Origin of the sequence: Nostoc sp. S13, from assembly GCF_029379315.1 — a bacterium.
Lineage (GTDB): Bacteria > Cyanobacteriota > Cyanobacteriia > Cyanobacteriales > Nostocaceae > Nostoc.
Genome location: NZ_JAQYWQ010000035.1, coordinates 1 through 56,879, shown reverse-complemented (window position 1 = coordinate 56,879; position 56,879 = coordinate 1). Strand labels below are relative to the sequence as shown.

General features: G+C 41.7%; 53 protein-coding genes and 1 pseudogene. 26 read left to right on the top strand and 28 right to left on the bottom strand.

Translation table 11 applies throughout. The features are described 5' to 3' along the window. Positions 1 to 324: 324 nt before the first annotated feature. Positions 325 to 495 (bottom strand): hypothetical protein, encoded by a 171-nt coding sequence (locus tag PUQ00_RS13540; RefSeq protein WP_300417094.1) that lies wholly within the window; start codon positions 493 to 495, stop codon positions 325 to 327. A gap of 155 nt (positions 496 to 650) precedes the next feature. On the opposite strand from PUQ00_RS13540, the gene PUQ00_RS13535 reads away from it, so the two are divergent. From PUQ00_RS13535 to PUQ00_RS13515, 5 genes and pseudogenes are all read left to right on the top strand, one after another. Then, positions 651 to 1,556, top strand: coding sequence for an RnfABCDGE type electron transport complex subunit D (locus PUQ00_RS13535; protein ID WP_300417091.1), 906 nt, complete (start codon positions 651 to 653; stop codon positions 1,554 to 1,556). Positions 1,557 to 1,626: 70 nt separating this feature from the next. Then, on the top strand, positions 1,627 to 2,997 hold the full coding sequence (locus PUQ00_RS13530; RefSeq protein WP_300417088.1) for a DUF2330 domain-containing protein: 1,371 nt from the start codon (positions 1,627 to 1,629) through the stop codon (positions 2,995 to 2,997). A gap of 388 nt (positions 2,998 to 3,385) precedes the next feature. Then, positions 3,386 to 3,505 (top strand): annotated as a pseudogene (locus PUQ00_RS13525) (Na+-transporting NADH:ubiquinone oxidoreductase, subunit NqrB); the annotation flags it as partial. 129 nt (positions 3,506 to 3,634) lie between these two features. Further along, positions 3,635 to 5,011, top strand: a complete 1,377-nt coding sequence (locus PUQ00_RS13520; protein WP_300417086.1) for a DUF2330 domain-containing protein — start codon at positions 3,635 to 3,637, stop codon at positions 5,009 to 5,011. Positions 5,012 to 5,167: 156 nt separating this feature from the next. Then, positions 5,168 to 5,818: a sigma-70 family RNA polymerase sigma factor gene (locus tag PUQ00_RS13515; RefSeq protein WP_300417084.1), complete on the top strand. Its 651-nt coding sequence runs from the start codon at positions 5,168 to 5,170 to the stop codon at positions 5,816 to 5,818. Between the two features lie 329 nt (positions 5,819 to 6,147). Here PUQ00_RS13515 and PUQ00_RS13510 read toward each other — a convergent pair whose 3' ends face one another. Then, positions 6,148 to 7,086 (bottom strand): alpha/beta fold hydrolase, encoded by a 939-nt coding sequence (locus tag PUQ00_RS13510; protein ID WP_300417082.1) that lies wholly within the window; start codon positions 7,084 to 7,086, stop codon positions 6,148 to 6,150. A gap of 169 nt (positions 7,087 to 7,255) precedes the next feature. Between PUQ00_RS13510 and PUQ00_RS13505 the strand changes: the two genes are divergently transcribed. Then, entirely contained in the window at positions 7,256 to 8,140 is an 885-nt protein-coding gene (locus PUQ00_RS13505) for a shikimate dehydrogenase (RefSeq protein WP_300417080.1), read from the top strand. Positions 8,141 to 8,488: 348 nt separating this feature from the next. Continuing rightward, on the top strand, positions 8,489 to 9,691 hold the full coding sequence (locus PUQ00_RS13500) for an alpha/beta hydrolase (RefSeq protein ID WP_300417078.1): 1,203 nt from the start codon (positions 8,489 to 8,491) through the stop codon (positions 9,689 to 9,691). 88 nt (positions 9,692 to 9,779) lie between these two features. Here the strand turns inward: PUQ00_RS13500 and PUQ00_RS13495 are convergent, their stop codons facing one another. After that, positions 9,780 to 10,412 carry a hypothetical protein gene (locus PUQ00_RS13495; protein ID WP_300417077.1) on the bottom strand — a complete coding sequence of 211 codons (633 nt, stop codon included), beginning with the start codon at positions 10,410 to 10,412 and terminating at the stop codon, positions 9,780 to 9,782. Between the two features lie 136 nt (positions 10,413 to 10,548). On the opposite strand from PUQ00_RS13495, the gene PUQ00_RS13490 reads away from it, so the two are divergent. After that, positions 10,549 to 10,980, top strand: a complete 432-nt coding sequence (locus tag PUQ00_RS13490; protein ID WP_300417076.1) for a biotin carboxylase — start codon at positions 10,549 to 10,551, stop codon at positions 10,978 to 10,980. Positions 10,981 to 11,208: 228 nt separating this feature from the next. Here PUQ00_RS13490 and PUQ00_RS13485 read toward each other — a convergent pair whose 3' ends face one another. The 4 genes from PUQ00_RS13485 to PUQ00_RS13470 all read right to left on the bottom strand — a co-directional run bounded on the left by PUQ00_RS13485 (position 11,209) and on the right by PUQ00_RS13470 (position 13,040). Next, on the bottom strand, positions 11,209 to 11,460 hold the full coding sequence (locus tag PUQ00_RS13485) for a YggT family protein (RefSeq protein WP_300417074.1): 252 nt from the start codon (positions 11,458 to 11,460) through the stop codon (positions 11,209 to 11,211). A 128-nt stretch (positions 11,461 to 11,588) separates the two neighbouring features. After that, a complete protein-coding gene (locus PUQ00_RS13480) occupies positions 11,589 to 11,942 on the bottom strand; it encodes a hypothetical protein (protein WP_300417101.1) in 354 nt (117 codons plus the stop codon). A gap of 75 nt (positions 11,943 to 12,017) precedes the next feature. Continuing rightward, a complete protein-coding gene (gene upp, locus PUQ00_RS13475; RefSeq protein ID WP_300417072.1) occupies positions 12,018 to 12,668 on the bottom strand; it encodes a uracil phosphoribosyltransferase in 651 nt (216 codons plus the stop codon). Between the two features lie 195 nt (positions 12,669 to 12,863). Further along, entirely contained in the window at positions 12,864 to 13,040 is a 177-nt protein-coding gene (locus PUQ00_RS13470) for a hypothetical protein (RefSeq protein WP_300417070.1), read from the bottom strand. 44 nt (positions 13,041 to 13,084) lie between these two features. On the opposite strand from PUQ00_RS13470, the gene crtH reads away from it, so the two are divergent. Continuing rightward, on the top strand, positions 13,085 to 14,578 hold the full coding sequence (crtH, locus tag PUQ00_RS13465; RefSeq protein WP_300417068.1) for a carotenoid isomerase: 1,494 nt from the start codon (positions 13,085 to 13,087) through the stop codon (positions 14,576 to 14,578). Here crtH and PUQ00_RS13460 read toward each other — a convergent pair whose 3' ends face one another. After that, entirely contained in the window at positions 14,579 to 14,968 is a 390-nt protein-coding gene (locus tag PUQ00_RS13460; protein WP_300417066.1) for a hypothetical protein, read from the bottom strand. It abuts the gene before it with no gap. A 56-nt stretch (positions 14,969 to 15,024) separates the two neighbouring features. Beyond that, positions 15,025 to 15,972, bottom strand: coding sequence for a hypothetical protein (locus PUQ00_RS13455; protein WP_300417064.1), 948 nt, complete (start codon positions 15,970 to 15,972; stop codon positions 15,025 to 15,027). Positions 15,973 to 16,372: 400 nt separating this feature from the next. Here PUQ00_RS13455 and PUQ00_RS13450 point away from each other — a divergent pair, with 400 nt between their 5' ends. Beyond that, on the top strand, positions 16,373 to 17,719 hold the full coding sequence (locus PUQ00_RS13450) for a serine hydrolase (RefSeq protein WP_300417062.1): 1,347 nt from the start codon (positions 16,373 to 16,375) through the stop codon (positions 17,717 to 17,719). A 106-nt stretch (positions 17,720 to 17,825) separates the two neighbouring features. Here PUQ00_RS13450 and purT read toward each other — a convergent pair whose 3' ends face one another. The 4 genes from purT to PUQ00_RS13430 form a co-directional block, all read right to left on the bottom strand. Further along, a complete protein-coding gene (gene purT, locus PUQ00_RS13445) occupies positions 17,826 to 18,989 on the bottom strand; it encodes a formate-dependent phosphoribosylglycinamide formyltransferase (protein ID WP_300417060.1) in 1,164 nt (387 codons plus the stop codon). 133 nt (positions 18,990 to 19,122) lie between these two features. Beyond that, positions 19,123 to 19,605: a pentapeptide repeat-containing protein gene (locus PUQ00_RS13440; RefSeq protein ID WP_300417058.1), complete on the bottom strand. Its 483-nt coding sequence runs from the start codon at positions 19,603 to 19,605 to the stop codon at positions 19,123 to 19,125. A gap of 310 nt (positions 19,606 to 19,915) precedes the next feature. Continuing rightward, positions 19,916 to 21,679 (bottom strand): ABC transporter permease subunit, encoded by a 1,764-nt coding sequence (locus PUQ00_RS13435; RefSeq protein ID WP_300417056.1) that lies wholly within the window; start codon positions 21,677 to 21,679, stop codon positions 19,916 to 19,918. Positions 21,680 to 21,723: 44 nt separating this feature from the next. Beyond that, positions 21,724 to 22,674 (bottom strand): ABC transporter ATP-binding protein, encoded by a 951-nt coding sequence (locus PUQ00_RS13430; RefSeq protein ID WP_300417098.1) that lies wholly within the window; start codon positions 22,672 to 22,674, stop codon positions 21,724 to 21,726. A 490-nt stretch (positions 22,675 to 23,164) separates the two neighbouring features. Between PUQ00_RS13430 and PUQ00_RS13425 the strand changes: the two genes are divergently transcribed. Both PUQ00_RS13425 and PUQ00_RS13420 read left to right on the top strand, forming a co-directional pair. Next, positions 23,165 to 23,965, top strand: a complete 801-nt coding sequence (locus PUQ00_RS13425; protein ID WP_300417054.1) for a PhzF family phenazine biosynthesis protein — start codon at positions 23,165 to 23,167, stop codon at positions 23,963 to 23,965. A gap of 593 nt (positions 23,966 to 24,558) precedes the next feature. Further along, the gene (locus PUQ00_RS13420; RefSeq protein ID WP_300417052.1) at positions 24,559 to 24,999 is read left to right on the top strand and encodes a DUF4332 domain-containing protein; all 441 of its coding nucleotides are present in this window, start codon (positions 24,559 to 24,561) and stop codon (positions 24,997 to 24,999) included. A gap of 83 nt (positions 25,000 to 25,082) precedes the next feature. Here PUQ00_RS13420 and PUQ00_RS13415 read toward each other — a convergent pair whose 3' ends face one another. Next, the gene (locus tag PUQ00_RS13415) at positions 25,083 to 25,697 is read right to left on the bottom strand and encodes a TetR/AcrR family transcriptional regulator (RefSeq protein WP_300417050.1); all 615 of its coding nucleotides are present in this window, start codon (positions 25,695 to 25,697) and stop codon (positions 25,083 to 25,085) included. 150 nt (positions 25,698 to 25,847) lie between these two features. Between PUQ00_RS13415 and PUQ00_RS13410 the strand changes: the two genes are divergently transcribed. Then, positions 25,848 to 27,491 carry a pitrilysin family protein gene (locus tag PUQ00_RS13410; RefSeq protein ID WP_300417048.1) on the top strand — a complete coding sequence of 548 codons (1,644 nt, stop codon included), beginning with the start codon at positions 25,848 to 25,850 and terminating at the stop codon, positions 27,489 to 27,491. A 55-nt stretch (positions 27,492 to 27,546) separates the two neighbouring features. Next, on the top strand, positions 27,547 to 29,085 hold the full coding sequence (locus tag PUQ00_RS13405) for a pitrilysin family protein (protein ID WP_300417046.1): 1,539 nt from the start codon (positions 27,547 to 27,549) through the stop codon (positions 29,083 to 29,085). A 300-nt stretch (positions 29,086 to 29,385) separates the two neighbouring features. Here the strand turns inward: PUQ00_RS13405 and bioB are convergent, their stop codons facing one another. Next, on the bottom strand, positions 29,386 to 30,393 hold the full coding sequence (gene bioB, locus PUQ00_RS13400) for a biotin synthase BioB (RefSeq protein WP_300417044.1): 1,008 nt from the start codon (positions 30,391 to 30,393) through the stop codon (positions 29,386 to 29,388). A gap of 97 nt (positions 30,394 to 30,490) precedes the next feature. Between bioB and PUQ00_RS13395 the strand changes: the two genes are divergently transcribed. From PUQ00_RS13395 to PUQ00_RS13385, 3 genes are all read left to right on the top strand, one after another. Continuing rightward, positions 30,491 to 30,631: a hypothetical protein gene (locus PUQ00_RS13395; RefSeq protein WP_300417041.1), complete on the top strand. Its 141-nt coding sequence runs from the start codon at positions 30,491 to 30,493 to the stop codon at positions 30,629 to 30,631. A gap of 59 nt (positions 30,632 to 30,690) precedes the next feature. Further along, a complete protein-coding gene (locus PUQ00_RS13390) occupies positions 30,691 to 31,266 on the top strand; it encodes a GNAT family N-acetyltransferase (protein ID WP_300417038.1) in 576 nt (191 codons plus the stop codon). A gap of 450 nt (positions 31,267 to 31,716) precedes the next feature. Next, positions 31,717 to 32,172, top strand: coding sequence for a hypothetical protein (locus PUQ00_RS13385; protein WP_300417035.1), 456 nt, complete (start codon positions 31,717 to 31,719; stop codon positions 32,170 to 32,172). 25 nt (positions 32,173 to 32,197) lie between these two features. Here PUQ00_RS13385 and PUQ00_RS13380 read toward each other — a convergent pair whose 3' ends face one another. After that, positions 32,198 to 32,875 carry an SMI1/KNR4 family protein gene (locus PUQ00_RS13380; RefSeq protein WP_300417033.1) on the bottom strand — a complete coding sequence of 226 codons (678 nt, stop codon included), beginning with the start codon at positions 32,873 to 32,875 and terminating at the stop codon, positions 32,198 to 32,200. 122 nt (positions 32,876 to 32,997) lie between these two features. Between PUQ00_RS13380 and PUQ00_RS13375 the strand changes: the two genes are divergently transcribed. Next, on the top strand, positions 32,998 to 34,455 hold the full coding sequence (locus PUQ00_RS13375; protein ID WP_300417030.1) for a protein adenylyltransferase SelO family protein: 1,458 nt from the start codon (positions 32,998 to 33,000) through the stop codon (positions 34,453 to 34,455). Positions 34,456 to 34,836: 381 nt separating this feature from the next. Here PUQ00_RS13375 and PUQ00_RS13370 read toward each other — a convergent pair whose 3' ends face one another. After that, positions 34,837 to 36,561 carry an ABC transporter ATP-binding protein gene (locus PUQ00_RS13370; RefSeq protein WP_300417027.1) on the bottom strand — a complete coding sequence of 575 codons (1,725 nt, stop codon included), beginning with the start codon at positions 36,559 to 36,561 and terminating at the stop codon, positions 34,837 to 34,839. 165 nt (positions 36,562 to 36,726) lie between these two features. Here PUQ00_RS13370 and PUQ00_RS13365 point away from each other — a divergent pair, with 165 nt between their 5' ends. Continuing rightward, positions 36,727 to 36,888 carry a hypothetical protein gene (locus PUQ00_RS13365; protein ID WP_300417104.1) on the top strand — a complete coding sequence of 54 codons (162 nt, stop codon included), beginning with the start codon at positions 36,727 to 36,729 and terminating at the stop codon, positions 36,886 to 36,888. Positions 36,889 to 37,056: 168 nt separating this feature from the next. Here the strand turns inward: PUQ00_RS13365 and PUQ00_RS13360 are convergent, their stop codons facing one another. The 3 genes from PUQ00_RS13360 to PUQ00_RS13350 are packed head-to-tail and all read right to left on the bottom strand — an operon-like array spanning position 37,057 to position 42,080. After that, positions 37,057 to 38,055, bottom strand: coding sequence for a PRC-barrel domain-containing protein (locus PUQ00_RS13360; RefSeq protein WP_300417024.1), 999 nt, complete (start codon positions 38,053 to 38,055; stop codon positions 37,057 to 37,059). 58 nt (positions 38,056 to 38,113) lie between these two features. Then, positions 38,114 to 41,773 carry a chromosome segregation protein SMC gene (smc, locus tag PUQ00_RS13355; RefSeq protein WP_300417021.1) on the bottom strand — a complete coding sequence of 1,220 codons (3,660 nt, stop codon included), beginning with the start codon at positions 41,771 to 41,773 and terminating at the stop codon, positions 38,114 to 38,116. A 37-nt stretch (positions 41,774 to 41,810) separates the two neighbouring features. Beyond that, positions 41,811 to 42,080, bottom strand: coding sequence for a hypothetical protein (locus PUQ00_RS13350; protein WP_300417017.1), 270 nt, complete (start codon positions 42,078 to 42,080; stop codon positions 41,811 to 41,813). Between the two features lie 366 nt (positions 42,081 to 42,446). Between PUQ00_RS13350 and PUQ00_RS13345 the strand changes: the two genes are divergently transcribed. Further along, positions 42,447 to 43,268 carry a carbonic anhydrase gene (locus PUQ00_RS13345; RefSeq protein WP_300417015.1) on the top strand — a complete coding sequence of 274 codons (822 nt, stop codon included), beginning with the start codon at positions 42,447 to 42,449 and terminating at the stop codon, positions 43,266 to 43,268. 86 nt (positions 43,269 to 43,354) lie between these two features. Continuing rightward, positions 43,355 to 43,495, top strand: a complete 141-nt coding sequence (locus PUQ00_RS32810; RefSeq protein WP_366145958.1) for a nuclease A inhibitor family protein — start codon at positions 43,355 to 43,357, stop codon at positions 43,493 to 43,495. Between the two features lie 354 nt (positions 43,496 to 43,849). Here PUQ00_RS32810 and PUQ00_RS13340 read toward each other — a convergent pair whose 3' ends face one another. Beyond that, entirely contained in the window at positions 43,850 to 44,323 is a 474-nt protein-coding gene (locus PUQ00_RS13340; protein WP_300417013.1) for a BON domain-containing protein, read from the bottom strand. Positions 44,324 to 44,783: 460 nt separating this feature from the next. Between PUQ00_RS13340 and PUQ00_RS13335 the strand changes: the two genes are divergently transcribed. The 4 genes from PUQ00_RS13335 (at position 44,784) to PUQ00_RS13320 (ending at position 48,989) form a co-directional block, all read left to right on the top strand. Further along, the gene (locus PUQ00_RS13335) at positions 44,784 to 45,704 is read left to right on the top strand and encodes a ribonuclease D (protein WP_300417010.1); all 921 of its coding nucleotides are present in this window, start codon (positions 44,784 to 44,786) and stop codon (positions 45,702 to 45,704) included. 335 nt (positions 45,705 to 46,039) lie between these two features. After that, the gene (locus PUQ00_RS13330; protein WP_300417008.1) at positions 46,040 to 46,882 is read left to right on the top strand and encodes a tetratricopeptide repeat protein; all 843 of its coding nucleotides are present in this window, start codon (positions 46,040 to 46,042) and stop codon (positions 46,880 to 46,882) included. Positions 46,883 to 47,604: 722 nt separating this feature from the next. Continuing rightward, positions 47,605 to 47,838 carry a hypothetical protein gene (locus PUQ00_RS13325; protein ID WP_300417005.1) on the top strand — a complete coding sequence of 78 codons (234 nt, stop codon included), beginning with the start codon at positions 47,605 to 47,607 and terminating at the stop codon, positions 47,836 to 47,838. Positions 47,839 to 48,203: 365 nt separating this feature from the next. Further along, positions 48,204 to 48,989: a hypothetical protein gene (locus PUQ00_RS13320; protein ID WP_300417002.1), complete on the top strand. Its 786-nt coding sequence runs from the start codon at positions 48,204 to 48,206 to the stop codon at positions 48,987 to 48,989. A 91-nt stretch (positions 48,990 to 49,080) separates the two neighbouring features. Here PUQ00_RS13320 and PUQ00_RS13315 read toward each other — a convergent pair whose 3' ends face one another. After that, positions 49,081 to 50,649, bottom strand: coding sequence for a sodium/solute symporter (locus PUQ00_RS13315; RefSeq protein WP_300416999.1), 1,569 nt, complete (start codon positions 50,647 to 50,649; stop codon positions 49,081 to 49,083). Positions 50,650 to 50,842: 193 nt separating this feature from the next. After that, positions 50,843 to 51,118: a DUF485 domain-containing protein gene (locus tag PUQ00_RS13310; RefSeq protein WP_300416997.1), complete on the bottom strand. Its 276-nt coding sequence runs from the start codon at positions 51,116 to 51,118 to the stop codon at positions 50,843 to 50,845. A gap of 653 nt (positions 51,119 to 51,771) precedes the next feature. On the opposite strand from PUQ00_RS13310, the gene PUQ00_RS13305 reads away from it, so the two are divergent. Next, positions 51,772 to 52,245, top strand: a complete 474-nt coding sequence (locus PUQ00_RS13305; protein WP_300416994.1) for a hypothetical protein — start codon at positions 51,772 to 51,774, stop codon at positions 52,243 to 52,245. A 283-nt stretch (positions 52,246 to 52,528) separates the two neighbouring features. Here PUQ00_RS13305 and PUQ00_RS13300 read toward each other — a convergent pair whose 3' ends face one another. The 5 genes from PUQ00_RS13300 to PUQ00_RS13280 all read right to left on the bottom strand — a co-directional run bounded on the left by PUQ00_RS13300 (position 52,529) and on the right by PUQ00_RS13280 (position 56,621). Next, a complete protein-coding gene (locus PUQ00_RS13300) occupies positions 52,529 to 53,920 on the bottom strand; it encodes a hypothetical protein (protein ID WP_300416992.1) in 1,392 nt (463 codons plus the stop codon). 349 nt (positions 53,921 to 54,269) lie between these two features. Then, positions 54,270 to 54,506: a hypothetical protein gene (locus tag PUQ00_RS13295; RefSeq protein ID WP_300416989.1), complete on the bottom strand. Its 237-nt coding sequence runs from the start codon at positions 54,504 to 54,506 to the stop codon at positions 54,270 to 54,272. Then, positions 54,507 to 54,761: a class I SAM-dependent methyltransferase gene (locus PUQ00_RS13290; protein WP_300417096.1), complete on the bottom strand. Its 255-nt coding sequence runs from the start codon at positions 54,759 to 54,761 to the stop codon at positions 54,507 to 54,509. Between the two features lie 15 nt (positions 54,762 to 54,776). Continuing rightward, a complete protein-coding gene (locus PUQ00_RS13285; protein WP_300416986.1) occupies positions 54,777 to 54,950 on the bottom strand; it encodes a hypothetical protein in 174 nt (57 codons plus the stop codon). Then, positions 54,951 to 56,621, bottom strand: a complete 1,671-nt coding sequence (locus PUQ00_RS13280) for a phosphatidylglycerol lysyltransferase domain-containing protein (protein WP_300416983.1) — start codon at positions 56,619 to 56,621, stop codon at positions 54,951 to 54,953. Positions 56,622 to 56,879 lie beyond the last annotated feature (258 nt).

Here is a 56,879-nt window from a genome sequence, read left to right as displayed (position 1 = left end):
ACTTTAGATTCTTCTGATTCCTTGTGTCAAGCCTGATTGAGATGCTCTTACCCTGGTAGGGTTAGTGAGAAAGTCCACTTTTGGTTATAGTCCGGTGAGACACTTTGAAGTTTTGTGCGCCCTTGATCTTGGCATAGCCATCTAAGTCAGCCTGAACCTCTAAACTTCTCTTCACCCCACAAGAAGTAGTTAGATATTTTTTGATTTGGAAGTCCCTAAATGCTGAAGATTTTTGCACAAGAAAAAAATCTTCAGCATTTAGCTTGTTGAGCAATTACAGCGTTTTAGCAACTACATGAGGTACGCCCGTCCCCAACCTTGCCCTTAACAAGCTACGGTGTACACACAAGTCTGAAATAGCTGATTAACCAAGGTTTTACCCCACCCTAACCCTCGCCGATATATTGGGGAGCCACTGCTGCGATCGCACTCCGATTTTTTGGCTATTTTGACTTGGGGCATTCGATAAAAATTCGGTATCAAAGGTTCAAACATCAGGGCGATCGCTTTGGGATGTCAATCACCACCCCAAAGTCAATTGGAAAATGTCAATACTCTATTTTGTCAAAATTTGTCACAGTAATACTATTTCACTTAACACTCATCTAAATTGATGATTAATCTACGAAGAAACACTCCATGAAAAGTTAATGTTGTTCAAAGATATACGAGATTATCAAATTTCATTTCTGGGCTTGTTCCTAGTCCTGGGAATCGGTACACGAGACTGGACGTTACGACCAGAGTTGATTGGAGTATTGATCGCCACAAGTCTTGCAACCCAATGGATATTGTCATTAGTCATTAGTCATTGGTCATTGGCAAACAACATAGACGCCCCAGCGGCTTCCCGCAGAGTAGGACAAATAACTAATGACAAAGGACAAATTACGAGTCTTCGTAGTGCTTTAATTACCTCACTGGGACTCAGTTTACTGTTGCGGGCTGATCACTGGACGACAATGGCAATAGCCGCAGCAAGTGCGATCGCTAGCAAATTTCTCTTCCAAGTCGGTGATAAACATTTCTTTAATCCTGGTAATTTTGGCATTATATCTGCCTTGGTTCTGACGTCCGATGCCTGGGTTTCGCCGGGACAATGGGGTGAAGAGTGGTGGTATGCGCTCTTATTCCTCGGAACTGGCGGCATGACTTTGCAGCGCATTGGTCGCTGGGACACCACAGCAGCTTTTTTGGGTGCTTACTCCTTGCTGGAAGCAATTCGCAATCTCTGGCTGGGTTGGACTTGGGATGTTTATTGGCATCGGTTGATGAGCGGATCGTTGTTGTTGTTCGCCCTATTTATGATTACAGATCCGCGATCAATCCCCAATTCTCGAATTGGGCGGGTAGTTTGGGCAGTTTGCATCGCCGGATTAACTTTCATCCTGCGGAATTATTTCTTTGTTTCTACCGCAGTCTTCTGGGCACTGTTCATGGTTGCCCCATTGACCATTCTGATAGATGTGCTCTGGTTAGCCCCAAGGTTTGCTTGGCAAGAGGGAGATGAGGGAGCAGGGGGAGCAGGGGAAGAACTTCTTACTCAGCGCTCTTGACTCCTGTACAGACGCGATTAATCGCGTCTCTAACTCAGCACTGAGCACTCAAAATATTGAGGTATAAAAAATGAAGATTTTTCGACTTTTAACGCCATTATTGTTGGCAATTGTAGCTGTTTTGTGCTTTGCACCAGCAGCTTGGGCATTTTGTGGATTCTATGTAGCCAAAGCTGATACGAAGCTCTACAACAAAGCTTCTCAGGTGGTGATAGCGCGAGATGGCAATCGCACTGTCCTAACAATAGCAAACGACTTTCAAGGCGAAGTCAAAGATTTTGCAATAGTAGTACCTGTGCCAACACTGCTGACAAAAGAGCAAGTTCGCGTTGCCAAACCCCAGATTATCGAGCGCCTAGATGCTTTTAGTGCACCGCGATTGGTAGAATATTTTGACCCAGATCCTTGTGCCCCACTAATTTTCAACGACTTCATGACATTAGGAAATGGAGGAGCAGGAGGAGCAGGAGTAGCGCTATCTGGGAGTAGCGATCACAGTTTAGGTGTGACAGTCGAAGCCAGTTTCAACGTCGGCGAATACGACATCGTGATCCTGAGTGCGAAAGAATCTGGCGGACTGGAAACTTGGCTCAAAAACAATGGCTACAAAATCCCTCAAGGGGCGAAACAGTTACTTCAGCCCTATATCCGTTCCTCAATGAAATTCTTTGTTGCCAAAGTCAACTTAGATAAATTCAAGCAATCTGGCTACGAGTTCCTGCGTCCGCTACAAATTTCCTATCAATCACCCAAGTTCATGCTGCCAATTCGTTTAGGCATGATCAATGCCACGACAGAGCAGGATTTAATTGTCTATATCCTCTCGCCCGAAGGAGGGGCAGAAATCACTAACTATCGGACGGTGAAAATCCCCTCCAATGTCAATATTCCGGTGTATGTCAAAAAGGAATTTAATGAATTCTACAAATCCTTGTTCCAAACCGCTTACACCAAAGAAGGCAAAAAAGTCGGTTTTTTGGAATACGCTTGGGATATGGGTAGTTGCGATCCTTGTTCTGCCGATCCCCTGACCCCAGAGGAACTCAAGGAAGCAGGTGTATTTTGGCTAATTGATAATTCTTCAGGTAATGTACCAGTATTCCCCAATTTTGGTACTCCCTTTGTTAGCAGTAACGTCTTCATCTCGCGTCTGCATGTCCGCTACACCCGCGATACATTCCCAGAAGACTTGATTTTCCTGCAAACTGCCAACCGTGAATCTTTCCAAGGGCGTTATATTTTGCAATATCCATTTCAAGGGGAACTTAAGTGTGAAGCAGGTAAAAAATATAAACTGTCTTTGCCCAAGCGTTTTGAACAAGAGGCGCAGACTTTAGCTAAGTTAACCAACGGGAATATCCAAGATATTCGCAAGAAAATGAAGCTGAGTGTCGGAAATCTCACATATTCCTTGTGGGAAAGTTTCTTATCCTGGTTTTGATTATATTGACTTTTTCGCGTAATTCCCCTCTAGCTAAAGTCAGGAAGTCGCCTTTCTGCTTCGGCTACAAAACGAATCGCACATTTTCACCTCACACGGCTTCTCAATGATTCGGCTATTGTCATTAGTACCTCTGACAGCTTTATGATCATTAGCTGTTTTTGTATCGTGGCAATGTCAATGAAGTAATTGGAGATTTTCTTGAGTGTTTTTCCCCACCTTTCGAGGGGGGTTTTTTTATGGTCTATTTCCAATAAATCTCTATCTTTCAGAACTTACACTTAGATATACTGCTCTATTTTGTAACAAAAATTGTAACAGAAATACTATTTGAGCTAGCCCTCGTCTAGATTGATGACAAATCTACGGGGAATCCCGGAATCAAGGGATGAAGTTGCTCAAAGATATACGAGATTATCAAATTCTATTTATCGGCTTGTTCCTAGTTTTGGGAATCGGTACACGAGATTGGACGCTGCAACCAGAGTTGATTGGGGTAGCGATCGCCAAAGGGGAGATGAGGGAGCAGGGGAAGAACTCCTAACTCCTGTACAGACGCGATTAATCGCGTCTCTCCAAACAGACGCGATTAATCGCGTCTCTCCAAACTCCAAACTTAAAAAAGTAGAGGTATAAAATGAGATTTTTTCGACTTTTAACGCCATTATTGTTAGCAATTGTAGCTGTTTTGTGCTTTGCACCGGCAGCTTGGGCATTTTGTGGATTTTATGTAGCGAAGGCTGATACAAAACTGTATAACAAAGCTTCTCAGGTGGTGATAGCGCGAGATGACGATCGCACTGTGATGACAATGGCAAACGACTTTCAAGGCGAGGTGAAAGATTTTGCAATAGTAATACCTGTGCCAACGGTACTGCAAAAAGAGCAAGTTCGTGTGACCCAACCCAAGATTATCCAGCGCTTAGATGCTTTTAGTGCGCCGCGATTGGTAGAATATTTTGACTCAGATCCTTGTGCTGTAAGTGATTCGGTAAATCAACCTGCTCCAGCATCTAGAGCAAGCGCAGTCAATGAGGAAGCTAAAAAGACAAGCGATCGCAGTTTGGGTGTGACGGTCGAAGCACGTTTCAACGTCGGTGAATATGACATTTTAATCCTCAGCGCTAAAGAATCTGGCGGACTGGAAACTTGGCTTAAACGCAATGGCTACAAAATCCCTAGAGGAGCAAAACAGTTACTTCAGCCCTACATCCGTTCCTCAATGAAATTCTTTGTTGCCAAAGTCAACTTGGATAAATTTGAGAAATCTGGCTATCAGTTCCTGCGTCCGCTACAAATTTCCTACCAGTCACCCAAATTCATGCTGCCAATTCGTTTGGGCATGATCAATGCTACGACAGAGCAGGATTTGATTGTCTACATCCTCTCGCCCCAAGGACAGGTAGAAATCACTAACTACCGGACGGTGAAAATTCCCTCCGACGCAAACATTCCCTTATTTGTCAAAAATGAATTTGGTGAATTCTACAAATCTATGTTTCAAACTGCCTACACCAAAGAAGATCGGAAAGTTGGTTTTTTGGAATACGCTTGGGACATGGGTAGGTGCGATCCTTGTTCCGCCGATCCTCTAACCCCAGAAGAACTGAAGCAAGCAGGCGTATTTTGGTTAGATGATAATTCTGCAAGCGATGTGCCAGCACCCCCCAGCTTTCGTCGTTCCTCTTTTAGTAGTAATGTCTTCATCTCCCGGCTGCATGTCCGCTACACCCGCGACAAATTCCCTGAAGACCTGATCTTCCAACAAACTGCTAACACTGAATCTTTCCAAGGGCGTTATGTTTTGCAACATCCGTTCCAAGGGGAACTCAAATGTCAGGCGGGTAGAGAATATAAGCGGTCTTTACCCAAGCGTTTTGAACAAGAAGCACAAACTCTGGCTAAACTAACCAACTGGAATATTCAAGACATTCGCAACAAAATGAACCTGAGTGTAGGTAATCTGGGATATTCCTGGTGGGAAAATTTTCTGTCCTGGTTTGGATTATATTGAGGGGAGTAGGGAGTAGGGAGTAAAGAAAATTAGAGACTTATTCATCGAGTTCAAAGACTCAAAATCCCCACTCCTCAACATCTTGACCAAAGGTATTTTTTAGGGCGTTGTTATACGCAATACTAAAATATTCTTGCTTTCTTCGCCAAGATTGTCATGGTTCAATTCGATGAACAGCTACGCCGCTTAGTTACCGAAGCCTGTGGATACCCGTCTGGAAGTCCTCAACGTCAGAAGCTGCTCACGCAAATTATTCGCTTGACAGCAAGTAGACTCTGGAGGGAAAATACCCCCTACTATCAAGATGCATTGCAACAAACTTGGTTGTATTTCTGCCGCAATGTTTGTGAAGGTTTGACAGGTCAAACCTATGACCCCACCTATGGCAGTGTCATCACCTGGCTGAATGCTTACCTAAAACGGAGACTACAAGACTTTTACATTAACCAGAACCGGGAACAAGCCACAATAGTCCGTCTTCGGGTTCGTCAGTCTACATCGGGTGGAATAAGTGAAACTATTGATCCTGTAGATAACCTCCCAGCTATGCCCCAAGCACCTCCCATTCTGGAAGACTTGGAGATATGGGTTAAAACAGATTCTGAAGGAGAACTGCGCGGTACTTACATTAAAGGGCATCCAGATGTGAATTGTCAGGTGTTAATTCTCAAACGCCTACCCCCGGAAGTTAGCTGGAGAGAATTATCTGAGGAATTTGGGCTGTCAATTCCGACATTAAGTAGTTTTTATCAGCGCCAGTGTCTACCACGTTTGCGTAAATTCGCCGAATTGGAGGGATTGTTATAACAATTCAAAATTAAAAAGAGTGAATGTAGAGACGTAGCAGTACTAAGCTAATCGGCATTCAAGTTGCATAATCAAGGCGGGCAAGATACCCACCTCACAATATATTGAGAAAATTCTCATCTGCAAATTAGATGGATTTTAGCTTACAGACCTCTTGCAAAAATCCCTAATACTCCACCCCCAATCTCTCCCCGAAGCTTTGGGGAGGGGATACAAAGTGTAGCTTTGGCTCTTTGGGGTTCTTATTTTTGATTTATGCAAGAGGTTTTACATCTCTACAAGGGTTCTGGATAAAGCATATTTAAATTTTGGAGATGTCTAAAGCTTATTCACTTAGTAATAGACAAAACCCAATCGCCTAAAAGTTGGTTTACTCTATCGGGTAGTTCATCATGGGGACAATGACCTGCTGTTAAGAAATGTTCTGTGAGTTCAGGATAATATTGACGAAATTTTTGGGAGCGTTCTCTAGTATTCATCCAAGGGTCAGCTTCTCCCCACAACATCAACAGAGGACAAGTTAATTGCTTTAGTAGCACATTAACTTTTTCCCCTTGAGGAGTGCTAAAGACTGACACAAATACATCCATTGCACCAGGATCGTAAGCAGGACGAGAAATTTCTTCTACCAATTGGTCTGTAATTGCACTCTTATCAAGATAAACTTTTTCTAGAGTTTGGCGAATCACCCAAGGTTGTCGCACGTATTGAAATAACAGAAACTGGGCTAAAGGTTGTTGAAGAATCCACTTAGTACCGTCACCGAGAAGTTTCTGGAAAGTAGCGGGTTGTATGTCCACCTCAATTTCTGATTGTAAAGCTTCAGGCTCAGATGTAGGCTGACTTTCGCTAAAAGGGCCGGCACTATTGAGCAGAACTAAACCAGCCGCACTGTCAGGACGTTGTGCTGCAACACACAAGGCAGCATAGCCACCAAGGGAATTACCCGCCAATACTGCTTTTTGACCAATTACTTCACTGATAAAATCATGAAGTTGGTCACGCCACAAGTCGCCACTATACTGCAATTTCGGTTTTGCCGATCGCCCAAATCCCAAAAGGTCGATCGCAAATACTTCAAAATCTTCACACAATCCTGTGATATTCTTGCGCCAGTGGTCTGTAGAAGCACCAAATCCATGTACCAAAAGCAAGGGCGGACGTTGCGATTGTTTTTCTCCCGCACACACGTAATAAACGTTGTGCCCTCGCCATTGCCAATATTTACCAGGAGTTGCGGTTGTAGAGGGGGCTGTAGTTGCCTGCATAATCAAAAGAAATGTTAAGTAGCTTTTAATAATTGTAGGCTAGTGGGGAGTGGGGAGTGGGGAGTGGGGAGTGGGGAGTGGGGAGTGGGGGAGATGAGGGGGATAAGGGGAATAAGGGGAATAACTCATGACAAATGACAAATGACAAATGACAAATAACAAATAACAAATGACAAATGAAAGATTGATTACAGGCAAAACTAAACTACTAGGAGTCATTGGACATCCGGTGGAACATTCACGATCGCCAGTGATGCATAATGCAGCAATCGCTCATTTAGGGTTAGATTACGTTTATCTTCCCTTTCCTATCGAACCACAGAATCTAGAAATAGCGATCGCAGGTTTTGCGGCTATTGGTGTTGTCGGTTTTAATGTGACAATACCTCATAAACAGGCTATCATACCTCTGCTCTCAGAAATTACACCTCTGGCTCAAGCTATCGGAGCAGTGAATACTGTTAGTCGCCAAAATAATAAATGGGTGGGGACAAACACAGATATAGAAGGATTTCTCGCCCCTTTGCAGACAACCTATAAGCAGGATTGGAGTCAGAAAGTAGCGGTAATTTTGGGTAATGGTGGTGCGGCTAGAGCAGTTGTCGCCGGTTGTCATCAACTAGGTTTTGCCAAAATTTATGTGTTGGGGCGCAATGTGGAGAAATTACAAGCATTTTGCGATAGTTGGAATAATTCACCCATAGAAGAGAATTTGCAAGTCGGGACATGGGATGAACTCGCAAAATTGATTCCTCAAGCAGATTTGCTAGTAAACACAACCCCTATCGGGATGTATCCCAAGGTTGATGAGTCGCCTTTGAGTGTAGAGGAAATAGCGAATTTACCAACGGGTGCGATCGCTTACGATTTAATATATATTCCTAAACGGACGCAATTTCTAGAGCAAGCAGAAAAACAAGGTGCAATTGCGATCGATGGATTAGAAATGCTAGTTCAACAAGGAGTAGCAGCCTTAAAAATTTGGTTGCAGCCGGAAACTATACCTGTAGAAGTGATGCGCCAAGCGTTGAGAGAGGATTTGGGCTTAGATTGATGGAGAAATAATTTCCTTGAGTCAATACCTAGCAATCCCAAAACCAACTCACATCTAACCATTTGTTGAAAACTTTTTTACATCCTACTAAATAAGGAGCGATTGCCGAGCCGTTATTTGGAACGGATACGAGTTAGAAAGAAAGGCAATCTCTAAAGGTCATCAAGCTCTTATAACCCACGCAGGTGGGAAAAGCATCATGTAGACGCGGTTTATAACCACCGATTTAACGTTCAATTGACACTACAGCACCGTTTATTTATCTGAAAATAGCTGTAACTATTGCCAACCTTAGCATTGGCGGATAGATTGTACTTCTTTGGAATCGTTATTACCGCACTTTAATTTATGTTTGCTAAACCCAAAATACTTTTATCATGGCTTGCATTATTACTCAGTTTTGCAAGTCTATTTCTTAGTTCTTGGATTATTCTTCCGGCTCCAAATATGTTTTTACTTACCTTAGCAGTGGGAGCGCCAGAAATCAGTCCTTGGTTATTATTATTAAACTTACTCTGTTTATTACTTTCTTTTTTCTATATCCCCCGCCGTAAATTACAGCGTTTAGCTTGCATTTTCAGTTTAATCGGATTGCTAATTTGTGGATGGGTGCTAGTGAATATCCCACTAACTCAAATAGAAATGGCTAAAGCGATGAACCAAGAATTGGGAGCAAATTATCTAGAGCAAATTCCAGTCCAAGTAAAGGCTAAGATGCAAACCCATCCCTTTAACTTAGTTAATTTCTTTCGCGGTATTCCATTAGGTAAAACGCGTCATCAAAAAGATATTCTCTTTGCTTCTCCTGCGGGAGTGCCTTTAAAAATGGAAGTTTACCAACCCTCAGAGGTAGGGAAATATCCAACAGTGGTAGTAATTTATGGTGGAGCTTGGCAATATGGCAATTCTCATGCCAATTCCGAGTTTAATCAATATATTGCTAATCAAGGATATACAGTATTTGCGATCGACTATCGACACGCACCAAAATATCGGTTTCCAGCTCAGTTAGATGACGTGCGTACAGCCCTAAATTTTATTCGCAAACATGCAGCCGAATATGAAGCTGATCCTGAACGTATGGTACTTTTAGGACGTTCTGCGGGAGCGCATTTAGCAATGTTAGCGGCTTATCAACCGGATGCACCACGGATTCGTGGTGTGGTGAACTATTATGGGCCTGTTAACTTAACTGAAGGATACAAAACACCGCCAAATCCCGATCCTATCAACACCCGCGCTATTTTAAAAGCATTTATTGGTGGTTCTTTAGAAGAATTGCCTAATCAGTATCAAATTGCTTCACCGATAAATTACCTAACGCACCCTTTACCGCCAACTTTATTAATTTACGGCAGTCGTGACCATTTGGTAGAAGCGCGATTTGGCAGACAGATGTACGAACATTTACATGACTCTGGTAATACTGCTGTTTTCCTCGAAATTCCTTGGGCAGAACACGCTTTTGATGCCGTTTTCAACGGTGTGAGCAATCAATTAGCGGTGTATCATACGGAAAGGTTTTTGGCTTGGGCATTGTTCCGGCAATAATTTTATTAAGATACACTTAAATTTCAAAACGTAGACAAAGTTCCTGAATCGCTTTATTATGCCGTATCTGTTAAAAATATTTCAATATCTACTTTTGAGGCCAGCGCCAATTGTAGCGATTCCATTCGTATATGCCTTGAATTTCATACTCAGCGCCATTGAAGAAGCGGACGACGCAATTAGTAGAGGAATCATCGCGTAGGCGTAGCCCGTCGTAGATATCGCTAATTTCCTCAACCTGAATCACCATACAGGGAAACCATTCGCGCTTACAAGGCCCATCTTCTTGCACCCATTCCCATAGTGCATTGGAAACTTCAATGCGATCGCCTACTCTTAGCTTTAGTGCATCCTCAAAATAAGAATACTTATCAAAATGATATGACTCAACACGATTCAACCACTGTAAACCATAGCGTTGGCGAATGAATTGTACTGTTCCAGAGTCATTTTCCAGCAGCCAGTCGTTGAGTAATTGCACTTTCCAAGTGCGGTTGCGTTGTTCTTCATCCTTAACAAATTGTAAAAATGCTTCTAACTCCTCTGCGGTAAGTTCGTCTAAGGGATTAGCAATATTTGATGCCCCAGAGGGAGAATTTCCCTGAATTTGCTCGACGACTTGCAGCAATATCTGTTTCTGCGTGTCAGTGAGAGGACAGCTTGCTACATCACAATCATTAAAGGCTGCAAGCATAGCTGCTTCAATCTCATCTGGAGTCATAAGTTAATAGCAATTGAGGGTTTATTTCCCTAATTATTACAAAAGTTAAATTAAAGTCTCCAATCTCCCTGTAGCTAAATTCAGGTAAGCTGAGGTTATAAGTTACATATTATTGAATTAAGTAACGGGGTCTTTTATGCGGTTGCGCTCACTCACGGTCTTTTTTATTTCCTGTCTCATCACCTTTTTCTCGTGGGTGAGTATTCCTCCTGCTGTAGCGTTGACACAGATTAAACTATTTGATGTATCTTATAAAGATTGTCCACCAGAACTCGCACAAGGGGCTGTTACCAGTAGTGGTAGCGCAGCTGCCAATTGTTTTATTGTCATTGGCAAAGCCGAAAATGGCACTAATAAAACAGTTTACGACGCAGATATTTTTGGACGCATCTATGATGCCAACAATGACTCGGTGATGCAAAACCGCACTCGCTTAGGTTCTATTGCCCAGGTGCCACCAGGGATTAGCGATTTTGAATTAAGAATTTCTGTACCTGCGAATCAGCCTACTCCGTTGAAGCTAAAGCAGTTCAAGGCTGCCGGATTTAGCGGTCAAGTCCGGCGTTAATAGATACTGTTAAAAAGTCTGGACTTAATTAGCCCAGACCTAAAATTCTTTAATTAGACTTATCCACAAATAAACCTCAAAATAGCTGAAACCCTTACATAGCTGGCTTTTTAGCTTATATAAAACAGGAACCTCTAAAACCCTCTCCAGAGCTAGGTTTCAGCCAAATAAAGTTCTCATTTCCGGATAAGTCTATTGAACATCGAGGGATATGCAAATTCTGTGTTGTTAGACGGCTTGCAGACCACCACCTACTAATTGAAGCAGTATAATAGCTAACATTGGAGAAAAATCCATACCGCCTAATGGGGGAATGATTGAGCGGAACAAATTCAAATAAGGGTCGGTTATCTGGCTCAAAGCGGCAAATGGTTGGTTGTACCAGTTGATATTGGGGAACCAGGTCAATAAAACCCGAATAATTAGCAAAACAGTATAAATCTGGATGAAAGTAGCCAGAGTGTTAATCAGAAGGTACATGGATTTGTTGGTTTCCTACTTAAGTGTCAAACACGGTCTTATCTTTTAATTTTAATTTAGTCCATGTCATAGTGTCTGCGGATTCCACATTTACCACCTTTGACACTTTCACCACGCCTAAACAAACCTTAGAAGTCTTTATTGAGGGAGCGATCATTGCTTTTTTCGGGTGAACCGCCATTGACATTTCCCAGTTGCTTCCGCACTTCATCAATTGTGGTATTTAGCTGGGCAATTTTATCTTCTAGCGATCGCCTAGCCGTTTCTATGCCGATACTCTCACTTTCTGAGGCTTTCATCTGACGTCGCTTTGCTGCTATTTTCTTAGCTTCGGCTTGGCTATCGGTCAGTTCTGTCTCCTCCTCTGCTAGCAATTGGGGATCGCGTCGAGAAGCAATCAGTGCCCCGATAACACCGCCAAATACGCCACCAACAAACGCTCCGGCTAAAAAACCACTGCCAAAACCATCTCGCTGACTCATATCTTTACCGCCTTCAACAAACTTTGCAACTTTTATAGTAGTTATGCTATCTTGCTGCCCTAGCTGCATACTAGCTTAAGTCCCAAAGATGCGATCGCCTGCATCTCCCAATCCCGGTACAATATACCCCTTGCTGTTCAGTTTTTCGTCAATAGTTGCCGTGTAAATTATTAAACCTGGATAAGCTGCACTTAGTTTTTGCAAAGCTGGTGGAGCCGCCACTACACAAACAATCCGCATTAGGGCTGGATCACTACCCCGTTGTGTCAATTCTGCCATTGCCGCCATGATCGACCCTCCTGTTGCCAACATTGGATCGGTAATTAACACTCGTGTTTGGGGGTCAAATTTTTCTGGTAACTTGTTCAAATAACAATGAGGTTGCAGTGTCTCTTCGTCTCGTGCCAAGCCCAAATGATAAATCGATGCTAAAGGTAATAAAGTCTGCGCTCCCTCAAGTAATCCTAGTCCAGCCCGCAGAATCGGTACTACTGCTATAGGCACTTGCGGATCAATCACCGTTGCTGGACAGATATCCAAGGGACTCTGCACCGCTATTTCTTGGGTCGGCAACCAGTCTCGCACAGCTTCATAAGTCAGCCATCTTCCCAACTCAGTCATCGCACTACGAAATAATACTGAAGGTGTGCCTGCATCACGGGCAACTGCCAGCCAGTGTTTGATCAGAGGATGGGGTGGAACATAAACGCGCAATTGTAGCGTCATAGGCAGAAATAGGCGCTTTTTTATTGTATAAGAACTGAAACACCATAATACTCTTTCCTGCATCCGGCTGACAGCTAAAAATTAACCCTCTTAATTTTATTGATAAACTTTTTCATTAGTAGTTGACATTTATTATCAATCAAGGCTATATTCTTATACAGTGTTCTCCTCTCTTTTAAGGATCGGCAGACGGGATTAGCCAGCAGCAGCAGGCTCGTCCCTCTTTTTTGTGATTAGGGCATTGGGCATTGGGCATGGGGCATGGGGCATGGGGCATTGGGGATGGTGCATGGGGCATGGGGCATGGGGCATGGGGCATTGGGGATTAGTAAATAAAATATTGGTTGACTCTAGACAAGGAACAAATGACAAATGACTAATGACTAATGACTAATGACTAATGACAAAAGACAAAAATGCAAGATATTGATGCGATCATGATTGGGTCTGGGATTGGCGGATTAGTTACAGCGACCCAGTTAGCGGCGAAGGGAGCGAAAGTGCTGGTACTGGAACGTTATTTGATTCCAGGTGGTAGCGCTGGTTATTTTGAACGCCAAGGCTATCGATTTGATGTTGGCGCATCAATGATTTTTGGGCTGGGACAAAACGGTACTACCAACTTACTTACTCGTGCATTATCAGCTGTAAATGTCAGCCAAGAAGCGATCGCAGATCCAGTGCAGATTCACTATCATCTACCCCAAGGTTTAGACCTGAAGGTTGATCGGGTTTATAAAAAATTTTTGCAAAATCTTACTGCTTATTTTCCCCATGAAGAACAGGGGATTCGTCGCTTTTATGACGAATGCCAAAAAGTATTCAAGTGTCTCAACAGCATGGATTTGCTGTCGCTAGAAGAACCTCGGTATCTACTGCGAGTGTTTTTTCAGCATCCTTTGGCGTGTCTCGGTTTAGTTAAGTATCTGCCTCAAAATGCCGGGGACGTGGCGCGACGCTACATCAAAGACCCGCAATTATTGAAATTTATCGATATGGAATGTTATTGCTGGTCGGTGGTTCCATCAGAGATGACACCAATGATTAATGCTGGGATGGTCTTTTCTGACAGGCATTATGGCGGAGTTAACTATCCTAAAGGCGGGGTAGGACAAATTGCCCAAAAACTGGTGGAAGGTCTAGAGAAGGCTGGAGGTAAGATTCAGTACCAAGCTAGAGTCACGAAAATTCTCACAGAACAGGGAAAAGCGGTAGGTGTGCAACTGGCTAATGGTAAAGTATATCGGGGGAAACGCATAGTTTCTAATGCTACACGCTGGGATACATTTGAACAATTACTACCAGCAGAAGGTATGCCAGATAATGAGAAAAAATGGCAACAAAATTATCAAAAATCTCCCAGCTTCTTGAGTTTGCATATCGGGGTAAAGGAGTCAGTTTTACCTGCGGGGACAGAGTGCCATCATATTTTGCTGGAAGATTGGGAAAAGATGACAGCAGCAGAAGGCACAATTTTTGTTTCGATTCCCACATTGCTTGACCCAGATTTAGCACCAAGTGGATATCAGATCATTCATGCCTTCACGGCTGACTGGATTGATGATTGGCAAGAACTTTCTGTGAGTGAGTACGAAGCAAAGAAAGAAGAGGCGGCTTGGCGAATTATTGACCGCCTAGAAAAGATTTTTCCCGGCTTAGATGCTGGATTGGATTATTTAGAAGTAGGGACACCACGCACCCATCGCCGCTTTTTGGGTCGTGAGGATGGCACATACGGGCCAATTCCCCGGCGCAAGTTGTGGGGATTATTGAAGATGCCCTTTAATCGCACAGCTATTCCAGGACTTTATTGTGTAGGGGATAGTACCTTTCCGGGTCAAGGGTTGAATGCAGTCGCTTTTTCTGGGTTTGCTTGCGCCCACCGTATTGCCGTAGATTTAGGATTGTGATTACGGGAATAGCCTACCCAAAAAGCCTAGTAAGCGGATAGCCAAATCTATGTTTACCTGAGTTTTACGTGCAGTGTCAATTTCCTCTAATATTTTCTGCATCTGTGCCAGATTTTGTTGATTGATTCCGATAATACTAACATTTATAATCGCTGCTCTTACCTTATTGAGAGTAACTTGGCATTCACTAACTGCTAACTTAAACTTGTTTACTTCCTCCCAGTTTTTTTGGTGTTGTACGTTGATAAGTTCAAACTGAAGCTGAAACAAAATATCTCGTAATGTTTCTTCTATATTATTGAGTTGTTTTAAGTCTATTTGATTACCAGGAACTTCTTGAAGCTGAAAAATTATTTCTGCAAAAGTATCTAAAATCTTATCGTTGGTCATGATTTATATATTGAGTTAAGTTGTGAACATTATTCATGACTAGTTGCGTCCTAAAATTATTGACATAATTGAGAGTTTGGTGGTTGTTGCACCTGTCTGTTTCTGAGATATATTTCTTTCATAAATTCTTTCAAAACTTTATCTTTATTAACTTCTTTTTCAAGAGTGTTAATCTTTGTGAGCGCTGAACTGTAGTCGTTACCAGTGAAGCTGGTAGCTACCCCGACAATCTGAGTAACTCTAGCAGCAATAACTTCAAAATTAAGATTAGGGTAGTCATCAATAAGTGCTGAGAGTTTTCGACCGGTGTCAGCTGCTGCCAAAAGTTTAGAGATAGATTCATTCAAACTTTGTTGTTCAGAAAAATTAACTTTTCGCCAATCATTTATTTGTTCAATAACTTGACGCCTAATTTCTTCTCCTTCTGGTTGTGAGGATATATTTAAATTTCTATACTGTTCAGCGAGATGCTTTAGTTTGAAACTGATGATTACCCGTTCCCAATCCCTTGGTCTTGGTGGTCTTTCCTGAATTATTTTGGCTAAAAGTAGCATTTTTACTGTTAAACATCTTGCTGGCTGGGCAGTTTGAGCAACTATCCTTTTACTTTCATAATCAATTGTTTCAAGATTGTTAAATACATCGACTGCTGTATCATATTCTGCTTTCAAAGCATCAAGTGTTTGATCAACATCCGATGACTGGGTATTTTGCTGATTTTCTCCAGTGATAATTCTATTTACTTCTCCAGGAACTCCAAATTGAATACTGGTATCAGTTAGTAATTGATCAACAAGTAAATTATCATCTATAGGTAGATTATTCAGTTGATAAATTTGCTTCACCGATGTAATAGCATCAGCCGCTTGATCACGAAAATTCTCGGCAGTTACTCGCAGCATTGCTCTTTTTTGAGGAGTACAACCACTGATGCTGAAACTGATAGTACAGGCTACTATACAAAATTTCCATAGGCTGAATTTCTGGATATGGGAAACTTTCATAAACATACTTAGCTGTGTCCAGATATAGTTAATATTTATTTGCCAACATTAAACATCTCCGAAAAAGAATGTAGAGACGCGAAATTTCGCGTCTCTACAAGGGTTCTAGATAACGCATATTTAATTTCACCAGATGTCTATTAGATAATCCAGTATAGAAATGATTAAAAAGTTAGCTGCGTCTGAATTAAATCTTTTTTGCCAATAAGCTGGAATTTTTAGAGATACTACTCACTAACCGTAGAGTATTACGGAATACTCATATACTGATTAAGCTAAACACTTATAACAGATGCTTTTTTGTATAAACGAATAATTTACAAAACTTTTCATAATTGTGCTTTAATGATGAGCGGCTTTTATTTTTCAAGAATCTTCCTCACACACAAAACGATCATCGATGCTGCTCACACACAAAGAAAATATTCTAAAATTTAGCTGGCTTCTACCCAGTTTCTTAAGTTTGTTCCTGTTTGGCTCCACTGTCAAAGCTACTGCGATCGCTAATTGGCATTTTGATAGCAATCGCAATCATCTGGACTTCACCACAGATGAGAATGTTCAACCGAAAGTGGAACTAGTTACCAACCCGACTCGTCTAGTAATTGATTTGCCTGGAGTTACATTAGGATATCCACAAACTAGTCAACGGGTGGGGTTAGTAATTCAAGAGATTCGCATCGAGCAGTTTAACGCAGAGACTACCCGCATGGTAGTTACTTTAGCACCTGGTTACACCTTCGACTTAGCACAGGTAAAGCTGCAAGAGGAATCCCATAATCATTGGTCTGTGCAGTTACCCAAGCCAGTACCACTGACTGTAACCCAGCCGAAATATCTGGAAATAATTCCGACTCAATCGAGTATTTCTCCAACAGTGAGTGATAATAGCACTCTGTTTGCTGGCGTGGTTCCCATGCATTTACCGATGAAAGTGCTGGAACCTCAAATTAAAGCCTTGATGAGTCGCTATAGTTTTTTGAAAACAGGAATGTTTTTCCTGGATTTGGATACTGGGGATTATTTGGATATTGGAGGCGATCGCGTTTTCCCAGCTGCAAGTACAATCAAACTGCCAATTCTCATCGCTTTTTTCCAGGATTTAGATGCTGGTAAAGTCACCCTTCAGGAAATATTGACCATGCGGCGTGACTTAGTTACCAATGGTTCTGGAACCATGCAGTATGAGCGAGTTGGTAAAAAGTACACCGCTTTGGAAACCGTCACCAAGATGGTTACTATCAGTGACAATACCGCCACTAACATGATTATTGATCGCTTGGGTGGAGCGGCGAAACTAAATCAGCGTTTCCGTACTTGGGGACTGAAAGACACAGTAATTCGCCATCTTTTAGCTGACTTGAGAGGAACCAACACCACAAGTTCTGAAGATATGGCGCGGGTGCTGGCTTTAGTTGTGAATAACAAGCTAGTTTCGTTGCAGAGTCGAGAACAAGTCTTAGATATTCTGCGTCACACCACAATTCGCACACTGCTTCCCGCCGGTTTAGGGAAAGGTGCAGTCATCGCCAACAAAACCGGAGATATCGGCTTTGTTATTGGCGACGCGGGATTTATTACTATGCCCAATGGTAAGCGCTACTTGGCCGCCATCTTCGTCACACGTCCCTATAAGGACAGCAGGGGGAGAGACTTTATTCGTCAAGTTTCCCAGCTTGTTTACAATTACCTGAATCAGCTAAACCCTGTTGCTGCGGTTAATTCGTCTGACAGTGTGACCAGATAAAAGACGCGATGTGTTGTCTCGTTCCGAGTCAGAGGCTCTTAACGAGGTTTTAAAAGGCTTTGGGCTTAAGTTGACACCTATGCACATCTGTGTAAACCTACGGTAATTAGATAATTGTGATTTTATTGGCTGCTCTAGTAGCTTTTTCCCTAGCTTCTTGGACATTATCACCCTTCGCCAAAGCTACGCCCATTCGCCGATATGGATGAGCATTAGGTTTACCAAATAATCTAATATCTACATCTTTTTCAGACAAAGCATCGGCTATACCATCAAAAGCAATAGAATCAGATTTTTCTGAAGCTAAAATAACGGCACTAGCTGATGCTCCTAGCTGTTCTATATGAGGAATTGGCAAATCTAAAATAGCTCTTAAATGTAGTTCAAATTCATTGAGGTTTTGTGAGATTAATGTCACCATTCCCGTATCGTGGGGTCTGGGAGAAAGTTCGGAAAAAATTACTTCATCTTTGGTAATGAAAAACTCAACCCCAAAAATTCCGGCTCCTCCTAAAGCATCAGTGACTTTTATGGCTATTTCTCTTGCTCTTAATATCTTATCTTCAGAAATTAGTGCGGGTTGCCACGATTCTTGATAATCGCCTCGTTCTTGGCGATGACCAATAGGAGAACAGAAAATTGTCGGTGCATTCCACTGTTTAATTGTCAATAAAGTTATCTCTATTTCAAAGTTAATAAATTCTTCGACGATCACCTTTTGACTGTCTCCTCTAGAATTAGCGATCGCATAATTCCAAGCCTTATCAACTTCACTCTTGTTCTGCACTACAGACTGACCTTTACCAGAGGATGACATCACAGGTTTAACAACATTAACAAACCCAATTTCATTAGAAACGGCAATCAATTCTTCTAGAGTTGTTGCATAACCATATTTAGCCGTTCTGATGCCCAATTCTTGATGTGCTAGTTCCCGAATTCTATCGCGGTTCATTGTGTAGTTCGTAGCAGCCGCAGTTGGTATAACTGTAATCCCTCGCTGTTCAAATTCTAAGAGTTTTTCTGTTCTGATTGCTTCAATTTCTGGTATAATAATATCTGGCTGATGTTTTGTCACTACAGCTTCTAAATCATCAGCACTGAGCATAGAAATAACTTCAGAAACATCAGCAACTTGCATCGCCGGAGCATTGGCGTAACGGTCAACAGCAATCACATAATTACCAAGACGTTGAGCAGCGATCGCAAATTCTTTGCCTAGTTCTCCTGAACCCAGCAACATCAATTTTTGGGGCAACTTAATACTCATTAACTTATCCAGGACAATTTCAATTCAATAATTTTATAATTTTTTGTGTTTTAATTACCATCTTCTCAAGAATTAAAGCCTCGGCTTTGCTCGGCTTTAACAGTGAGCGTTGGCGCAGGTCTCGCAGAGAAGCCTAACTGTTAAATCTAGCTCCGCGTAGTTCTAAATCTTGACGTTGCAGATGATTTAAACCAGTACCTATGCCAAGCTGACAGTTATCTACTAGAGTTTCTAACCAAATAGTCTCGTTAAGAGTTGCATCTCGTAAATCTGCATTTCTCAAGTCGGCTTTTGTCAAATTTGCAAATAAGAGGTCTGCATTGACTAAACTACTACCTTGTAGATTTGCTTCTGATAAATTTCCTCGAATGAAGTTTACGCCATCTAAAATTAAACCGGATAAATCTGCTCCTATAAGATTAGGAAACTTTAGCTGACTTGGATATTTAAAAAACCGCATTATACAAATGATATTTGCTTCATTTAATCGCATTTTAGTTAAAAAATCATAACGAGCTATGCCCACTTGCTTAAGAATTTGCAGACGCTGTTGCGGACTTTGTTCTAAAAACTGGATAGCTGTATAGCGTCGGTCTTGAGTAGAGAGATTTAGCATAATTGTTAGATAATCGTGATATTTGTCTCGATTAAAAATTTAACCGTTAATTTGGGCAAATAATAGATAAAATAACGTGAGTTCGATGAACCTCTCCCGGACAGCCTCCCTCTGGGAAACGGAAAGGGAGGAGCAACGAAAAATTCAGCTTTTTGCTCCCCTCTCCGCGTCGGAGAGGGGCTGCTTTTGAGAGGTCAAATAAAACTTGTCGAACTCACGTTAATATAGCAGTCCTAAATTATTTGTGAAAAACAAGAACCCCGACTTCTCAAAGAAGTCGGGGTTCTAACGTGTATCAATAACTACTTACCTAACGTCCTGCTAATAATGCTTTCGTAGCAGATTCCCCTACTAATCTCACGCGCCTTGTCAACTGGAAATTTAACAACGCTAGAACACTCAACTCAGCTAGGAATGCTATAAAAATTGTTGTCGCCCCAGAGTATTCTATAGCTGCCCAAGGAAAAGTTGAAAATAACCAGATAGTAGGATATTTCGATGAGGAAATATCGAGAAATTGTAGAATCATCGGTGGTAGGAACATTGCAGCACCCAAAGTCCCAATTGCCCAGAAAAAACGTTTGGCAGTTTTCAGCAAAAGTATCAATTGGGCGACGGTAGCGTAAATCATCATTAAGCTGATAGACAAAGCTATAGCTAAAAGTACTTTAAACCTTTCAATATCGTTACTCAGCCAAGTTTGGCCATCGTTCGCATCAAAAACAGATGTAAGTGAAACCCAAACTAGCCAGGGGATAGTAACAATTGTCAGATTAATTGCGATCGCCACGAGTGCAGGGCTTTTTTCAGCCGAAACTAGATCCTGCCATAAATTTTTGCGGCTAGAAACTCCCTGATGTCGATATCTTGCCCAATCTTGTACATCTTGACGCTGAGGGGAAAGAACCACAATTAAACTTAAAATCAACACCAAGTTGTACACTGCCAGTAAAACGAGATTTCCCTCAACACGTTCATCCCATCTTTGATTATTTAAACCAATTTGTACGCTAAACCCCCACATCATTAACTGGCAAAACGCTACTAGTAGATAACTTTGTTCTTTGCTAATTATTGAGGCTTGAGGATTACGGAAGCAACGTTTAAGAGCTTGCAAGATCCCGTAACTGCACAATCCAAAGTTCAGCAAGTGGAAACCAACAACACTAACAATACTTGTCCCTAATGGTAAATAGAAAAACTGCCAGTTTGTTAGGGGAGAACCATCGGATAGATGGAATAAGTTAGGAAATAGATAATTTGTTACATCCCAAGGGCTAAAGAGTCTAAACCAAGCATTTGAATTGTTTAAAGTGGTGTTAGACGATGCCAGCACCATTGTCATGAACAAAAAAAGTAAAACTAGACCACTACCCAACCAAGGCTGAAAACCGCTAAACGAACGACTAAATAAGCCTAATAGTAGTGCAGCACTGTAGAAGAAAATACAGCTAGCGCCAAGAATCGCGTAGTAACTCAAAATGTAACTAAAGGCAATTTCGGCAGAAAGCCCAGCCCACAAATGCAAAGGAACTGCTACTAAGAGGATGAGATAAATTAAACTCGGAACTCCTAGTAACTTACCAGTCAATATACTTGTTTCTGATTGGGGACTGAGACGGATGAAATTCAGCGTACCGCGAGTTTCTTCTTTGGCTAAATCGTTGATTAGTAAATAAGTTCCTGCAACTAATAGTGTAAATACAAAAATTACACTCAACGTTAGAAATATATATTCCCAATGGTTTTGCCACCACAATTGCCAATCAATTTGATTTTGGGGACAAAAATTATTTGAGCGTAAATCATTGAAGTCAGCAATTCTAGACTGATCTAATTGCTGCAAAACGTGGTTCTGTAGCTGTTCATATACTTGAGTCGAACGACAGTATGTGCCATCTAGTGAGTATCTATCATCAGGAAACTCCCGTAACTGATATAAAAAAACTACCAGTTGTAGTAGTAAGGAAGTTGCAACTGCGATCGCAACATTAAAAAATTTCAGGCGTCCTTTGAGTTCCCGGAATAGTTGCGGATTCCAATCGCCGATTTTGTCTATTAAATTGAGCATCATAAGAAAAAATTCTCCAAAAATGGGGAGTGATATTTATTGACGTATCAAGATGCTTGTTTGTGACCTAATTTTAGGAAAATACTTTCTAAGTCTTCTTGCGTGCAGTGAAAATCAGTCAAAGGAATGCCTGCTTTAATCAGCGATCGCAATAACTCAGCACTATCTTCATCTTTGCCGGAAAAATTCACCCGCACGCTGTTTTTTCCTGGTATTACCTCCCACTCTTCTACTAAAGGATGATGTTTTAGTTCGCTCAAAAGTGTCTCTAGGTTTCCCAGAGTTGATAACACAATTTGCTGGTGGGAAAGACGTTGATAAAGTTGCTGTAGGGAAGTACTTTCTACCAAAAAGCCAAGTTCCATAATTCCCACAGAAGTACAGAGTTCCGCTAAATCACTGAGAACGTGAGAAGATATGATTACAGTCATCCCAGCTTCTCGCAAAGCTTTGATGATTTCGCGAAAGTGCATCCTAGCAATGGGGTCAAGCCCAGAAACAGGCTCATCTAGTAGTAGTAAAATCGGTTCGTGGATAATCGTTCGCGCTAAACTTAAGCGCTGTTTCATCCCCCGCGACAGAGTAGAAATCTGACTATTGCGTTTATTACCAAGTTGGATTAGTTCTAAAACTTCATGTAAGCGTTGAGTGCGACGTGGTTCTCGCAAACGATACAGACGTGCAAAATAATCTAGGTAATCCCAGACTGTCAGATCCTCATATAGCGGGTAGTCATCGGGTAAGTAGCCAAGACGACGCTTCAGTTTGGGGTTACTCTTGTCACGGAGTAGGCGATCGCCATTAATATAAATCTCACCTGTAGTTGGTTCCTCAGCAGTCGCCAACATTCGGATGAGAGTTGTTTTACCCGCGCCATTCGGCCCAATCAATCCATATACTTCCCCCGCCTGGATTTCTAAATCAACATCATTGACAGCAACGTGCCTGTCAAATTGCTTAGTTAGTCCACGGGTGCAAATTGCTAATTCTTTTACCATCGCTGCTGGGGTGCGGACTGTAATTAACACTTAACCTAGCCTTTTCTAAAGCTTTTGTCAGGCTGGTTTCAGAAATTGAAACTGGCTTTCAGAAAATTGGCGACTTGAAGAAGAAGTCAACCCCTTCGGGGAATTCAAAATTCAAAATTCAAAATTAATAATCCCTATAAATCAATTTAGCGCAAAGTCTGAGCGGAGGTTTCCTCCGTTGGCACAGCCCGCCGCAGGCATCAGAACTTTGTAAGAGAGGGGCTTGTACCCTTTTCGTTTTCGGTCAGAATTCACAAGTCAGAATCAAGACGTTAGCGAGTCTTGAAAACCACTAAAGAAAGCATATTTAGTGAGGATGCAAAAACGCCGTTTATTCAGACACTCTCTACCAGACGCTGCGCTATCCGCCACTTGTACGGAATTCATGCTGAATTCTGACGACTGACGCCTTTATTCTGTTTTGATAAATATATTGCTGTCTAACTTTCAAGTGACTCTAATGGGACAAACCATTACTCAAGTTGATGCTTTTACCAATACACCTTTCGCAGGTAATCCTGCTGCTGTCTGTCTTTTGCCCACCGCTGAAGACGAACGCTGGATGCAGAACGTAGCGCAGGAGATGAATTTATCTGAAACGGCTTTTTTAGTTAGACAGGATGATGGCTTTAATCTGCGTTGGTTTACGCCCACGGTGGAAGTGCCGCTTTGTGGTCATGCAACTTTAGCTAGTGCCCATGTACTTTGGTCAGAGGGGCATCTGTCAGCTAATGAAGTTGCACGTTTCTACACCAAAAGTGGAGTGCTGATTGCTAAGTTGCAAGGTGAGTGGATTGAGTTAGATTTTCCTGTAAATCACTCACAAGTAACGATCGCTCCTCCAGAACTTAATGCGGCTTTGGGTGTACCATACAAATCTGTCTTGCAGAATTCACTAGGTTATTTAGTGGAATTGGAATCGGAAGACTTGGTGCGGCAAATCCAGCCTAATTTTCAACTACTAAAAACGTTGCCTGTTTCTGATGTTATAGTTACCAGCATTACGCACTCTGATGCAAATTATGATTTTATCTCTCGCTTCTTTGCACCAGGAGTAGGTATTAATGAAGACCCCGTGACTGGGGCTGCCCATTGTTGTCTTGCTGCGTTCTGGCGCGATCGCTTGCACAAAGATGAGTTTTTGGCTTATCAAGCATCGAGTCGCGGTGGGGTGGTAAAAGTACGTTATACAGGAGGCGATCGCGTCTTTCTCGGCGGACAAGCGGTAACTGTGATGCGAGGTGAGTTAATTACCGCATAAACCTAATATTCTAAATCAATTGCATCCGGCAAAAACTCAGCATCAAGAACTTGGGGAACGAGATATCTCTAAATGCTGCTTCTATAGAACTGATATTTGATTTTTGAAATATACGTAGGGTGCGTTACGCCAAAGGCTAACGCACCACCTCTGATTCCAGGTGCGTTACGCTACGCGATAACACACCCTACATATACTTAAATTTTTTCACAAATCAAATCGGATTGCTATAGACTAACTTTCACGTTAAGTTGACATTTCTCTGCTTGTATGAAACCACCCTGCCCTTCCCTAGTCGGGAAGGGGGCTGCGGGGTTAGGTTTTTGATTACTGAATCGATGCTCTAGAGAAGTGGCGTGGAAAATACTAACAATTGACTCTACTTAATTTTTGTCAGCCAATACAATGTTATTGCAAATCGATACAATGTTATTGTCAGCTAATACAATGCCATTGCAAGAGGTTTGGTTAAGATAGCACGGCAATACAAAGATTAAACTGCAAGAGCGCATATATTAAACTGCAAGAGCGCATACTTTTGCAAAGAAGCAACTGCCACAATATTTAAACAAACCTATATTTTAATTTCAAAAATGTCTGCTAAACACACAAATAGAAGAAGTCCTATCCAATCTCGTGACTGGCCAATTGAGCAATTACCTGGACTGAGCCAAGAAGAACAATCTCAACTGCAAAATTGTGGGATTACTAGCACAGTAGAGCTAATCAAACAAGGAAAAACTCTAGAGGAAAAAGTAGCGTTAGCCAATAAACTACAGATTCATCTTCAGTATGTAAATAAATGGATAGCTTTGGCTGACTTGGCGCGTATTCCCAGTGTAGGGACACAATATTGTGGTTTATTGCTTCATGCCGGTATTGGTTCTGTAGCACAGTTAGCTCAAACTCCCACTCACAGATTGCACCAACAAATTATGCGCTTGCAGGTAGCAACAATGCAGCGACGAGATTTGTGTCCAGCAATTGAACTAGTACAACAGTGGAGTCAGCAAGCGCAAGCAATCATTAGTTAAGAGTTAGGAGTTAGGAGTTAAGAGTTAGGAGTTAGGAGTTAGGAGTTTGGAGTTTGGAGTTAAGGTTCAGAACTTATGATTGTTCACTCTTTGGCTAAGACTCCATTCAGGAAGATATCAGCGAGTCCTTCTGCCATTTGCTGCATTTCTTGGGGGGAAGCGTCAGGTTCAATGAGAGTATTGTTAGAAAAACCTGCGATCGCAAACATTCCTAAGAAAACTTTCGCAACCAACTTGGTATCCATTTGACGATAAATGCCTTTATCTATCGCTGTTTGAAAGAATGCTTCGCCCACATCGGTCATTTTGGTAATCACTTCTAATTGAATGCGATCGCGCAAATCGGGGTGAAACTGCACTTCCATAAAACAAACACGCATCACATCGGCATTTTTTTGGAAATTCCACATCCGGCGGCGCATTACTTGAGCTATGGCTTTATAGCTACCCATTTCACTTAATTCTGTCAGTAAATCTGTGAGAATCTCCACCCAACCACTCGTGGCGACTTCCACCAAAATTGCTTTTTTATTGGGAAAATAACGAAATAGAGTGCCTTCAGCTACACCGGCTGCCTGTGCTAAATCGTGGGTGGTAGTGCCGTCAAATCCCTGAGAAGCAAACAAGCGTTGTGCTGCCTGTAAAATCCGCGTGCGTGTCTGAGCCTCTGAAGACGGAGAAGAATTAAAAACTCGCATAATAGTTATGGTTAAATATCCGCAACACGAGTTGTAGCATAATTGTCTTACGTCAAGTAGAAAAAACCCAGAAAACTTAATACAAGATTAAGGCTCTTTTACTAAGTGTTCTGTTTTTTAGGTAGTGTAACTTTATCTTAATTTTTGCTTATGAACCAGATCAGTCGGTCAATTCTGGACTTTCCTGCAGAACGCTATGCGAACGCTCAGTCGAAGGATTTGAAATTTGGGATTTTGGATTGGTCAGATCAAGTATCTGTCACATTGCGGCGGTTGTTTGTCACTTTGTTAACTTTGATTATCCTTTGGTGCGGATTGCTGCCACAAATTGCTCTGGCTCAAACTCCACCAGTTGAAAGTTCGATCCAACCTTATCTGGATCGAGTAATCAAGCAGTTAACGGAATTTCGCCTCGACAATGGTCTAAAATTCATCGTCTTGGAACGACATCAAGCGCCTGTGGTTTCTTTTCTTACCTATGCAGATGTCGGTGGTGTGGATGAGTCAGATGGCAAAACTGGTGTAGCTCACTTTCTGGAGCATTTGGCGTTTAAAGGTACAACCCGCATTGGTACAAAAGACTACAAAGCAGAAAAACCCCTGCTTGAAACCTTAGAACGATTGGATGCTGAAATTAAAACAGCGAAAACCGATGGCAAAAAAGATGAGGTTGCTCGGTTAGAAACTGAGTTCAAGCAAGTGGAATTGCAAGCAGGTAAGCTAGTCAAACAAAACGAATTAGGGCAAATTGTTGAACAAGCGGGAGGCGTGGGTTTAAATGCCAATACTTCAACCGAAGCCACCCGTTATCTATACAGCTTTCCTGCTAATAAACTGGAACTTTGGATGTCGTTGGAGTCGGAGCGATTTCTCGATCCGGTAATTCGTCGTGAGTTTTATAAAGAGAAAGATGTAATTTTAGAAGAACGACGGATGCGGGTAGAGAATTCACCCATTGGACTGATGGTGGAGAAATTTATCGATACTGCTTACAAAGTCCATCCCTACAAGCGTCCAGTGATTGGTTATGACCAAGATATTCGCAATCTGACACCGGAAGATGTCCAAAAGTTTTTTGATACTCACTACGTACCAAGTAATTTAGCGATCGCCATTGTCGGAGATGTCAACGCAGCTAAGGTGAAAAAACTGGCACAAACTTATTTTGGCCGCTATCAAGCAAAAACGAAAGCTGTTGAGCAAATCCCGGTGGAACCCCCACAACAACAAACACGAGAAGTTACTTTACAGTTACCTTCTCAACCCTGGTATTTAGAAGGTTATCATCGTCCGGCAATTACCCATCCAGATAATGCAGTCTATGAAATCATTGGCAGTTTATTAAGTGATGGGCGCACGTCGCGGCTGTATAAGTCTTTGGTAGAAAAGCAGCGTTTGGCGCTAAATGCTCAAGGTTATAGTGGATTTCCTGGAGATAAATACCCAAACCTGATATTTTTCTATGCTCTGACGGCTCCTGGTCATACAGTTGATGAATTGGCGGTGGCTTTGCGCCAAGAAATTGACAAATTAAAAACTGAGCCTGTAGCGGCGGCTGATTTGCAACGGCTGAAAACCCAAGCACGGGCGGGTTTGTTACGTATCCTCGATTCAAATATGGGGATGGCTCAACAATTGTTGGAATATGAGGTGAAAACTGGCTCTTGGCGGAATTTGTTTAAGCAGTTGGATAAGATTTCGGCGGTGACGACGGCTGATATTCAACGGGTGGCAAAGGAGACATTTACGCCGGAAAATCGCACGATTGGTAAGCTGTTGTCGAAACAAGGATGAGACAAACGAACCGCAAAGGGCGCAAAGGGCGCAAAGGGCGCAAAGGAAGAGAGATATGCAGAGGTTCAAGGTGAAGGGTAAAAGGCAGATAGTGTTCAAAATCCAAAATCTAAAATCTAAAATCAAAAATGGGAAGGGGTTGATTTATGCTTTGGTTACTGTTTTTACGTGTTTACTTTTAACTTGTAATTTTTCTCTGGCGGCGACGGCTGAAGCAAAGCATTACACGGAGTTGCAGTTGCCACCGTTACCTGAGATTAAGTTACCCAAGTATGAGCGGTTTGTGCTCCAAAACGGCTTGGTTGTCTATTTAATGGAGGATCACGAGTTACCGTTGGTGAATGGGACGGCGTTTGTGCGAACAGGAAATCGCTTGGAATCACAACAGAAAGTTGGTTTAGCCGGTTTTACAGGGGCGGTGATGCGAACTGGGGGAACTAAGAAACATTCGCCTGATCAACTCAACGAGATATTGGAACAACGGGCGGCGGCTGTGGAAACTAGTATTGGTGAAGCTTCTGGTCATGCTAGCTTTGACGCACTCAGTGAAGATTTAGAAACGGTGTTTGGGCTGTTTGCTGAGGTGCTGCGATCGCCAGTATTTCCTCAAGAAAAGCTAGACTTGGCTAAGACACAAGCTAAGGGTGGCATTGCCCGTCGCAATGACAGTCCAGATGGGATTGCTCGTCGAGAATTTAAGAAACTGATCTATGGGAAAGATAGCCCCTATGCTCGCACGATCGAGTATGCAACGGTGGATCAGGTTTCTCGTGAAGATTTGCTCAATTTCTATCAGCAATATTTTTACCCCAATAATATGATTTTGGGGATTGTCGGGGATTTTGATGCGAAGAAAATGCGATCGCTTGTTCAAGCTAAGTTGGGCGACTGGAACCGCAACTCAAATATTGCTAAACCCAAATTACCAAATGTTTTGCCAGCTAATACAGGCGGAGTCTTTTTTGTCAATCAGCCACAACTAACGCAAAGTAGTGTGCTTCTCGGCCATTTAGGTGGACGGTTTGACAATCCCGATTATGCAGCGCTGGATGTATTGAATGGGGTGTTAAATGGATTTGGTGGACGCTTATTTAATGAATTGCGATCGCGTCAAGGTTTAGCTTACTCTGTCTATGGCCAGTGGAGTCCCCGCTACGATTATCCTGGGATATTTATTGCTGGTGGAGAAACGCGATCGGATGCTACCGTGCAGTTTATCAAAGCCTTACAAGCTGAAATTAAGCGCATCCAAACTCAAAGAGTAACAGCAAAAGAACTGGCTTATGCCAAAGAGTCTACACTCAACTCCTTTGTATTCAACTTTCAAGACCCCAACCAAACTTTATCACGGTTGATCCGATACGAATATTACGGCTATCCTGCTGATTTTCTGTTTCGCTATCAAAAAGCCGTCGCCGCCACCACGGCTGCTGATGTGCAACGGGTAGCACGAAAATACCTCAAGCCAGAAAAGCTCGTGACTTTAGTCGTGGGGAATCAAACCGCCATTCAACCGCCATTGACGCAGCTAGCAGCACAGGTGACACCAATAGATGTAACGATTCCTGGTTCGCAGCCACAGGTGAAGAATTAATCGCGTCGATAGGTAGACACTCAATATACCTCTTGCAAAAGTCCCTAACACCCCACCCCTTGCTAAGGGGAGGGGCTGGGGGTGGGGTTCTTATTTTTGATTTATGCAAGAAGTCTAATATACAAATAAAATCGCAAGAATCAGATCCCCGACTTCTTAGAGAAGTCGGGGATCTCGGCGTTCAAATAATTTCCTTCACTATCGGGAAATAACTGAGGACAAATTGTAGTAACCAATAGAAACTAAATCAGGAACCAAAACCTCTGGGAACTCCAGAGGTTTTTTCTTCATTCTCAGGACTTACGCCACAACAGCCGGACTTGCTACCTTCTCCAGTCTTTGGGAAGGCGGACGCATTCCTAAACCAAGTAAATTCAGCATTTCTCGATCAGTATCGTAATCTGGACAGGGAGTTGTCACCGTTAACATCTTGTTGTCGTCGCTAGAAAAGATCGAATTGGCTCCTGCCATAAAGCAGAAAGCTTGTTCAACTTGAGAAAGTCTAGCCCTACCGGCACTAAGACGCACATCGGAAGCTGGCATTAAAATCCTGGCTGTGGCAATCATCCGCACAATATCCCAAATGGGGACATCAGGCTGATTTTCTAAGGGTGTGCCTGGTACTTGTGAAAGAATATTAATCGGCACAGACTCTGGATGCGGATGTAAGTTTGCCAGAGTTTGTAACATCCCAACCCGGTCATCGACAGTTTCGCCCAAACCCAGGATACCGCCAGAACATACAGTAACATTTGTCTGACGGACATTTTCAATTGTGTTCAAGCGATCGCTATACGTCCTCGTGGTAATAATTGTGCTGTAATATTCCTGTGAGGTATCTAAGTTATGGTTGTAGGCGTAAAGTCCGGCTTCTGCCAATTTCCTAGCCTGATTTGCCGTCAACATACCCAGAGTGCAGCACACTTCTAAACCCATTGCGGTTACATCCTTGACCATTTCCAGGACTTCCTCAAATTGTGAGTTATCCCGCACTTGGCGCCAAGCAGCACCCATGCAGATGCGACTAACACCAGTTTCTTTTGCTTTCTGGGCGATGTTAACTACCGTTTCCTTTTCTAGGAGTGCTTGCGCCTTTACCTCTGTTTTATAGCGGGAAGATTGGGCACAGTAGCTACAATCTTCTGGACAACCTCCCGTTTTAATCGATATGAGCTTACAAACTTGTATTTTTGTTGGGTCATGATATTGGCGATGCACGCTAGCAGCTTGATAAATAAGCTCTAGCAATGGCGTGTTGTATATCGCCCGAATCTCTAATTCCTGCCAATCGTAGCGTATTCCCACCACATCACTATCCTTCTTGTAGACTGGGTTAAATCTTGAGCTGTCTTTTGGTTGAATCTCCTGCGGTACAGCGTTTGGGCAAAGCGATTTTATCGAAGTTATGCCGCGCACTGTGCTTTATCACCCATTAGCTCTCAATCCTTGGGATCTAGATATTAGACATCAGCTTATCAAGATTTTGGTTGAATGGCAGATTAAAAGCAAAAATACTCACTTTACTGCTGCTAAACCGCAGGTATGAGAGAATTTACAGAATCAGCGAGAATGTTCTAGGAACAAATCCCGTAGATTAAGTCATTTATGATATCAGAACTGCCACTAATTACAAGCGATCGCCTATTATTACGAGCGCCGATCCATGAAGATATACCCCAAATTCTCAAATACTTCACTGATAATAAAACTTATCTCACTCCATTCTACCCTCTTTGGGCTGATGGTTTTTTCACTGAAGAATATTGGCAGTATCAGATAGAGAATAGTTTTCTGGAATTTCTGAATGGGCAATCATTAAAACTATTGATTTTTACAAAAAAAAATCCCACCGTAATTATTGGAACGGTCAATTTTAGTAATTTTGTCCGAGGAGTCGCTCATTTTTGCTATGTGGGATATAGCCTTGCTGAAAAGAAACAAGGTAAAGGATATATGACAGAAGGGCTAAAAGCCGCAACTGAATATGTATTTCAAGAGTTAAATTTTCACCGGATCATGGCTAATTATATGCCTCACAATCGGCGCAGTGGCAATGTACTCAAAAGACTCGGTTTTGTCATTGAAGGATATGCTAGAGACTATCTATTAATTAATGGGCAATGGGAAGATCATATTATGACAAGTCTAATCAATCCTAATTGGCAAACACCTAAATTCTAAATATAGCTGAGTATAATTTTCAAGAATATTTCTTTTCTTTGCCAACTATCCGTGCTTGTGAATTTCCTTATTTATAAATGCTATTTTGAACGCAACTTAGGGAATTTATTGAGGGGAACACCCCAAATGTGTAAGTTATTAGAACTTACGCAAAATATCTCTCAAACTCTGATTTCTCTGTGCCGATGCTTAACTTTCGCTCAAACCCTTATTTTTACTTTGTCAGCATTGCCCAGTATACAGCTATTAATAATGATACAATATCTGAGTTTGAATGAATTTGAGATATCAGTTGTCAATATCTCCAAATTCATAGCAAATTCATCATAAATACACAACAACTCCACAAGCAAATGCAATAGTAATATTTGTTCACTAGTCGGCTTAGTTATCAAGGTTTACTTGAGCCGATGTGTCCAATTTGATTAAATGATTGAGGAGTTTTTCAAAATGTCCATTAATTCTATAAAGCGTTTATCTGTCTTTTCTACTATCTTCGCTTTTGCTAGCATCTTACACGGAGTTGCCTTGGCAACACCAGTTCCAAATCCCCCCACTACACCAGCCTTAAAAACTCAGACTATTTCTGCATCACACCAACCAATTAAACTCACAAATCAACAGCGCCTACAAATCCAAATAGCTCGCCAGCAAAGAGATAAGGATATTGAGGCTCTATTAAACCAGTCCCAAACTACTAAGTTTAAGGCAGCACTGCAATCTCGTCAGAGAGTCAGAACAGTGTTAACATCTTTGGATCTGAATCAAGATCAACAGAAAAAAATTCAATCAATTTTGCAAGCTTATAAGCTGCAAGTGAAAAAAATTCTATCTTCACAGACATCACAACCAACATCAAACTCAGTAGGAATTACTCGACCAACATCACAACCAATTACAAAATAAAAAACTCAGTTTTATTTAATTACGGTTAAGTTTCGGAAGACTGGCGAATTTGCTCCAAACTTCGGTTGAGCCAGTCTTCATACCAATCATAAAAACTCAAAGGCTGCTCCTCATCCCTATCTGGATAAAAATCATCAGGATTAATGTCATGGAAAGCATGACAAAAAGTCAAAGAAGCAGGATATATCCCATTATCATTAGTACGGTCATCTATCCAGATTTTTCCTGACTGCTCCCCAGTAATAACTAACATCGCATAAATTCCACAACCATAATTTGTAATGGTGAGACTGCCTTGAATAAATTTATCATCAAAGTAAGCATCACCGTTGGCAATAAAACCCGTATTATTCTTGACAATCAAATCTAAATCATTCCATGCTTCTGTTAAAAGAAATGGTTTAGAGAGGATTTCGTAGTTTTCTTGGTATAATTTTTCTGGGATGATATCTTCATTTTCAACTCCCGACAGTCCCGATAAGCCGTATCCTGGGCCCGCACCACCATTACCAACTTCTAAGAGAAAGTTTCGATATTCACTTGCTAGTGTAATATTATATCTGGATTCAAACACTTGAATATCTTTGTTACTCAAGCAAGGTTTAAATTGATATTGGTGTGTTTCTGAGCCAAAAACCTCAAATGTCGCGTCTAAAATAGCTAATTGAGTCAACTTTTTCTTTAATTGTAAAACTTTATTCATTATCTGCTCCAGATTTTAATGGTGTCCCTGCCATATTTTAGATATGGGTCGCTTTTTGCGTCTATGCTGATGCTGAAGCCAGAGGTAGTATTAAGGGAAGAATGAATTAAGCTTTGCTCGTAATGACTCTGGCTGAAACTCCAAACTACAAGAATTCTAGCAATCCTTTTCTCACCCTCAACTACGAAAGCGCCTTAGAATCTCTAGGCGGTGACTACTACGATGAGGTTGCAGCTGCGGAATTTCCCCAACACCTCCTGCGTTGGCGTAACGATGAACTATTACCCCGTTTCGGTCTAGACCCCCAAGTAGTCAAAGACGAAGATTTTATCACAGCTTTTGGTAAATTCCAGGGGCGCAAACCCTTGTTAGCACTGCGTTACCACGGCTATCAATTTGGTGAATATAACGGACAGTTGGGTGATGGTAGAGGCTTTCTCTACGGGCAAGTACGCGCTAATGATGGCGAATTGTACGATTTTGGCACAAAAGGTTCTGGGAGGACGCCCTACTCCCGTGGTGGCGATGGTATGCTGACGCTCAAAGGTGGAATGCGGGAAGTTCTGGCTGCGGAAGCACTGCACTACTTGGGTGTACGTACTTCGCGCTGTCTGAGCATGATTGAAACAGGTTTACCCCTCTGGCGGGGCGATGAACCTTCGCCTACCCGTTCGTCTGTGATGGTCAGGATGAGCAGTTCTCATATTCGGTTTGGCACTTTTGAGCGACTGCACTATTTCCAGCGTCCAGATTTAACTAAGAAGCTGTTAGACCACGTAATTGAGCAGTATTATCGAGACTTAAGTACTGAACAAGATAAATATGCCCTGTTTTACGCCCAATTAGTTGAACGGGTTGCAGAACTAGCAGCGCAGTGGATGGCGGCTGGCTTTTGTCATGGAGTTCTGAATACTGACAATATGTCGATTACCGGAGAGAGTTTTGATTATGGCCCTTATGGATTTATCCCTACTTATGACCCTTACTTTATAGCTGCATATTTTGACTATTCTGGACGCTACTGTTACAGTCATCAACCAAGTATTTGCCAGTTGAATCTAGAAATACTCCAGGAACCTTTAAAAGCAATCATAGATAAAGGGGAAATGGAGGCTGGTTTAACTAGGTTTGATGAATATTATCAAGCTGAATACAGCTCTTTGATGTTGAAAAAGTTAGGTTTTGTGGAGTTGGTACATCCACAAGCTCAAGAACTCTTGAATCTAACGATTGAGTTTTTGAAAGTGAGCCAAGTTGGTTATCACCAATTCTTTTATGAGATGGCTCGCACTTTTTCATCTAAATGGCGAGATGAACCAGCTTTTGTGATGAATGGTTGCGATATTGTACCAGTACCGGGCGCGTCAGCAATTTTTGATGATTGGTGCATACTATACCATCAAATTTTGAATGATTTTGATAGCGATCGCATCCATCTAATCACGCAAACTCTAACTATTCATAATCCGAAAACGGCGTTATTAAGACCTCTGATTGAATCTATTTGGGAACCAATTGCTCAGGAAGATAATTGGCAACCTTTTTATGAGTTAATCAAGGCAATTCAGTCTAGGAGATAGTTAGCAAGGGGCAAGGCTTGTACCGAAAATCTTTTTTTCCTTTGCCCCTCTGCTTGCTTTATTGTCAATATTTAGATGCGTTTGCCCGAGGCAGCCTCACAAAGAAATGGGATCACCATTAATGAAAAATATAAAATGAAAACGAAACTTTATGTTAGTAATTAAATAACAAGTTTAAAGCAAATTTATTACATGAAAATGAAAACTTCGCTTGAAGTGTTAATTGCAGCAAAATTAGTTTGTTCATGATAGCGGTTGATTTGAGTGGGGCTGACCCTAAAAAGCTTAATTTATGGAACCGCCAAGACTCCAAGAACGCCAAGAATCGTAGAGTGTGCGTAAGTCCTACGGTTGTCTCAAAACCTCGAACTTCCCCTACCTCTAACTAAATTGTTGGGCATAAGACCGCGCATAGCGACGCTCTAGGGCTAACAATTCTTCATGGGTTCCCGATTCGACAATTTGACCCTGTTCGAGAACTAAAATGCGATCGCACCGTCTAACTGTTGATAAACGGTGAGCAATAATAAATACTGTCCGTTTTTCCATCAATCTTTCCAGCGCTTCCTGTACCAGTGCTTCCGACTCGGAATCTAAGGCTGATGTCGCCTCATCCAGAATCAAGATTTGGGGATTGAGCAGAACAGCACGAGCGATCGCAATTCTTTGTCTTTGTCCACCAGATAAGTTTACCCCACGTTCACCCACCCAAGTCTGATAACCTTCTGGCAGTTGGCTAATAAACTGATGGGCATTAGCAATTTTTGCCGCTTCTTTAACTGCTTTTATATCAAAAACGTCTTGTCCAAAAGCGATATTTTGGGCAATTGTCCCTGAAAACATGATGGTTTCTTGGGGAACAATCCCAATTTGTCGTCGCAGACTATGCAGCTTGACATCCCGAATATCAACACCGTCAATGAAGATTTGACCAACTTCGGGATCGTAAAAACGGGGGAGAAGATTCACAAATGTGGTTTTACCAGCACCAGAAGCACCCACAAGAGCGATCGCTTCACCTGGCGATACCAATAAACTGATATCTTTTAAGACAGGTTTACCTGGTTTATAGGCGAAGGAAATATGACGATATTCTACCTTGCCTTTGACTGCGGGGAGAGCGATCGCATTTGTCTTTTCGATCACTGTTGGCTGAATTGCCATCAATTCAAAAACGCGGTCAACAGATGCTTCACCCTGCTTAAATTCGTTGTAGTTGTTAGTAGTATGACCAATGGGATCAATTAACAGCGCCGCCGCCGCCAGGTAACTGAAAAAATTCGCCACTGTCAAGTTATTTTGGGAAATTTGCCACGTTCCCACAATCAGTAACGATAACCCACTTAAGGCTTCCAGAAATCCGATGATCGGAATCTGAATCGCTTTCAGGCGTTCGGCTGAGTATTTTGCTTTGAGGCTGCGTTCTGCTTCATGGCCAAACCGGGCGATTTCGTAATTTTCGGCAGCAAAAGCCTGTACCAAACGAATACCGTTGAAAACTTCCGCGAGGATGGCTGATAAACCCGACACGCGATTTTGACTTTTTAAGGAATACTTGCGTAACCGTTCACCAAACCACCCGACTAAAATACCCATCAGCGGCGCAACAATCACCGTTGCTAATGTCAGTTGCCAATTTAGGTAAATCATGTAAATCGGAATTGCCAGCAACTGCAAAATGCAGGGGATAAAATCGTGAAATCCTTTATTTACCACTTCGCCAACGCGGTCAACATCTTCGGTGAGGCGGTAAGATAAATCACCTGCTTTTGCCGTTTCAAAATAGCTGAGATTTAGCTTTTGAAGATGGGCGTAGACTTGTTGGCGGAGATGAAAAGCAACTCTCAAAGCAGCTTTCGCCATGTACATATCTTGTATAGACTGAAACAAGCCTCTAACAAGAAAGACTAAAGCACAGCTGCCAGTTATTTGAGCGATCGCTACTACATTACCTTGGGCAAAGGGAATTGCCAATTTCCCGGCGAGATTGATCAACACTAATGTCGCCAGTACGTATCCCAAGATACCAACAAGTCCCTTGGTGATAGTTTGCCACTGTAGTCGGATATAAGGCAGCAGTTGCCAGTAATTAGAACGGGTTTTCAAGCTGTAACGTCCACAACGATATTCTCCTTTGTTTGACGCTAGCAGCTTTTGGGGAGTTTCTGAACAGTTAACTAATTAGTTACAAACTGTTTTAGCGTTCATCGTAGAGTTTCCCGGTGTTCTTTTATGATTGAAGTTGAATGTTCAGTTGAGGGGCCTTGCTTTATGAAACTGGAAGAGTATTTCAACGTGCTTGCACCAGATGACATCCGACTCAAAGGAACCCGCATTGGGATTGAGAGCATTCTTTACGAGGACATCTATCGCTGCAAAACACCAGAAGAAATTGCTGAACAATTTCATAGTTTTTTGATGACACGCCGCTAATCGCAAAGACGCGATAAATCGCCGTCTCTTGCCTTAACCATAACCCTTCCACCCCTCACTTATCATAAAAAATTAGCCCTCTCCTTGTTAAGTAAGGAAAAGGCTGAATTAATCTTAAAATACTTCCTAATTTTCCAATTGAATTACGAATTACGAATTACGAATTAGTTAATATCCGCCTTCTTCTTCGTATTCTGGCTGTCTTTCCTTGACTTTCTTGGGAATATTCACGGGCTTCGGCGCATCTTCCCAAGCATCGCCGTCTACGTCGTCATAATCATCGTATTCATCAACGTATGGCTTGCTATAGGGCTTTGCTTCATACTTTAGCGGTTGCGGTTGTTGATATCTGTCGCTGCCTGTGGCCTCGCTCCAGTTATCTTCTTCCTCGTCTTCTTCGTACTGAATAGATTCATACTGCTGTGCCTTCATTACTTGACGCTGTGGCCTTTCTTCTTCCACATAGTCTTCATTCCATTCCTCTTCCCGCGCTACGGGTTCGGGGGCGCGAACTTTTTGCCTGGGTGGCTGCAATGGCACTCCGCTAGGCAGTTGATTGCCTGGTGCAACTTGACGCGGTGGAGTATAGCCGCCGTATTCTTCTTCTGCATCGCGCTCCCACGGGGCTTTGCCGATACCCAGACGCTCTAGTAAACCGACTGTTAATTGGTTTACTCGTTCTTCGGCTCCCTCAAACACAATCAACCGATTGGGGCCTGTGCTGACAATTTCATCCACTGAGAACTCGTAAGTACTCAGAAATTGATCGGGAATTTGCGGCAATCCTAAAGAAGCAATGACTATGGAGTTAAGCTTCCCGGTTTCGGCGTTGAACTTGAAACCCCGAACTTTGCCTAATACTTCCCCTGTTTCTGTAATTACTTCCCAGCTAATCAGATTGCTGAGAGATTCAACTTCAATATCTTCAATTACATCTTCGTTATCAACCAGGATGACATCACCAATCTGGTTGATGTTGTTGAGGTACATATAGCGCGGTATGCCCGAAATAGAGATCAGGCTGTCTCGCAAACCAAGTGCCACAACCTCTCGTTGATCAATATCAACCCAGACTTGACTGATGATGCCTAGCCGCTTACCGTTGTCGCGGGTAATCACCTGGGTATTTAATATGTCGGAACGCCTAATTATCTGTTCAGAGGTCATTCTATACCGAGTCCTGATCTCGAATCCGGTTTATCTATACACTATTATTACCAAAAACTCAAACAGATGTATTGGATGATTGTAACTTAATCCCCAAAACTTGAGTGTAAGCTCCTCGTGCTTGAGTAACGCCAATTGTGCGTTCGGCTGATTCTATCATCGGACGACGCAAACTCACAACTATAAATTGCGCTTGTTGTGACTGTTGCTTAATCATTCTAGCTAATCGTTCTACGTTTGCCCCATCCAAAAACATATCCACTTCGTCAAAGGCGTAAAATGGCGATGGGCGGTAGCGTTGCAGGGCAAAGATAAAGCTCAAGGCGGTGAGTGATTTTTCTCCCCCAGACATGGAAGCTAGGCGCTGTACGGGTTTGCCTTTGGGGTGCGCGACTAAATTCAGTCCACTGCTAAAGGGATCTTCGGGATTTTCGAGTTGTAAATAGCCGTCGCCGTCTGAAAGAATCGCAAAAATCGATTGAAAGTTTTCATTCACAGCATCGAACGCCTCTTTAAAGGCAAGTTGCCGTAATGTGGTAAAATTCTCAATCCGCAAAAGTAATTCGGTGCGTTCCCCTTGTAGTGTCTCTAATTTTTGCGTCAGTTCCTGGAGGCGGTTTTGAGTGCGTTCGTATTCTTCCAACGCGAGCATATTCACAGGTTCCATTGCCTGTAAACGTTTAGCAAGCGATCGCAATTCTTTTTGCAATTCTTCCAAGTCTACCTGATCTGGAACTTCCGGCAACGGATTTGGCAATTCTGCTCCCACATCCCGCAACTGACTTTGTAAAGCAACTAATTCCTCCCGCCGTTTCTCTTGGGTTTCTTGGAGTTTTTGGATTTCCCATTGCAATTGTTGTTGGCGCAAAAGATGCGATCGCACTTCCTGTTCTGTGGCGTCGCGTTTTTGTTTCTCTTCCCCCAAATTTTGTTCCATTTGGCTGAGGTTGGCGCGGGTTTGGGTGATTTGGTTGTCTATCGTTGTGATTTGTGTGGAGACGCGATTCATCGCGTCTCTACAAGAGATTTGTTGGGTTTCGTATTCTGTAATTCGCGTTTCACCTTCTTGGATTTTCTCTTGCAATCGCTGTTGCTGATTTTCCAAATTTTTTAATCTTTGTTCAGCTTCGCGTAACGCCGTCTCCCGTTGTTGCAATTGTTGCTCTTGAATTTTAATTGTTGCCTGGATTTGTTGCCATTCACTGGGAGTTTGAGATGCTTCTAACTCTGCTAAAGCGTGTCGCAATTGTTGCAACTGAGTTTCTTGTCCCGGTAATTCCCGCTCTAAAATTTCCAATCGAGATTGAGCAGTGCCTAACTTTTCGCTGTTTTGGGCGAGTTGCGCTCGCGTCCCCTCTAATTGCGCTGTTAAACTCTTAATATCTTTTTGCAACTGTTCCCTTTGCAACTGCTGTTCGCGCCGCGCCTGACGCGCTTCTATCACTTCCTGCGTCAGTTTTTTGGTTCTGGTTGACAAAGTAGCGATCGCCTCAGTACAACGCTCTAAAACCCGCTCAATGTCCACCAAGCGATTTCTGAAAGCGATCGCTTCATCAGATTCCGCCGCTTCTGCATTCCCAAACCGCAAGGCTGAACGCTGGGTGTTACTACCACCAGTCATTGCACCGCTAGTTTCTAACAATTCCCCGTCTAGGGTGACAATGCGATATAGTCCTAAGTTTTTCCGGGCCGCCTCCAGGTTGGCAAATATCACCGTGTTCCCGAAAACATAGCTAAATACATCTTTATAACGGCGATCGCAATCGACTAAGTTAACAGCATAGTTGATGAAACCGTTGGCAAAACGCAGCGTTGCATCTTGAGTAAATTTGGGAGCGTGAATTTTATTCAGTGGTAAAAAAGTCGCCCTCCCTGCACGTTTCTGTTTGAGCAGTTCAATCCCGGCTGCGGCGATCCCGTCATCTTCCACCACAATATGTCCCAAGCGCCCACCGCCAGCCATTTCCAAAGCTAGCTGATGGCGGGGTTCCACCCTTCCTAACTGTACAACTAAGCCACAAAGTCCAGGCATTCCCGATTGTAAAATAACTTTACTAGCTTGGGTTCCTTGGACTTCTTGCTGTGCTTGCGCTTGCGCCTCTATTTTATCCAACTGGCGTTGTTTTTCTCGTTGTTCAGAAAGTAACCGTTTTTGGGTTTCCTGTTGGATTTGCAGTTCTTGTTCTGTGGCTGAGAGATTTTGGGCTAAATTTTGGATGGGTTCGCTAGAGGCGTTAAATTCCGTTTCAACTCGACTACACTCAGCTTGTTTTTCTGCTAAAAGGGGTTCGTCGCGTTCAATTAACTGGGTTTGCTCTTGGATCAGCTGCTGTAACTGGTGATTGCGTTCCCTGAGTTGTGCTTGTTCCGTGCGTTGCGGTTCCAGAGTTTGCAGCAAAGCTTCAATTTGACGGTTGAATGCCGTTTGTTGCTGCACCCACGCTTCCGAAGCCGAGGCAATTTCTGCGGCTGCTTCGCGAGAACTTTGTAGCGCTTGCTGTGCTTCATCTCTTTGCTGCTGGAAAGACGCGATGAATCCCGTCTCTACAATCTGTGTTTCGGCAATTTCTTCTAGGGAATGACGCTGTTTTTGAATCTCTTGCTGAGTTTGAGCCAGACGTTTGGCAGTTTCTTGGGAAGCTGTTTGTAATTCTGTTAGCTGACGCTGGAGTTGTTTACGTTCTGCTTCTTGGGTGGCGAGGGTAGATTGTACCGCCAAAAGTTCTTCTTCTCCCAATGCTTTTACATGGGCATTGAGTTGTTCCAGTTCAGCAGTTTTTTGGACGATTTCGGAATTTAGGTTTGTGAGTTGGGTAGTCAGTTCACTAGAATTGCGATCGCCACTTTGAATTTCGCTAACTAACTTTTCTTGTTGTGCTTGTAGCGATCGCCATGATAAAACAGCTTCCCACGATTGCTTTGCCAGAAATTCCGTGCGAAGCTTTTGATATTTCTCAGCTTTCGCCCGATCTTGGGAAAGGCGATCGCGCTGTGCAGTTAATTCCGTCTCGATAATCCGACAGCTATCTTCCTTTTCCTTTACCTCATCTAAAGTTGATTTAGCTTGGACAATCTTACGATCGAACGCCGCCACCCCAGCCAATTCATCAATAATTTCCCGCCGTTCCCGCGTATTCATTGAGATAATGCTGGTGACATCCCCTTGCAGCACCACATTGTAGCCTTCAGGATAAACCCGCAGGTTATTTAGTTCCCCATGCAACTCCGTCAGCGTGCAAGCTTCACCATTGATATAGTAATTCGATGTGTAAGTCCCTTGGTGAGTTACTCGCAGCCTTCTAGTAACACTCCACTCTCCCGATTTTGGATTTTGGATTTTGGATTTTGGATTTTCTTCCCCTGCCTCCCCTGCCTCCCCTGCTTCCCATGCTTCCCCTGCTTCCTCTGCTTCCTCCCTTTGCGCCTTTGTGTCTTTGGATGAGATTTCATCCGACAAATCGAATGTCACCGTGACGCTAGCCTCAATAGAAGCCCGTCCTTTAGCCGTTTGAGTATTATTTACCAAATCCGGCAGGCGATCGGCTCGCATTCCTTTAGAACTGGAGAGTCCCAGACAAAATAGCAGTGCATCTAGAATATTCGATTTACCCGAACCATTTGGCCCAGATATGACAGTACACCCCGGTAGCAAAGGGACTGAGGTAGTGCCACCGAAGGATTTGAAGTTCGTAAGTTCCACGCGCTTGATGTGCACCATAGGCGCTGGTTCACTGGGCTAATGAAGAACAAGTGTATCAACTAATTAAAAATTCGCAAGAGGGTAGAGAGCAGAATAGGGGATCATTGTAGATGCGTAGCGGTGAGCCAGCGCGGTCTTCTTTCTCCCAAATGGACAGGCTAGCGCTAAGGGGAGCCACTGCGGGAACAGGGGGTTTCCCCAATGAGCAAGTGGCGTGGTTTTCCCCATGACATGAGCGACTGGCTTTCCCGTTGGGCTTACCGCAGGCGATCGCTCTAGTCGTAGCAAAAGTCTGAGCGGCGGTTCTTGCCGTTGGCGCAGGCATCTGTTAGCGCAGCCTTAGCGATGCATGAGCGTCACTTTTCAAGACAGGCTACCCCAAAGGGCGCATAGACACAAGTGGCTTCCCGCAGAGTAGGACACAAAAAAAGAAACAAATAAGAAGTCAAGAAAATTTAGCGCAGCCTACAAAGAAATGGTCTCACACAGTAATGTGACCTGCTGAAAAACAGACGATACCAAGAGAAAAAAGTAACTTTAGCAAATGCCAGAGGAAATTAAAAGTACCAAACGAACTTATAATGTAGTAATCTTTACAATTGTAAAAACGTACAAATAAATCCCTCTTTACTACCTGAGTATCCTCTCTGTGATTTGCCTCTTAACTCCCAAATATTTGTAGAACTTAGTAATGAAGAAATTAATTAAAGGTCTGCGCGAATTCAAATCTAGCTATTTTTCGACACATCAACAATTGTTTGAGCAACTTTCACATGGTCAAAAGCCCAGAGTCTTGTTTATTACCTGTTCTGATTCACGTCTTGATCCAAATCTAATTACACAAGCCCAAGTTGGTGAATTATTTGTCATTCGCAATGCAGGCAACATCATTCCACCATATGGGGCAAGTAATGGCGGTGAAGGTGCGACAATTGAATATGCTGTTCAAGCTTTAGATATTCGCCAAATTATTATTTGTGGTCACTCTCATTGCGGCGCAATGAAAGGACTAATGAAGTTACACAGCCTCAGCGATGAAATGCCGCTCGTACATGATTGGCTTAAATATGCAGAAGCAACTCGAAGGCTAGTTATAGACCACTACAGTCACTATGACGGAGAAGAACTGCTAGAAATTATGATTGCCGAAAATGTTCTTACTCAAATTGAGAATTTACGGACGTATCCAGTGATTCACTCTAAGCTTCATCAGGGGGAACTCAGCATTTATGCTTGGATTTATCACATTGAAACAGGAGAAGTTTTTGCATACGATCCCCAGAAGCACGCTTATGTTTTGCCTCAAACTCAGCTTCCAGAATCAGAAATAAATGAGTCGCTCAGGGGTCAGTTTCCAAATACTAATGTAGTAGTGCATTCCCCTCAAAACCAGCAGTATGATGTTCAATCTTATGAGAAAGTGTCTGTTTCTCCATTTGAGTGGTTTCCAATGAAACGCCTTTCTCCAGAGCAAATGGAGCGCATTTATCGAGGTTCAAATAATGGAAGTTGAAAGATGAAAATATAGAATTATAACTCCACATATTACCATGACTGAAACGGATTTTGTAGGACTAGACTTAAACCACTAGGTAGACATTGACTCTTGAGGGATTTATTCAAAAGGCAACTCAAGAGACAGATTGGTATAAAGAAAAATTAACAGTCCAAAAATATCGCCATCTTGTAGAGTTCGTCCAAAACAGTTTAAGTGATATACAAGTATTTTGTTTGGGATAAATTTCAATTTATCCTTACATCCCCGGCAGAGTTGATGAAGATGTAGTCGGACTAAAAATTAAAATAGTAGAGACTTAATCAGTTTTTACTCCAATTACATCTTGGAGATTTTGAGGTATTTATAAAAATAAGTTATAGCTAAACTGAAGTCTACTCAAGTTGACTAAAACCATTTTTAAGTCTTTTTTATAAGACTTTAACTATTAACCATAGGTTTATAAAGTTACTCAAGTGGCATCAACTACCTACCTATTCCTTACTTTTATTTAAGCAAGTAAAAAACAGAGACTTACACAGATGTAAGTCCCTGTTTGGCTTTCATGCCGATGTTAGCTGAGAGCTTCAGTTATTCTTTTATAGTTTTTTCACAGATGAAACTTTTGCTTCCACCTTCACCGTTTTCACACCTTGAACTTCCTTAGCCAAAGTTTCAGCTTTTTTGAGTTCTTCAACAGAAGTCGCTGTGCCTTTGAGGATAATTTCACCCTCTTTGTTTTCAACTTGTAACTTATTTCCTGGTAAGCCTTTGTTCAACTTTTCGCTAACTTCAGTTTTTAAGTTGCTCTTAGCTTTTGTTCCTGCTGTTTTTTCAGAATCAATTTTAACTTTAGTGCCTGTACTAGCTACTAAAGGAGTCGTTTCTTTTCCTGGAATTTTGGTAGTAGTTTTATCCGTAGTTTGATTTGTCAGCGAAGCTGGCGTTGCTGGTGCTTGAGCCGCTTCATTAGTAGTGCTAGGAGTTTCCGAACCAGTTTTAGGAGCCTCTTGACAGCCAAAAGTACCAACTACCAAAATGCTACTAACTAGTAATGGAATTAGCTTTTTCATTATCTATCTCCGAATTGAGTACTTGAAGCGATTAATTGAGGTGTGTGTCATGGTGAGGAGCAGATGTTAAAAAACAATTAAAGGTGAGGTAGCAAAAGTGCCCAAGCAAGCACTCAGGTTACTGAAAATTAAAATTGGGACGATTTCTTAAGACTAAGATTTTGCTGCCAGTTTTAAGAAATGTCAATTTAATTTTCCTAACGGCTGTTAACCAGGATGGCTCTGCATACAGTCTGTAGCTTTCTATGAATTTAACGTAGATGCTGAGTAGCTCTTTCAATGGTAGACTATGCCATTCCACAGTGGTGATTCGATGTTATCAGATTTAAGTCAGTTTGGCGATTGCAACTCAAAACTTCAGCATTTTGGCAATACTGTGCCAGCAAAATTACCAACAAAATGTTACTTTAGAAAACTATGGATTGCTTACAATGCCTTAAATATCAGGAAATATTAGCCAATGCCGTACCTTACTTCCGCCCGCGAAATTCGTGCCATTGTTGCTGAATATACCAATGCTAAAACGCTGTGGATAGATACAGAAGTAGCTGACTATAAAAGTCGTAATCCCCGACTCTCGCTGATTCAGGTATTAGATAATGCTAAAGATATGAGTGGCGATCGCGTCTACCTTTTAGATGTCCTAGATCAGCCTAACATTATAGCTGAATTTATTGATGAAATTATGAGAAATTCTGCCATTGAAAAAGTTTTTCACAACGCCAGCTATGATCTAAAGCTTCTCGGTAACAAGAAAGCCAAAAATATTACTTGCACTTTGGAAATAGCAAAAAAAATTCCCTATTATCTTTTACCATTACCCAACTACCAACTCAAAACCATAGCTACTGCACTTTGTAGCTTTAACAATATCGATAAACAAGAACAAGAAAGCGATTGGGGAAAACGTCCCCTGACTGAAGAACAGATAGAGTATGCTTACCTAGACTGTATTTATCTTGCTCAAATCCACTTAAATCTGTTAAGCTTACAAGCCCAAGCTAGCCCCGATCCTGCAACTGAAGACTTAATATCACTAAGTACCAGATACTCGCAACTTGAGCAACAATGGAAGTTGTTGAATTCCGAATTTGAGCATTTACAAGAACGCATGAAAAAAGCCATGCAAGCTCAGAATATATCGGAAACTTCTGATTATAAGCTGACTAGTTATGAGCGCACTACAGTCAAAGCTACTTTTATAGAATTGGCAAGTCTAGCACAAACTCAAGGTATTAATTTAGATTTTCCAATCACACTAACTCAGAAACTCCAAAAAGATTTAGGGCAAAATCTGGAACATCTGTCTGTAGATATTGACAAAACTACTTCTTGGCGGCTGAATCCCAAAACTCAAGAGAGTGAAACTGAGGATGAGTAAATTGTTTATCAGGTTACAAATACCAGAATTTATATAGTAAGTTTTATACTTGATAGTTCTAATTCCTTTGACAAATAACCATTAAATAAAGCTATTGAATATCAGATAATTTTGTAAATTGATTTTATATTTATATCAAAACTCAATACGCTTGGGTTAAGACTAAAACTCTTTGTCAAAGTCAATTTTTTTAACAAACCGCAAAGAAAGAGAAGCAAGAAATGCTTAACTGAACTGTATTGTATCAAAACTTAGAATAATTATTGAGTTAAAGAATTAAAATCTAGATTTGGGGAATAATTTTGTTCAGGCGTTATGGCAGTTTATATTAACTTATGAGACGGCGTTTATTTAGGCAAAAGCGAATAAGGGTAAATACTTTATTTACCATAGCTATTTTTACTACATTGACCGCAATTAGCACTGTTTCTTGTAGTAAGAATGAAAATGTGTTGGTAACAGAAATAGGAGTCAGTCCACCTAGTCGTCGTTCAGCGACAACTTCCATTGGTGGGGAATTCTATATTCAGGGAAAGAATCAGCATTTAAACGGCGATTTGCAAGCCGCGATCGCTTCTTATAGTAAGGCAATTGCTCAAAATTCTCAATATGGCGCTGCCTACAACGGTCGGGGATTAGCCTATTTTGATTTGGGAGACAAGGACAAAGCGATCGCAGATTACAATCAAGCACTTCGCATCAATTCTAACGACGCTGAAGCCTACAATAACTTGGGGAATGCCCGCGCCTCACTAGGAAACAACAGAGAAGCAGTCAAAGATTATAGTGAAGCGATTCGCCTTAATCCCAACTATGGCGAAGCCTACAATAACCGGGGAAATGCCCGCGCCACTAATGGAGACAAAAAAGAGGCAATAGATGATCTTGACCAAGCGATTCTCCTCAACCCCAAATATGCTCCTGCCTATAATAACCGGGGAAATGCCCGTGCTGCCAATGGAGATCCACAGGGTGCGATCGCAGATTACAATGAAGCCATTCGCCTCAATCCTAACTTTGCCCCTGCCTACAATAACCGGGGAAATGCCCGCGCCACCAATGGAGACAAACAGGGTGCCCTTAAGGACTTGGAACAAGCAGCAAGCATTTTTCAAAGTCAGGGTAATAACGACTTATACCAACAAGTGATGAATAACATCAAAGAACTTGGACAGTAGGCAAAAGCAGGGTTTTAGTTAAAAACGAACAGGTCACCGAGTTATCTTGTCGGATAACAATTTATTTGTCGTGTTATTAAATTAATTAGTGTCGTTAAACTTTTAAATTGATGGTGCATCAAGCGAGCGACACTAACGTGTTAACGACGACAAATAATTTTTTATTTTACAACTGCCCCTAGCGCAGATGAGAGGGCGATCGCCCATTGGTGTCAACTTAACGTGAAGCCTTTAGCCTCTCTCTGCCTGGAAATGCACCTCATCGCGGCTCTGCCGCAAGTCTTGAGGCGGAGCCTCTGCGAATGCATTAAGAGTCAGAGACTTCTTTTCGAGATAATCTCCTAAAAGCTGGTTCTAGGCTAACTTTCACCTTAAGTTGACACTAATGGCGATCGCCTGACCCATCCAACTACTGCTCAATGGCATTGAAAGGCTGCAATCCTTTCTTTCATAGCTTTTAACTTTTCAAGCGTGCCATTCGCCTTTGACCTAGCTACTATTAATATTCGAGTAAAAATAAATTATTTATGTCCCTTTTACATAATGTAATAATTGCTAAACTGTGTAGGAATAATGCTAGTTTGTAAAACAATAGTGAATTTTCAAGATAAATTAAGCAACGAATTGTTTGAAAAGCGTTGTTTAAATTCTTGAACTCAGAAAAAAGCTTGTGTATTTAGAGATTCTTTCCGCTTGATACTAATTAAATTGAGGTTAAACAGATGGAAAATATAAAACTAGAGAATCTAAATAATGAATTAATTAGTTTTGATTTAAGTCAAGAAGACATGGAGGCAATCAAAGGTGGTACAAGTGCGCCAAAAGATATTTCGACTCGTAGTAACTGTCCATTCCCTCCGAAGCACCATTTTGGAATTATAATCGTTGCAGTACCAACCAAGCACCCTTTTGGAATTATAATCGTTGCAGTATCACCCAATAGCAAAGACGATTAATTATTAAATTGAAAGATTAAGTTTAACAGGATGAATGAACAAGTCTAATTTATTACTAGCCTTGGCGACTATAAATCCTGGCTCCACGAGACTTTACCCACATCCGTGGGTTTAAAACTCTTGATTTTTTATTAGTCAGCTTTGAAGTCTGAGCGCCGGAAGTCGGCGTTCAAACTTGAAAGCAGATTTCTCTGCCAGATGCTACGCGAACGTTTGTGTAATAGCGAATTATATTCATCCAATACTTTTCAAGTATCTTCTAATATTTGTATCTGCACCCATACTTTAAGAGCTATGTGCTACTAATAATTATCCAATCAAGGGTAGAAATTATACTAAATATAGTTTGTTTTAAGATAAAATATATGAACAATGTTAGTGAGTTGGCGCTCAATTATCTACAACGTTATAACTGTCAGATTATTGAAGATTATCAAAGTGTTTTGAGGCAGGCTTGCGAAATTCATCCACCACCACACGGTATGGGATGGTACGGTAATTCCTATCGTCAGTTTGCTCGTAATGCTGAGTGGTTCTCTAATTCCCTGATTACTAACGTCGCTGAAGAAGGAACTGGTTCTAAACAAGTTTGGCAATTTTCGGAGCAGATCGCAAATCAGGAGTTTGCCCAGTTGGTGAGAAATCATTCGATTGATGAGTCGCGCCACTCACTAATGTTTGTGGCACTGTTGAATATTATTTTTCCGACGAAAATAGAAGCAGATTTCCGCACACAGTTGAAAGCCTTATCTCCGCAATACTATCACCACAAGCATCCGCCTCTAGTACCCATTTCTTCAGCTCAGATAATGGATGAAAAATTGGTGATGGATGAGATTATCCAAATCAATCTCTTAGAAATTCGGGCATTAATTCTACAATTATTGTTGCGTCCAGTACTGCAAGCATATTCTACACCTAAGCACTTAGCAAAAGTAACTCGAATGTCTGATTTGTTGATTTTCGATGAAACTAAGCATATTGAGTACTCTGGTTACTGTATTGGTAGGTACATCGAGCAAGGTCATGAATCTTGGGTGCGGGAAATGATGATTTACCGTCAAAAAACTGTTAATGAAATGTTTTTAGAAGATTTGGAATTAGCGGATTCTGTAGGCACTACTATTTTACGGATACAAGATCGCTCCTAAACTGTTTAGGTTTACCTAGCCCAACAAATCAGTTTCCACGCTAATTCTAAGCGGCTTTCGCCGCTTAGAATTGTTTGTGCTTTGACATTCATCACAGCCCAGAACCAATGTGAATGCGATCCTCAACTTCCGCAAATTTGTCTAGTGCCTGCTGTTCAGTACTCAATAGTGAAACGACGATCGCCACAATAAACGCCAGTGGGATACTGATTAATCCAGGATTTTTCAACGGAAAGGGTGCAGAAACGTGCTTGAGAATTGTTACTTGAATAGTAGGTGACAAATAAATCAGCACCAATGAGGAGACAGTACCTACTAACATACTCGCAACCGCACCATTGGTGGTGAAGCGTCGCCAAAGCATTGATAAGAGCAACGCTGGGAAGTTTGCACTAGCTGCGATCGCAAATGCTAAACCTACCATATAAGCAACGTTTTGCCCTTTAAACAAAATACCCAGAATTATCGCTACTAATCCCAAAACCATTGTCGCACCGCGAGCTACCTTCAGCTGTTCTGACTCGTCAGCATGACCTGATCGCACTACGTTCACCCACAAATCGTGGGACAATGCAGCCGCACCTGAGAGTGTCAACCCAGCGACAACTGCCAAAATAGTTGCAAAGGAAACAGCAGCTATAAAGCCTAAGAAAGCATCACCACCGAGATATTCTGCTAACATCGGCGCAGCCATGTTACCACCAGTACCAATTTTCTCAATGGCATCTTTACCTACTAGCACCATCGCTCCAAAGCCCAGGATAAAAGTAAGGAGATAAAAAACGCCAATAATAGCTGTAGCGTAAGTAACAGAGAGCCGCGCTGCTTTGGCATCGGGTACTGTATAGAAACGCATTAGGATGTGCGGTAGTCCAGCAGTGCCGAACATCAACGACATCCCTAAAGAGATAGCATCCAAGGGGTTAGAAACCAGTTTGCCTGGAGCTAATACACCTGTATACTTCTGGGATGCAGCAGCGAAAAGAGCGATCGGGTTAAAGCCAAATCGTGCCAGTACCAGGATAGTTAGTAAGATAGTTCCACCGAGCAACAGAACTGCTTTGATAATTTGTACCCAAGTGGTGGCAATCATCCCGCCAAAAATCACATAAGCCATCATTACGCAACCGACAATAACCACAGCTAATTCATAATCAAAGCCAAACAATAGTTTGATTAGCTCACCAGCACCTACCATCTGGGCAATTAAGTAAAAGCTAATCACTACCAGCGTTCCGATCGCAGATGCAATACGTACAGGTTTTTGCTGCAAGCGATAAGCCACTACATCGGCAAAAGTGTATTTACCTAAGTTACGTAGTGGTTCGGCAATTAGGAACATGACAATTGGCCAGCCCACCAGGAAGCCAATAGAATAAATTAAGCCGTCAAAGCCGTTGAGTGCCACCAGCCCAGCGATAGCTAAAAAGCTAGCTGCACTCATGAAGTCTCCTGCTAGGGCCAGCCCATTTTGGAAACCGCTGATCTTACCGCCAGCTGTATAGAACTGTGCCGTATTTTTGGTGAGCTTTGCCGCCCAATAGGTAATGCCTAAAGAACTGGCAACAAACAGAAAAAAGAAAGCGATCGCCAACGGGTTAAACTTACCAAGACTGGTAATATCCGCCGCTAGTGGCAGATCGAACCACACACTATTCATGCTTTTTTGGTTTAGTATTTTGGATTTGGGATTAGAAAAAACCTAACCCCCCAGCCCCCCCTTTGTAGGGAAGGGGGAGCAAAACTCCCCTCTGGGCTTGGCTAACGGCAGGCTGACACCAAGGTCGAGGGATTGGGGGAGAGGTTCTTCCAGGATTACTGAATTGGTGTTTTAGAAATTGCTAATAGCTAATTCATTTGCGTGTCAGCCTGGCGATTTGGTCGTCGTAACTACTATTTGCCCAACGCACGTAGATAAAAATTAATACCCATGCTGAGACAATTACTAGCGCCCCTAGTAAAATTCCCAAGCTGAGGCCAGGAACTACTAATGACCCCAGCAGGGGCTTATTGAACGCGATTAATAGGATAAAGCCAAAGTAAATAAACATCATGGCTCCACTGAGAATCAGCGATACCCGCCAACGTTCAGCCGCGAGAGCCTGGAGAGCCTTTGTGTGATCGCTCATGTCTTCCTTTGGGTTGAGAAGATTAGGTCAGATTGTCTCATTGAAGTTGATTTCTGCGTAATTTTCTTAAAGATTATTAGTAAATCTATTGCCATATCAGGTAATAAAACTAACTTTGCCTGATATACAGCTAATTTTTTATTAACTCAGACACATTTCATGACTAACTAAAAGCAAATAACAAGTTAAATAACAGCAAATTACAGGCTCATTGATCTCACTCCAATTAGACAACAGTCTAGTTGTTAGTCTTTTACCCAAAATGAGCCTAAGAGTTTTTGGTTTCCTGGCATTCTTCATCAAAACTTTATAAAAAGTGTTTTTGATTTATGTGTATTATTTAAAAGTCAGTTTTGAGCTAAATTGCAATTAAATATCAAAGTTTTAACTTAGATATATAGTCGGTAGGCTTGCTAATTTCTAAAACCGCTTCTCGGTGGATTTTTTAAATTTAGCTAGCTGCAAAGTGCTGAAACTTAAGACTGATTAACGCTTTTTTATCACTCTGGGTAAGGAAAATAAACCCCCTTTTTCTCCACAGGATAAACGCATCTTAATTAGGTCAAAAAATCTTATATTTGACCATATTTTTTTGTGTTTCAATTCTAACCTACCAGTTATTTGCTAACCTTTTATCACACAAGATATTTATCATGATTTGTCAAAATCTTGCGCTTAAAGCAGTAATCACTGCATCAGTAGTAGGTTCCCTTCTAAGTACTCTTTGTGTTCGTCCGGCTATGGCTGACAAGGTAAGCAATAGTTGTAATAACGCAACTATAGAAGGTGCCTATGGATTGCAAGATACAGGTTCTCGAAAAACTAAAAACGGAACTGTAGATTACACGGCAGTCAGAACAGCTAAATTTGATGGCAATGGCAACCATCAAGGCAAAGGCTTTAGCAGTATTGATGGAGTCATCAAAGCCTACACAATTACTGCTACTTACAAAGTTGCGACGGATTGCAGTTTTGAACTTAAGGGTACTCAAACTTTTGAGGATGGAACCTCTACACCTTATAGCCAGTTCGGTGTTGTTATTCGAGGTGGTAAAGAGATTATCGAGCTACAAACAATTAGTGGCAGAAATCAAGGTGGACGCTACCAGAGAATAGAGAACTACTAATCTTAAGGCAAATTAATTTTCAAAGCAGTAAGATTTTTCTTAGGTGCTAAAAATTAGGGGTAATCAGCGATTTAATAGTGCGTAGGCATAGCCCAATACTGCTCGGTTAACATGAAAGATTTGTAGGTTGGGTTGAACTTTAGTGTTACCCAACAAATCCCTGAAAATGTTGGGTTTCGTTCCTCAAGCCAACCGACATATTTTTATTTTTTGGGCTTAACCGAACCGGATTAGGAGTTCTACTGATTGCATATACCAATCTTATTTGATTTGTATATATAATCTAATTGTCTACACCGACAGAAATAAGTTTGCTGTAATATTCAGTTTTGGCATAGATGCTGATAATACTATCACCAACTACAAAAAAAGTAGCTTGTTGCTCATCTTTAGATAATTGCAAATTTGGGTATTTAGCAGCAGCTTCTTCAGCAGTCATGGCTTTTGCTTTCATATGTTCTGGGAATAGTCCAGTACAACCAATGTAAAATACTAAAGGAGATATCTTATCTTGGTAAATTTTTTCTGCATATTGTTCTAGCTTCTTATTTGCCGTCGTCAAAGCTGCAACCATTTCCTCTTTGCTGATCTGCTTACCAGTTTGTTTATCCTGCAATAACTGCGCCAAACTATCAGCACCAACTTTCTTAAGAATACCTCCAACAATGCCATTTTGCTCAAGCCCAATAAAATCATCAAAAATCGGTTTCATCAACTCGTCAACTTTCGTAATCTTGGTACGTGATGACAGTAACCTGTGCCTAACAGCAAGATTTTCATTAAATGCGATCGCAAAACTCGGCTTAATGATAATTTCTCCAGTTTCTTTGTCATAAAGACGATACATTCTATTCAGAAACTTGTTAGCCGAAGGTAACTTACTGAGATTCAGAATATCTTGACTACCGATGTCGATTTTATAGCTCAATCTTGAGTCAATAGTGCCATTAATTAAACCTTCATTGATATCAGTGTATTCGTTAGTTGTAGGAAAGTTGAGGTAAATATTCTTAGACAGATAGTGCTTTTGAAACTCATCTAACTGTGCCGGGATAAATACATCTGACTCATTTTTTAAGTGAGCGCAAATAATACTAGTCAGTACTTTAATTTCTGCTAGTTCATTAAATAGTCTATCAATACTGCTATAACAACTATTAGCAGCTACAAGCGGCAAGTTATCTAGCTGGATAGAATATTCAGCATTGAAGTCAAATTCTTCTACATCAAGTATGCCTTTTTCTTTGAGCAAGTCAAAAGCTTTTTTACTGCTGATTTTGACTTGTAACGACTTTATATTAATTTTGCCATCACTTACAATCGTGTAGTTATTAAAGGTATTCAGATCATTTACCAGCAAACCTGCTACTTCAAGAGTGGGGGTTTGGTCTTCAAATTTAGCAAGTTTGACTCTACATTTGATAAGCATATTGATAGTAGCACTATTGCGGTTAAACTCAAACTCGCCCATACCAACATACTCAGCATTATCTATATATTCTGTTCGCAACCAAGGTTGAAGCAGTTCCCCATTTTCGTCTCTAACACCTTTAACACGCTTGATACCTGTTCTTTGATAATGTTCTTGCAGGTGCTTGATATTGACGATAATATTGTGGTGATATTCTGCAAAAACTTGGATTAGTTCTACCAGAGAAATTTGATTATTTTTCATTTTTCAACTTCCATGTAAAGGTCAATAATCTGTTAAAACCACGGTTTATGAAGTCTATTATTCTTCTAAAATCATCTGTTATAACCGTGCAAATTTAAAGTAAAAATACACAAGATTTTGATGCCCAAAAAATGCTAAAATTGGCATATACTACACAAATATCGTCTGCTCATGATTGCATTCATGAACTAGTTATTAGGGGTGTTCAGTTACTACCAACTTTGGGCATCGCCTGGTAAACTTAGCGTTGCATACTCACCGGATATTTATTTGCTATAGTACAATTGTACCACAATATGCCAAGTTGTGTAGGCGTAGCCCATCGTAGATATCGCCCTGCAATGAGGTGTTATGGTGTTACTGACGACTTCTGCCATACTGCTGAATAACGCCAGAATAGGTGTTTTCTAACCATTGCACCCTTGAGTGACTTTGTATAAATTCGTTGTGCTTGCGAGAGAGTCAGATATTTGTCTGTGCGAAGATGTTCTTTCATTGCGATCGCTGCTTCTGGCGATCGCTTGATATGTCTGTTCTTAAACGTCTGAAATATCCAATTCAGGGGAACAGCAAGAAAATCGCTCAATCAATCTTGTATATTTTCATGCTCTAGCAAGTCTAGAATTACAAGCTTACCACCCGGCTTCAAGGCAGCTTGCAAATTGGGCAATAAGTTTTCCAATGGCAAATGATGAAGAGTTGCAATAGATACAATTGCGTCAAATTGTTTTACTGGAAACTGCCACTGCAAAATGTCAGCAACTTGATAATCTATTCTTGGATACTGCCGAGATTTTTGTTTAGCAACTTCTATCATCTTGGGAGATAAATCTATTGCAATAACTCTATCAGCACGTTAAGCTAAAAGACGAGAGAATGAACCAGTTCCACACCCAATATCAAGAACATTTTCACAGTGCAATGGTAACTGTTTAAGTATAAAATTGTGATAGTGACTGTTGTGATTCCAACCTTGTTGCTCATGCAAAGCAATTCGGTCAAAATCATTCCGAATTTTTTGAGTCCACATTTAAGCTCCAGGTTTGAAGTAATCGAAGAGGCGATCGCCTGAATCGGCGCGAATCAATGCCACAACTACATCGGGTAAGGCGGCTAAACTGGGATAAACCAAATAACGTGGTTCCCAACGGGGGCGAAACTTCTCTCTGTAGGCGTGCAATCCCTTGAAATTGTAGAAGCGATTCAAATGCCCATAAAGATAGTGCAATACTTTCTCCAAGCGGCGTGATTCTGGATTCTCTCCAACTCCAGCAAGGGCAGAAAGACCGAAATTAAAGCTGTCGTAGCCAGACTCTTTAAAATGTTGCAGTAAGGAAATAAATAGAAAGTCCATTGTGCCATTTTCAATCGACGGGCGGTGTCGCATCATGTCAATAGTGGCTTCGTTGAGTTGGTACTCTCGGAGAATGTTGGCAAAGGCGCTGATCTGACCTTCAGGATTATGTATCACAGCAATCTCACACTCTCGCAGGTAAGCTTCCTCAAACCAACCCAAAGAAAAGTGTTTTTCCGAACCTTGTACCATTTTCAGCCATTCATCACTCACAGGTTTGAGCAGGTGCAACAAAGCATCGGCGATGGGTGGTTGGTAAAACTCTATTTGGTATCCTAGCTTAGTTAAACGACTGATTGATGGTCTAAAGTTTTTACCGGCTTTACCTTGTAACGTAAAACTTTTTAGGTCAACGATCGCTTCTTCTCCAATCTTGAGTACTTTAAACCCCAATGACTTGTAAAGCTGAACATCATCGGGCAAAGTTTGATAAAACCCAGGATACCAGTCATTGCGCTGGCAAAACTGCTGGAAAGCAACAATTGTCTCTTTGCGGTCTTCAATCGGACCGATGGGATCTCCTAAGGCGATCGCGCCCCGTCCTTTAGGAACATAAGCAATTACACTATTACCGGAAGGACTGAAATAATAACTTTTATCATTCAAGAGTGTGAACGCTGCTAAAGAAGAACATCCATATTGCTCAACAATTTCTTTAGCTTTTTGCCGCTCATCTGTAGTTGCAAGATTCCGCCAAAACACAGGTTGCAACAGCATTACTATTGCATATGTAATAGTACCTGCGGCAATAATATAGATAGAATTAGCAAAAAAATCTCCAAATCGGCTTTTTGGTTGCAGTCCCCAATTATCCTCAGTGAAGAACATCGCCAAAGTCTGAACTATCGCTTCCCGCCAATTAAAATTCTCTGAAAACTTGCCGTCTAACAAGTAAAATCCAATAGTTCCATATGCCAGAGTAAATAATAAAGCCCCGATCAGCGCTCGAACTCCCCGTGCGATCGAAGGACGGTCTGATTGCGCCGTGAACAAATGGCGCATCAAAATTAATTGCACCAGCAAAACTCCAGAGAGTAGACTTTCTTCATAGTCCAATCCCTTCAGCAAGTGGCTGAAAATGGAAATCACTAGTAAAGTAATCGTCAGTAACCAGGCGATTTTTTTTCGGCGTAATAAGTTAGTAGCAAGTGCTAGTAAAACAAACCCAGTCAACGCTGCAAATATATGACCACTGGCACGGATTTCAAATGGTAAAAATCCCTTCAACCAGTGATTTCGTCCGTACAGGGTAGGTGTCACTGCTGAGAACAAATTTACTACTCCGACTAAACCTGTAAGGAAAGCTGCACTCCAAAGTCCAATCTGAGTTTTTAAATTATTGGTCATTAGTCTAAAAGTAGAAGTTAGAAGTTAGAAGTTAGAAGTTAGGAGTTAGGAGTTAGAAGTTTTGGCTCTAGCACTCTTTTTCTGGACTAAAATAATAAAAAAACCAGTTTTATAGGCTGTATTAATTATACGGATTAAGTTTTAATGTTTTGAATTTTCTCCATAATATCATGTCCGCATAATTAGTTATGCTAACCATAGTCATTAGACATCTCCGAAAAAGAATGTAGAGACGCGAAATTTCGCGTCTCTACAAGG

Excerpts from the sequence above, each read along its gene's own strand:
- PUQ00_RS13540 (WP_300417094.1), bottom strand. The coding sequence starts at position 495 with ATGTTTGAACCTTTGATACCGAATTTTTATCGAATGCCCCAAGTCAAA.
- PUQ00_RS13535 (WP_300417091.1), top strand. The coding sequence starts at position 651 with ATGTTGTTCAAAGATATACGAGATTATCAAATTTCATTTCTGGGCTTG.
- PUQ00_RS13530 (WP_300417088.1), top strand. The coding sequence starts at position 1,627 with ATGAAGATTTTTCGACTTTTAACGCCATTATTGTTGGCAATTGTAGCT.
- PUQ00_RS13520 (WP_300417086.1), top strand. The coding sequence starts at position 3,635 with ATGAGATTTTTTCGACTTTTAACGCCATTATTGTTAGCAATTGTAGCT.
- PUQ00_RS13515 (WP_300417084.1), top strand. The coding sequence starts at position 5,168 with ATGGTTCAATTCGATGAACAGCTACGCCGCTTAGTTACCGAAGCCTGT.
- PUQ00_RS13510 (WP_300417082.1), bottom strand. The coding sequence starts at position 7,086 with ATGCAGGCAACTACAGCCCCCTCTACAACCGCAACTCCTGGTAAATAT.
- PUQ00_RS13505 (WP_300417080.1), top strand. The coding sequence starts at position 7,256 with ATGACAAATGAAAGATTGATTACAGGCAAAACTAAACTACTAGGAGTC.
- PUQ00_RS13500 (WP_300417078.1), top strand. The coding sequence starts at position 8,489 with ATGTTTGCTAAACCCAAAATACTTTTATCATGGCTTGCATTATTACTC.
- PUQ00_RS13495 (WP_300417077.1), bottom strand. The coding sequence starts at position 10,412 with ATGACTCCAGATGAGATTGAAGCAGCTATGCTTGCAGCCTTTAATGAT.
- PUQ00_RS13490 (WP_300417076.1), top strand. The coding sequence starts at position 10,549 with ATGCGGTTGCGCTCACTCACGGTCTTTTTTATTTCCTGTCTCATCACC.
- PUQ00_RS13485 (WP_300417074.1), bottom strand. The coding sequence starts at position 11,460 with ATGTACCTTCTGATTAACACTCTGGCTACTTTCATCCAGATTTATACT.
- PUQ00_RS13480 (WP_300417101.1), bottom strand. The coding sequence starts at position 11,942 with ATGAGTCAGCGAGATGGTTTTGGCAGTGGTTTTTTAGCCGGAGCGTTT.
- upp (WP_300417072.1), bottom strand. The coding sequence starts at position 12,668 with ATGACGCTACAATTGCGCGTTTATGTTCCACCCCATCCTCTGATCAAA.
- crtH (WP_300417068.1), top strand. The coding sequence starts at position 13,085 with ATGCAAGATATTGATGCGATCATGATTGGGTCTGGGATTGGCGGATTA.
- PUQ00_RS13460 (WP_300417066.1), bottom strand. The coding sequence starts at position 14,968 with ATGACCAACGATAAGATTTTAGATACTTTTGCAGAAATAATTTTTCAG.
- PUQ00_RS13455 (WP_300417064.1), bottom strand. The coding sequence starts at position 15,972 with ATGAAAGTTTCCCATATCCAGAAATTCAGCCTATGGAAATTTTGTATA.
- PUQ00_RS13450 (WP_300417062.1), top strand. The coding sequence starts at position 16,373 with ATGCTGCTCACACACAAAGAAAATATTCTAAAATTTAGCTGGCTTCTA.
- purT (WP_300417060.1), bottom strand. The coding sequence starts at position 18,989 with ATGAGTATTAAGTTGCCCCAAAAATTGATGTTGCTGGGTTCAGGAGAA.
- PUQ00_RS13440 (WP_300417058.1), bottom strand. The coding sequence starts at position 19,605 with ATGCTAAATCTCTCTACTCAAGACCGACGCTATACAGCTATCCAGTTT.
- PUQ00_RS13435 (WP_300417056.1), bottom strand. The coding sequence starts at position 21,679 with ATGATGCTCAATTTAATAGACAAAATCGGCGATTGGAATCCGCAACTA.
- PUQ00_RS13430 (WP_300417098.1), bottom strand. The coding sequence starts at position 22,674 with ATGGTAAAAGAATTAGCAATTTGCACCCGTGGACTAACTAAGCAATTT.
- PUQ00_RS13425 (WP_300417054.1), top strand. The coding sequence starts at position 23,165 with ATGGGACAAACCATTACTCAAGTTGATGCTTTTACCAATACACCTTTC.
- PUQ00_RS13420 (WP_300417052.1), top strand. The coding sequence starts at position 24,559 with ATGTCTGCTAAACACACAAATAGAAGAAGTCCTATCCAATCTCGTGAC.
- PUQ00_RS13415 (WP_300417050.1), bottom strand. The coding sequence starts at position 25,697 with ATGCGAGTTTTTAATTCTTCTCCGTCTTCAGAGGCTCAGACACGCACG.
- PUQ00_RS13410 (WP_300417048.1), top strand. The coding sequence starts at position 25,848 with ATGAACCAGATCAGTCGGTCAATTCTGGACTTTCCTGCAGAACGCTAT.
- PUQ00_RS13405 (WP_300417046.1), top strand. The coding sequence starts at position 27,547 with ATGCAGAGGTTCAAGGTGAAGGGTAAAAGGCAGATAGTGTTCAAAATC.
- PUQ00_RS13395 (WP_300417041.1), top strand. The coding sequence starts at position 30,491 with ATGCCGCGCACTGTGCTTTATCACCCATTAGCTCTCAATCCTTGGGAT.
- PUQ00_RS13390 (WP_300417038.1), top strand. The coding sequence starts at position 30,691 with ATGATATCAGAACTGCCACTAATTACAAGCGATCGCCTATTATTACGA.
- PUQ00_RS13385 (WP_300417035.1), top strand. The coding sequence starts at position 31,717 with ATGTCCATTAATTCTATAAAGCGTTTATCTGTCTTTTCTACTATCTTC.
- PUQ00_RS13380 (WP_300417033.1), bottom strand. The coding sequence starts at position 32,875 with ATGAATAAAGTTTTACAATTAAAGAAAAAGTTGACTCAATTAGCTATT.
- PUQ00_RS13375 (WP_300417030.1), top strand. The coding sequence starts at position 32,998 with ATGACTCTGGCTGAAACTCCAAACTACAAGAATTCTAGCAATCCTTTT.
- PUQ00_RS13365 (WP_300417104.1), top strand. The coding sequence starts at position 36,727 with ATGAAACTGGAAGAGTATTTCAACGTGCTTGCACCAGATGACATCCGA.
- PUQ00_RS13360 (WP_300417024.1), bottom strand. The coding sequence starts at position 38,055 with ATGACCTCTGAACAGATAATTAGGCGTTCCGACATATTAAATACCCAG.
- smc (WP_300417021.1), bottom strand. The coding sequence starts at position 41,773 with ATGGTGCACATCAAGCGCGTGGAACTTACGAACTTCAAATCCTTCGGT.
- PUQ00_RS13350 (WP_300417017.1), bottom strand. The coding sequence starts at position 42,080 with ATGCCTGCGCCAACGGCAAGAACCGCCGCTCAGACTTTTGCTACGACT.
- PUQ00_RS13345 (WP_300417015.1), top strand. The coding sequence starts at position 42,447 with ATGAAGAAATTAATTAAAGGTCTGCGCGAATTCAAATCTAGCTATTTT.
- PUQ00_RS13340 (WP_300417013.1), bottom strand. The coding sequence starts at position 44,323 with ATGAAAAAGCTAATTCCATTACTAGTTAGTAGCATTTTGGTAGTTGGT.
- PUQ00_RS13335 (WP_300417010.1), top strand. The coding sequence starts at position 44,784 with ATGCCGTACCTTACTTCCGCCCGCGAAATTCGTGCCATTGTTGCTGAA.
- PUQ00_RS13330 (WP_300417008.1), top strand. The coding sequence starts at position 46,040 with ATGAGACGGCGTTTATTTAGGCAAAAGCGAATAAGGGTAAATACTTTA.
- PUQ00_RS13325 (WP_300417005.1), top strand. The coding sequence starts at position 47,605 with ATGGAAAATATAAAACTAGAGAATCTAAATAATGAATTAATTAGTTTT.
- PUQ00_RS13320 (WP_300417002.1), top strand. The coding sequence starts at position 48,204 with ATGAACAATGTTAGTGAGTTGGCGCTCAATTATCTACAACGTTATAAC.
- PUQ00_RS13315 (WP_300416999.1), bottom strand. The coding sequence starts at position 50,649 with ATGAATAGTGTGTGGTTCGATCTGCCACTAGCGGCGGATATTACCAGT.
- PUQ00_RS13310 (WP_300416997.1), bottom strand. The coding sequence starts at position 51,118 with ATGAGCGATCACACAAAGGCTCTCCAGGCTCTCGCGGCTGAACGTTGG.
- PUQ00_RS13305 (WP_300416994.1), top strand. The coding sequence starts at position 51,772 with ATGATTTGTCAAAATCTTGCGCTTAAAGCAGTAATCACTGCATCAGTA.
- PUQ00_RS13300 (WP_300416992.1), bottom strand. The coding sequence starts at position 53,920 with ATGAAAAATAATCAAATTTCTCTGGTAGAACTAATCCAAGTTTTTGCA.
- PUQ00_RS13285 (WP_300416986.1), bottom strand. The coding sequence starts at position 54,950 with ATGTGGACTCAAAAAATTCGGAATGATTTTGACCGAATTGCTTTGCAT.
- PUQ00_RS13280 (WP_300416983.1), bottom strand. The coding sequence starts at position 56,621 with ATGACCAATAATTTAAAAACTCAGATTGGACTTTGGAGTGCAGCTTTC.